Consider the following 57,671-nt stretch of genomic DNA (forward strand, 5'->3'; position numbering starts at 1 on the left):
CCTTCAACAATTTTAGATTTAGACATTTTTAAAAATGCTTCATCATTATAACTTGCTATTGCAGCCGCTAAACCAGCTTGGTTCATTGAATAACCGCCTAAACTGTAGCGATTGATTTCTGCTGTATTTTCTTCAGAAGCTATCATATAGCCAACACGCATACCCGCTAATCCATAGATTTTAGAAAATGTTCTAGCAACAACAACGTTATGGCCTTCTCTTACTAATGACATCATTGAGTTCTTTTCTGGCATATCAGTTACTTCGTTATATGCTTCGTCAACTAGAACTAACGCCTTTTTAGATGCCTTTATACAGAACTCACGTAACTTAACAGGATCTAGCAAACGCCCCGTAGGGTTGTTTGGGTTGGTGATCTGAACCATAGCAACATCAGGAGTAATAGCCGCATACATAGCATCTAGGTCTATCCCTAAATCTGCTGTTTTTGGTGTGCGCTTGATTTTACCCGCACCAATTTTCTGAGGCATTTTAGCTGTGGTGTCCCAGAATAAATCTGGACCCAATATTTTCCCCTTTGTTGAAGCCAACACAGCGGTATAAGATAAAACACCACTAGAGCCTGCACTTAAAGACACTTGCGAAGTACTAACTGAATTTTTTTCAGCAATCATACTTACCAAAACTTTATAAGGGTCTGAAGCGTAGTATGCGCCTTTTGTACTGGCTTCCATTATGGCTTTCATAGCAGCAGGGCTCGGTCCAAAAGGATTTTCGTTAGCGTTTAGCTTTGCTATCCCAGGTTTGGGGCCATACGTAACAGCGGGGCCTTTATGATGAGCGGCGACTGCTGACCCTGTAATGATACCACTAGCAGCAAGAGCAGAAGCTGCTACCGATCCTTGTAAAAATAAACGTCTACTTAATTTATCAGTCATAATTTTTAACCTTAATTTTTATAATTGAGTCTTAATATGCTTTATAAAACATACAAATTGACACCACTATCAGATACACGCCAAAAAGCTTCTTTAAAAGAACTTCATCTAAACTGTGGGCCCACTTGGCACCTATAGGAGCCGTTATAATTGAGCCGATACTAATAGCCACTAGAGCAGGAATGTTCACATATCCAAATGTACCGTAAGGTAAGTTAGGTACATCATGGCCCATTGCCATAAACCCAATAGCGCCTGGTAAACCAATAAGGAAACCAACCCCAGCAGCAGTTGCAACTGCTTGGTGAACCGGGCGATTACATATCACCATAGTCATTACCGTAATGGTGCCGCCGCCAATTCCCAATAGAGCTGAAAAGCCACCTAAAAACGTAGCAAGTGCAGCTTTACCGATCCCTTTAGGCATATCTAGTGAATCTGTTTTCCCTGCAAACAGGTTTGGAAACAAAAAGTAAATTGAATAAAAGAAAACACCGGTAGCAAACACTAGAATCAAAACATTTGAGCTAGTTTGCGAAGCAATATAAAGCCCAACCAACACGCCTAATATTAGCCAAATAGCCCAATCTTTCAAAACTGTAAAGTCAACAGCGCCTTTACGATGATGAGCCTGAACAGATCGAGTACTCGATATAATAATTGATGCCAATGAAGTACCAACCGCTACTTGCATCAACTCTGCAGAAGACTCAGTAAAAAACGGAAACACCGCTAATAAAGCTGGAACGACTACAAACCCACCACCGTTGCCAAATAACCCCGAGGTTATTCCCGCAACTGCACCGGCTACACACAAGGTAGCAACAAACAACAATAACTCCAGTTCCATAACACCACTTTTTTATTTTATTATTAAATTGAGCTTAGCTCGATAAGGAGTACAAATTACAATTTGCACTCAAATAACAACAAAGCACATTTAATGCCATTGTTTTTGACACTAGATATATAGGGAGCTAGAAGAGAGTTAAAATTTTAAAGCACCAAAAACATGCCAAAAGCACCACTAAGGTGCATAGCGTGAAATGTTGCGATTGTGTCAATAAAAAGCACATTAAAACAACATGTTAATATGCTAAAAATTACAACCAGAAAAGCTTAAAAATAATGTAATAAGCCTAGTTGAAATGTTACAAAAGATTACAAAGCTAACTAGATATTACCTGTCTAAATTGGTCAAACATCCATGTTTTCAGCAATAAAATAATCCCTATACCAGTATGTTAAATCGTAAAATAACTAACGCCTGTGATAATAAAAGCTAGAAATATATTCAACATCACCCCTTCTCGCGCCATAGTTTGAATACTAAATTTGTTCATACCGTAAACAATTGCATTAGGCGCAGTAGCCACCGGCAACATAAATGCACAACTTGCACTAATTGCCGCAGGCATCATCATCAAGGCAGGGTCAATCCCAGCAGCCATACCAGTTGCTGCCAAAATTGGCATTAATAAAGTTGCTGTGGCTGTATTAGATGTAATTTCAGTTAAAAAAGTTACAAACAAACAAATGGATAAGATAAGTAAAGGAACAGGCAAGCTTGATAACCCTGTCAATAATTGGCCTAAAAGCTCGCTTAAACCAGATGCAGAGAAGGCTTTCGCAATACAAATTCCGCCAGCAAAGAGTAATAACATCCCCCACGGAATATCTGTGGCCGTTTCCCAATCTAAAAGTTTATCCGACTGTGGTTTTTCAACAGCTTCACCAAAGGTTACTTTCTTCTTATCCTCTGTTTTCACTGACACTGCCGCTTGATTACCACTAGGCACAAGAAACATTATTAGCACCCCTACTAGGGCGATTGTGCTATCACCAATTGAAGGCATATTTAACCAAACTGTCCAATAAGGTCTAAACATCCAAGCCAATGCTATGCCTAAAAATATAATGAGTACCCGCTTTTCTGCTGCAAGCCAAGCACCTGATTTTGGAAGTATAAAAGTTTGTTTATCATCTAACTTTCGGGTTAACCACCAAGCAATAACTGGGATCCCAATTAATACAATCGGCACACCTGTTTTCATCCATTCTAGAAAACTAATCTCTTTACCTTGGGATTCTAAAAACACACTCATAAAAATAATATTAGGTGGTGTTCCAACTGGCGTCCCTACTCCACCAAGACTGGCGGCGTAGGCTATCCCCAGTAACATGGCTATGGTCAAACGAGGATCTTTAACATGTTTCAAAACCGCTAAAGTGATGGGCAATAACATTAGTGTGGTAGCTGAATTTGAAATCCACATGCTCAAGATGGCAGCAGTTAACATAAAGCCTAGCACTAAACGCTTCGCACTTTTACCACCTGTAATATTTACTAAATAATAGGCTAATCGGCTATGAACATTTGATTTTTCAAGGGCTTTTGAAAGCATAAAAGCGCCCATTAACAGCAAAATCACATGGCTTCCCAATGCTGAAGCGGCCTCTTTATAGTCAATGACTCCAGCCATAGGAAAACCAAAAAAAGGAATTAAGGAGGTAGCTGGAATAGGGATCGCTTCTGTCACCCAAAGCATTGCTGTACATAAAGTAATGGCAGCAGTTGCCGAAATGGCAGAGTTGTGTCCCCAGAAAACCAATAGAAAATACAAGGTTAAGGAAGATACGATAGAAAGTAGAATGGTCTTATTATTGTTTTGCATATTACTCACACAAACCTAAATTGGGTGTGAATAATTTCTCATACTTTTTACAATGGGGGAATAAAAAAGGACTTCAAAATTAATAATTTACAAGAAAAAACGCCACTAACTCGGAGTAGTTAGTGGCTAAAATACTAATTAGGGCGAGCAATAACTGCTTCAATTTCAATTAGCATATTCGGACCACCTGCTAATCCTGCTATTTGAAAAGCAGAACGAGCTGGTTTATTAGGTTGCTCTTTAGTACCGAAGTACTTGGTATAAGCTTTCATAAAACCGGCGAAGTCCATTTTGCCATCCATTGTAGGGTCACCAACCAAGAAAACCTGCATTTTAATAATGTCACCAAAACCTACACCTAACTCTTTAAAAGAATCTTCCATACGTTTAAAAACATTTAGCGCTTGGGTTTCGGTATCACCATAGTACTCTCGGCTACCACGTTCAGCATCTGGGTTAACAGGACCAGGAACTGTGCCACTATGGAAAATTAGTGTTGTTTCAGGAGATACTTCAACTGCACGAGAAATAGGAAACGTACTATTGTTTGGTAAAGCATGACGAGTCACATCGGCTAGAGCACTCGTTGCTAACAAACTAGTTGCAGCTAGTAATAAATATTTTTTCATAAATGTTGTTCCTGCTATTTTAATTGATGAATATATGCAGCCAAGTTTGCTGCGTCTTTTTCTGACGTGATCACACTACTAACGGCTCGCATTTGTTGACCATATGTGTCTGCAGTATGGGTACCACGCATACCTAACCTAAAGTAGTTTAACTGATTAAATATATACCAATCATTTAGGCCGCTCAAATTAGGTGCTCCTAGCATTTCGTTGCCTTTAGCGTTAGCACCATGGCATGCAGCACAAGTTTGAAAAAGCGCCTCGCCAGCTTTGATATCACCTTCAACAGTTGCCATTGGTTTTGGAGACTCAGTGGATACTACCCATTTCACTATATCTTTTATCTCTTGCTCTGATAGGTTCTTAGCCATCAGCATCATTTCGCCACCCGTTAAATTATCTGGGTGATCGCCTCTTACTCTATTTTTAAAATTAAGAAGTTGGCGCTCTAAATACCAATCTGATAAACCAGATAATCTAGGGGCTTGAATATTTTCGTTACCCTTGAGCTGTGCACCGTGACAAACGGTACAGTACTCTAAGCCAACAGGTGTCACCACCTCTTCAGCATTGGCCTGAAATACAGCTAAGCTTAAAAACAATGCTGCCAAATATCCCTTAACTAACATAAGTGTCACCTCCAAAATTAAAACTGGCTGCTAACATCTTATTTAGTTGTTGTAATGCCTGTTCGCTTGAAGCTAACGCACCTTCTTGCCAGCCAGTATGGTGGCTAATTTGGTCGCCAATCATAAAGTGACGTCCTTCAGGCTTTTGTAATAGGTGATAGTACTTTTCAAAATTGTCATGGGTCATACGTAAACCACAACCCATTTGGTGATTCATTCTAGACCACGGAATAGTGATACCGTTTTCTATATATTTGCTGTAGCCAGGATGGATTTTTTCACCTGATAAAGCACCTGCTTTCAAGCGCTCTTCCTGTGATAAGGCTTCAAACATTTTGGTAGATTTTTCATCCCAGGTGTACGCCCCCAATAAAATTCCTTTTGGAGCATGAATATCGTGTGAGGGGTACCAAATTTGCCCAATAGCATCCTTCGAATAACTGATACCACCGTAAATACCGTCTTTTTCCCAAAAACGTTCTTTCATCTGATAACCAATTTTAAACAAATGGCCGCGCTTGATAGCATTTAAACCAGACTGATAGGTTGTCGAGAAGTTATTTTCAATTCCCGCCATAAAGTGAGCTGGGATATTATTAAAACAATAGTCAGCTTGAACAGTATGGAATTTACCGCCATGCTCGTAAGTCACCTCTACGGCGCTATCGCGATTAAATATTTTCTTCACTTGGGCATTAAGAACAGGTTGTTTCTTCAGGTTTCTTAGAAACGCTTTGATAACATTGTCCATGCCGCCCGTCGGCTCCATTAAAGGCTCTGCCCAATCGTAGGTTTCTGAACCTAATAGGCCGCCATACCAAAAGCTACTATCAAGCATAGCTTTTAACTCAATAGGTGTATGAGGAGCTGGATAATCCAACATACGGTCCTTAGTAGAGCCACCTCTGTCACTGCCTATGTATTTACCATTTTCTGTTAAGTCTCCGTAAGTTTTCGAAAACTTCTTCAACTTAGCGACATCTTCTTGGCTTAAAAGTTGATCAAAATGATTTGAATCTGCTGACTTCCATAGTAATTCAGACATTAATCCACGGGCATCAGTATGATATTCGACTATTCGTTTAGGTTTGCCACCTAATGACTTATCATCTTGAAAGTACGCCATTTTGCTGCTGTTAGCTTTGATTTGTAATGGCACGTTAAGGGTTTTGCAATAATGCAATAATCGTCTATGATGGCCAGGAATACGGGCTGGACCGCAGTTAAAATATAAGTTGTCTTGGTTGTCGAATTGACAAATTTGAGGGTTACCCATTTCGTCAATTTTATCGCCATTACGTACGGTTAAATTACGACCACCAGGCCTAAAAGACGCTTCCAATATAGTACAGTCGTAGCCTGCTCTTTCTAACTCTAAGGCTGTAGATAAACCAGCTAGTCCAGCACCTAAAATAAGTGCCGTAGGTTTTTGCCCTTTAGCAGCGGGTTTAACCTTAACGGGACCATTATATGGTTCATCAGGCATTAGACCTAAAGCGAGAGAGGTTTTAAGTAGTGCCGAGGAGCCGCCAGCAGCTCCTACCATGGTAAGAAATTGTCTTCTAGTAATATTCAACATAAAGCGACTTTGATAAATACCTTGTAATTAATAAACCAATACAACGAATAAGTTATTGTCGTAGTTTACAACTTATTGAAATATGACAGAAGGCACATAAATATTGTTCAGGTACATAATATATTTATATCTAACGGTCAGAGCCCGCCTGACAATGGCTAACTTTATTTACTGAATTTAAAATAACTACCACGGAAGCCAAGAATATTGACTGTAAATTCTTTATAATCAAATAAGAAACATATTCTCGAAATTTAATGATACAAAACCAGTTCGAGTACGTATGTGTGATAGTGAACTATAGGCATAACTCTAAAAATGATTAAAGCAATAAAAATAGGATGAGAAGCCTATGAACTCCAAACAACTACAATATTTTTTAGTAACAGCTGAACAAGGTAGTATTACCGCCGCTGCACGTCATTTAGACGTAGCCCAACCTGCCATAAGTTTGCAATTAGCGAATTTAGAACATGAACTGAAAGCCAAGTTATTCGCACGGGATTTTAGAGGTGTTGAGTTAACTGACGCCGGTAAAAAGTTTGAAAAACATGCCCAATTAATTATGGGGCAAATGCAAGCGGCTAAGTCTGATTTAGCAGGCGATCAATCTGAATATAAAGGTAAGGTCATTTTAGGACTAAGCCAGTCTAACTGTAATGTGTTATCCATACCTCTTTTAAAAGCCCTTGAACAAAGATTTGCGAATATCGAGCTTTCTTATCGGATTGGTCCTAGCTATGACGTAGAAAAATGGTTAGCAGAAGGCAGTGTTGATTTAGCCCTATGTTTTACACCTATGAATATCAATACAAGTTCAAAGGCTTTACCACTAATTGACGAAGATTTGTTTCTATATATATCTAAGCAACCACAAAATCCGTCTTATAGTGAATTAGCTTTGTACTCAAACTTGCCCTTTACAGACTTACAACACTACGAGATTTTTGTTCCCGAACAACAAGACGCACTTACGCAACTATTACAGTTAGAAGCGCAAAAACATGGGATTAAACTAAAATCCAAAAGAGGCTTTGGGCAATTGATGACGACCCTGCATTATGTTACCCAAGGCGTAGGACTGATAATATGCCCTTCTTCTGCCACCTTCCATCTAGAACAATCAGGTCAAATTAGGCCGATAACAATGATAGAGCCTAATCTTAGGCGCATGGTTTACCTGCAAATGGCAGAGCAAAAACAAAACAATAATATAGTAAAAGCGATTTTTGAATTAGTCAGAGAAGTATCAGCGGACACACACGCTAAGCAACATTGGCGGGGCAAACTTATTGACGAAAAGTACCAAAATGCCGACTCAATGAAGGTCGAAGGTTTACTCAATCGTCCCGTTGAGACATACGATATTTAGCGAGTTAATAGCAGCAACAAGATATGGGTACATACTAACTATATGTACCCAAAGCTAAGAAGGATTATCTAGCTTAACGTAATATTTCTAAAGCTTTGGCCCCTGTCATACCTTCAGTAACTCCCAATGCCTTTGCTGCGCTAGATACCTTAACTACTGGCCTAGATAACATATCTTCATGGGTTTTAACCCCTGATACAATGGCACAGGCCTCACCCGTCTTCTCACAGGTAGCTACATCAACATAAGCACAAGCCAACAAGCCTTTTTCACCTTTTACTGTTAAAAGTGGCAACTTTAAATCAATTTTTTGTTTCTCAAAGCCTTCCCAATCAAAAGCAGCTGCATTTAATGGTGCTGACAATACAACAAGCAATGTTGCGCCCAAAATAGACATCTTTTTTATTTTAGTGGTGATCATATATACCTCTCAAAAACCTAAGTGGGCATGCCAAAGCACTAACAATGCCAAGTAACATTTATCAGTTCTCACACAAGATAAGTTGATCATATTTGTCGGCAGGCGACATTTTGTCTTACTAGTAATTGAAAGAGCACCCAGGTAGTTTGCCCTTAAAAAGGGCAAACTGGCATTAACTGCCCTAAATTTTTAAAACTAGATTATGTGTTGATTAATTTATCAAGAGTGTAAGTAATCTGCTGGTATTGCTGCGACTTCTGTAATTGTTTAAAGTCAAATGTATTGCTGTGTTTAAGTGATCTAAGCCTATTGTTACTGTCATCGTTTATTGTATTTTCAATGGGTAAGCCATCAATAACTTGGACAGCTGCAGTTGGATCGTTGCAAACCAGTACCATGTCACAGCCAGCTGCAATGGCTAATTTTGCCCTATCAATAATTCCTCCCATTTGGACTGCGCCTTCCATAGACAAGTCATCAGAAAATACCACACCGTTAAACTTTAAATCGGTGCGTAATATTTGCTGTATCCACTTTTCAGAAAAACCAGCGGGTAAAGGGTCAACATTTGGATAAATGACATGGGCTGGCATCACAGCATCGAGTAAACCTCGCTTATTTATTTCAGCAAATATTGCCATATCTAATTCAAAAATCTGCTGCTTACTGCGTCTATCGATGGGAATGGCAACGTGTGAGTCTTCTAATACATTACCGTGCCCCGGAAAGTGTTTACCAGTGGCACTCATTCCAGCTTGTTTCATGCCGCTAATAAATGCACTAGCTAGGGTTACAATCTGCTCAGGTGATTGGTGAAAACTTCTATCCCCTATTACTTCAGAGATACCATTGATATCCAAAACTGGTGCAAAACTAATATCTATATCAAAAGCCTGAAGCTCAGAGGCCATCAACCAGCCCAATTGTTTAGTAAAATTAGTGACTGGGAGCTTATTCTTACTACATAAAGAGTCAATGCTGCCCATTGCGGGGATCCTACTAAACCCTTCTCTAAATCTTTGCACCCTGCCCCCTTCATGATCTGTGGCAATGACAATGTCATTTAGGGTGGCCTCTCTAATCTGTTTTATCAAATCTCGCAATTGTGCTTGATTATAATAATTACGGGTAAATAAGATTAGCCCGCCAATTAAGGGGTGGTCGAGTATGTCAATTTCTTCTGGTGTCAGTTCAAACCCTGACACATCAATCATAAGTGGGCCCATAGAATATTAAGCAACGTTTTAAAAGCAAATTAGGCCGCTACTATAGGGACGAGTAAATACCTTAGTCAAACTATCTCCATTGTTTTTAGTGAATTATAAGTAACTTATTTACTATGGATAAAACTAAAAGATATGACTTTCAAACTGCCACTTGGTTATACTCTGTGGAAATTTAGTTAATGACATATTAAATGAAGTTTAAAACAGTTGGATTAATAGGTAAGCAAGCTCATCAGGGCGCTAAAATAAGTCTTAATGCTCTGATAGTGTATTTAACTCAGCGGGGCTGCGAGATATTGGTTGAAACCAATACGGCGACAAACCTAGATGACAAAGATATTGTTGCTTGCAGCATAGAAGACATAGGAAAACAAGCAGATTTAGCGATAGTTGTAGGTGGTGACGGCAACATGCTAGGTGCAGCCCGTGTCCTTGCTGAATACAATGTAGCTGTGGTTGGCATTAATAGAGGTAATCTAGGATTTTTAACCGATATTAGTCCCGATGATATTGAAGCACAATTAGACAGTATTTTTGACGGCGAGTGCAAAGTAGAGCAACGTTTCTTACTAGAAGTTGCAGTATACAGAGACGGAAAAATTCAGAGTAAAGACTCAGCAGTAAATGAAGTGGTTCTGCATCATGGCAAAGTTGCTCATATGATGGAATTTGAAGTGTATCTCGACGAGCATTTTGTTTTTAGTCAGCGCTCTGATGGCTTAATAGTCGCTACCCCTACAGGCTCTACGGCATATTCTTTATCTGGTGGAGGAGCTATTCTTACCCCAAAACTAGATGCATTAAGCTTAGTTCCAATGTTCCCCCATACTTTAAGTAGCCGCCCGATAGTTGTTGATGCTAATAGTATAGTGACCTTAAAAGTATCTCCAGAAAACACAGATAACCTCCAAGTTAGTTGCGACAGCCATATTGTGCTGACGGTTTTGCCTGGGGATGAAATAAAGATATCTAAGAATCCAGCCAAACTAACTTTGATACACCCCAAAGGTTATAATTACTTTAACGTTTTAAGAACTAAGCTGAGTTGGGGCAGTAAGCTGTATTAATTGCAAACCCAGCGCACTAATTACTGGACACAGCCCAAACACCTGTTTATATTTACAGTTACTGTATATATAACCACTTAACGGGCAGTTTTTTATGCTTACACACCTATCCATACGCAATTTTGCAGTTGTAAAGACCTTAGATGTTGATTTCACCCCTGGCATGACAGCCATAACCGGTGAAACAGGCGCAGGTAAATCTATATCTGTAGACGCATTAGGTTTATGTTTAGGAGAGCGTGCAGACAGCGGTATGGTAAGAACAGGGGCTGCCAAAGCAGAGGTTAGTGCTACCTTTGATATTAAACAGCAAAAAGCTGCCCTAGAATGGCTTAACGAACATGAACTAGCTGATGCTGATGAAGTTATCATTAGACGTGTTATTTCTTCAGAGGGGCGTTCTAAGGCTTTTATTAATGGCACCCCAGTACCGTTGCAGCAGCTAAAAGGTTTAGGGCAACAGATACTAAGTATTCACGGACAACACGCCCATCAACATATTTTAAAAAATGAAAATCAAAAACATTTGGTTGATCAATATGCTGAACATCAACAATTGCTCGACAAAGTATCTAGTCGTTATCAAGTTTTAAGGGCTCAAAAGCAGCAATATCAAAGCCTGCTTGAAGGGCAAAAACAGCGAGCCGATCGTAGTCAATTACTATCCTACCAAATTCAGGAGCTAGACGAATTTGACTTGGCTGAAGGCGAGTTTATTGAATTAGAAATCGAGCATAAAAAATTAAGCCATAGCCAAACATTATTGGAACAGAGTCAAATTAGCTTTCATCAATTATACGAAGCAGAAGACTTTAATGCGTTATCAGCAGTACAAAATAGTGTAGATAGACTAACTGAGTTACAAGAGCATGATCCTAGCCTATCCCCTATTGTATCTATGCTAACAGAAGCAAGCATTCAAATTGATGAAGCTGCAAATGAGTTAAGAGCTTATACAGAGCAATTAGAAATTGATCCTATGCGAATGCAAAATGTAGAGGCTAGGTATTCACAAGCTCTTAATTTGTCTCGTAAGCACAATGTACAGCCAGAATCACTTTATGAGTTTCACCAAAACCTAAATGCAGAATACAAAGGACTAGTTCAAGATGACTCATTGTTAGAAGAGCTAGAAGAACAGCTTGCTTTATTAGAGCTGGAGTATCGAAAAGCTGCATTACAACTAAGTAGCTCACGAAAGAAAGCCGCTAAAGCCTTTGCTAAAGAAGTAGAAAAACACGTTCATCAAATGAACATGGCTGATACACAGTTTGAAATCACTATTGAGCATGATGAGCTTGGTAAGCCACATAGCTCAGGTTTAGATACTGTTAGGTTTATGGTTTCAACTAACAAGGGCCAAGCTAAGGATCAACTTGATAAAGTAGTGTCTGGCGGTGAATTATCTCGAATCGGACTTGCCATTCAAGTGATTAGCTCAAGTAGCAGTGATATTGCTACTATGATTTTTGATGAAGTTGATAGCGGAATTAGTGGTTCCACAGCCTCTGTGGTGGGCCAATTACTGCGTAAATTGGGACATTCAACCCAAGTCATTTGTGTTACTCATTTACCCCAAGTTGCCGCTAGAGCCCATAACCAAATGTTTGTGACTAAGTTTAGTGATAAAAACACCACAGAAACTCACATGATTTCTTTAAAAGAAAATGAACGAATTGAAGAGTTGGCACGTCTATTAGCAGGTGACACACTAACGGAGTCAGCCATAGCTAATGCCAAAGAATTGCTAGAAATCAGTAATTCATAGTAATTAAGGATTGATTGAGCCGTGATTGCTGGGTTAGGATGCTTCGCCAAATGTATAGGGTTTCCCTTTACAGTAGCGGTTTATTGCCTTTTTCAAACGCCAAGATATTGAGTAAAAATGAAGTTCAAGAATTTACTAGTTGTTTTAATAACCACATTAACATTGTCAGCTTGTGCTGATTGGATTTTTCGTATCGATATACCTCAAGGTAATTTTTTAGATGAGAAAGAAGTTAAAAAACTTCGCATTGATATGACAAAAGAACAAGTAGAGTACGTATTAGGTAAGCCTGTTTTAGAAGACGCCTTCGACCATGATACTTGGTACTATATTTATAAAATGAAAAGAGGAATGAAAATAAGAGGCGAAGACTTTCGTAAAGAACTCACCATTGAATTTGTTGATAATAAAATTGCAAAGGTAAATGGGGATTTTGAATTGTCTGAAGACTTTAACATTCCGCTTGACCAATAGCTTTCCACTATCCGATTAACGATAGCGTTAATCGGATAAAAACAAAACTTTCATAAATCTGATCCCAAGCACTTACTTTTAGAGTGCTTAGATCCCTTAGTTGTTTTTCAGTCTTAAATGTACCGTAACCTCTTCCCTATTATGGTAAAGGTGCTTGCTTTGAATTTCATAAGCGCCTACGTTGGCCGACTTCATGACATTATCAATTATCGCCAATGCCCCTTGAACAGACTCATAACGTCTTTTCATTGGCAGCTTTAAATTAAACATCGCTTCTTTACATCTTTGTTCTGCCACCCAAGTGGCCATAAGTTTTGCTACTCGCTGCGGCTGCTCTATCATATCGCAGACTAACCAATAGATATTTTTCTTTTTTGGTTGAAACTTAAAGCCATCTTCTGGGCAGTAAATCACTTGACCTGTTTCCATTAGACTTTCATCCATAGCCCCATTGTCAACCGCATGTACAAACATACCACGCTTTACCAGTTGATATGTCCATCCACCAGGACAGGCGCCTAAATCAACCGCATGTAGGCCACCTTGTAAACGCACCTCATGTTCTTCTTTTGGAATAAATGTTTGAAACGCTTCATCTAATTTCAAAGTTGAACGACTGGGAGCGTCAAAGGGAAATTTTAAACGCATAATACCCAAAGGTAATGGCGAGTTATTATTGCTAAATGAAAACCCAATATAAGCCTTGTCATTTTGGGTAAAAAAGATGTGCAATACGGGCTTGTTTGCATTGTCTTTATTGGTCAGCTTGTTATTTTTCCGTAAGGCCTGTCGCAAGGGAACACTGATCTTTCTACAAAACTTTGATAGTTCTCTCCCTTCGGTGGTATCAGCATATTCAACTCGAAGTTCACCACATAATGGAAAATCGCTACAAGCATCCAACAAGGGGCTAATCCTGTCGTTTACATCCATATTTTCAATGACATGCTGACAGGCAAATTGCTGCCTTGCGAAAATCAATTGACTGAAAAGTAACTTTTTGCCAAGAAACTCTGCATGCTCTTGTTGATAACAATGAAACAACACAAACCCGCTATTTCCTTTAGCTTCTACATAACCAAAAACGTCTAATTTGCTTGCTTTTTCTTGTACCTCATTCGCCACATCATTTTCAAAACCACTTCTGCAATACAAGACTAACCCTGCCATTAATACCCTACTCCTTTAACGACAGATACCATTAATAATGCCCATCCAATTATAAAAAATAGCCCACCTAAAGGGGTAATAGGTCCAAACCATTTAATTTGTGTTATTGCTAACACATATAAACTACCACTAAAAAAGAGCATACCGGCTAGCATAAAGCCTGCACTGTATACCAATAAGCTTTGTGGCATTTGACGATATAGAATAACAACAAGAATTAGCGCTAGACTATGATACATCTGATATTGAACACCAATCTGAAAGGTCTCTAATTGGCTAACAGACAACTTATTTTTGAGGCCATGGGCTGCAAATGCTCCCAAAATCACCGACAACATTCCGCTAAAAGCAGCAAAAAACAATACGATTTTCATAACAAAGCTCGCTACAAATCCACAGGGATTTTTATAGTAAAATACAGGTTAAGCAATTAATCGTTATGATAACAAAAACAATGAATACTTAATGGCTTATTGTAATGAGATTTTTTGATAGTTCAGGTAACTTGAGGCAAGCTAAGTTAATGAAACCCTATTTGCTTTTATAAATGAGACAGAATCTTGGATAGCCTTAGTGAGATTCTGCTGCAGGGTAACACCAGATTTCACTCTAGGTTTAAAACTATGATCACCGTCAGTAATAAAGTTTACTTTCACTTTTTCTGATAATGGATAGCCCTGTACTTCTTCTTTTGTGCCAAAATTATCTCGCTCTCCCTGCAAAATTAAAATGGGTTTAGTAAGATGTTGTAAATGATCTATACGCAATTTTTCTGGCTTACCTGGTGGGTGGAATGGGTAGCCCATACAAATACAGCCTTGGGCCAAGCTGTTTTCTAATAGCATACTTGCAATTCGCCCCCCCATAGATTTTCCACCAATAAAGATGGGCAAGCTTGCATCCAGCTCATCTAAGACCTGACTAAAGCGCTCTATTAGCTTTTCAGCTTTCTCTGGTGGCCTTCTTTTGTTCAAAGTGACAGCCAACTCCATATAGGCAAAATTGAATCGCACCACATTAATTTGATGACCGCTGATCCCCTCTGCAATCTGAGTCATAAATTCACTTGTTTGCCCAGCACCTGCGCCATGTGCAAATACCAATGTTGCTATAGCATTATCTGCCCGATTGACTAAAGTCTCTATCAATTTGATCCGCCGTTACTTCATCTAACAACCACTCTCGAAAGGCGGTGATTTTACCTAATTCAGCTTGAGATTGATGACATACTAAATAGTACGCATTCTTAACAATTAGCTTTTCTTCAAAAGGACATACTAACCGCCCTGCTTCTATTTCTTGCCTGGCTAAAACACTATGTCCTAAGGCGATACCTTGCCCTAATGCTGCAGCTTGTTGAACCATCATTGAATGACTAAAAATAGGTCCTTGATTTACGTTTACCCCCAACACATTAAAATGCTTTATCCATCCCTGCCAAGCTTCTCGGGAAAGATCATGGAGTAATACATGTTTAGAGAGATCATCTAGTTTATTTAAAGGTTTGTCACCTTGAAATAATAAAGGTGAGCAAACAGGAGTTAGATATTCTGTATGTAATTTATCAGCAACTAATCCAGGCCATTTTCCTCGACCAAAATAAATTGCCACATCAACATCATCGGTTAAAAATCCCTCATCACCATCTACAGCTTTTATCCTTATGTCTATATCAGGGTTTATCTGGGTAAACTGATTAATCCTCGGTACTAACCATTGAATTGCAAAACTTGTTTGCAAGGCAACAGTAATTGCGCCTTTTTCACCTTTTGCCACAAGCTTATCCGTTGCTTCATGTAACGCCTGAAATATATCTTTCAAATCAAGATAATAACTTTGCCCTTCTTCAGTTAAAAACAAAGCTCGATTTTTTCGAACAAATAATTTCATTGATAAAAAATCTTCAAGGGCTTTTATTTGATGACTTACTGCCGCCTGAGTCACAAATAATTCATCTGCCGCCTTTGTAAAGCTCAAATGCCTTGCCGCGGCTTCAAAGGTTTTAAGTGAATTTAAAGGTGGTAATCGCCTAGGCATATGGGTCTGCATAATTATAAAAGGTTAATGCATATTTAAGCATTAGTTTTTCTAATGCGCAACAATACAAATAGTCATTTTATTAATATAAGTAAGTTGTTTAGAATTTAACCCGTGGAAGAAATTAGTTGTTATAAAACAAATAATAGCTTCCATTAGCAGATTAACTAATCAAAAAAGTAAACTTTTAACTTACATTAATAAACTTAAGGTTAACAAAATGAAAAATCTATTTATAAAAGAAATACTCAAAACTATTGGCGTTATCGCTATATTAGCAACTCCTGCTGCACAGGCTAAACTAAACTCGGCTGTAGAAAATGAAAGTCAGACTACTAGCCTAGAGGCTGAAATTAAGCAAAATATTGCTAACATGATAGGCTTGACCGAAGCGCCTGTTTCAAAAAGTCAAATAGCCAAAGAAATAAACGCTGCTGCATTAGAGCTACAAACAGATGAACTAGTTCGCAGCAACAACGAACAATTACCAAAATTTAAATTTAAGGTAGTCATTGCTGAATAATTAATTTTTGGTTTATCTGCTCGTTAACATTGTTTAAGTAAGTTAGCGCTGTGTCGAACCAATGCAACCCTTTGCATTTCAAGGTGTCGACACAGCAAACTTACTCAAGATATTTTCAACTATATTTTTAATTTGCACTCGTATCTAGTACTGCAAAGCTCTTCACTAAATCATCTAATGCTTTCATTTGTTGTAAATAAGGTTCTAGTTTGTCTAGTGCTAAGGCACAAGGTCCATCACACTTTGCTTCATTCGGATTAGGGTGAGCTTCAATAAATAGACCACCTAAGCCCAATGCCATGCCACTTCTAGCGAGTTGCGCAGCCTGAGCGCGTCTACCATCTGCAGAGTCGCTTCTACCTCCTGGTTTTTGCAACGCGTGTGTAGCATCAAAAATAACAGGGGCATAGGCTTTCATTTCATCCATAGCAAGCATATCAACTACCAAATTGTTATACCCATAACAGGAGCCTCGCTCGCACAAAATAATTTTATTATTACCCGCTTCACCAAACTTGGTAATAATGTGACGCATTTCATGTGCTGCTAAAAATTGTGGCTTTTTTACATTTATGACAGCGTTAGTTTGAGCCATAGCAATGACCAAATCTGTTTGTCTGGCTAAAAATGCTGGTAATTGAATAACGTCAACCACTTCAGCAACTGGCGCAGCTTGGTGAGGTTCATGAACATCTGTAATCAATGGAACATCAAAAGTCTTTTTGATTTCCTCAAATATTTTCAAACCCTCTTCCATTCCTGGACCGCGATAGGAGTTAACCGATGAACGGTTCGCTTTATCAAAAGAAGCTTTAAACACATAAGGAATATTCAGCCTAGTCGTTACTTCTTTATAGTGTTCAGCAATTTTCATTGCCATATCACGGGATTCAAGGACATTCATACCGCCAAACAATACAAATGGTTTGTCATTGGCAACTTCAATTGCGCCCACAGAAATATTATGTAAATTTTGCATTAGAACTCATTTAACTCTTTGTTATTGATTGTGATTAGGATACCAAGTCAGATGCCATCAAGATATCCTAAATTAGCAGCAAACCACTTTGTTGATAATCTTGCTCCCCAAAGTATGTTTAGATTAAGCTAAAAGTAGCGATCTCTAGAAATAACACGTAAAATACGCGGCTCTTTTACAGCGTATAGAAAAGAGTCCTATCTGTTACAGATAAAGACTCGTGAACGGTAGGGTAAATTAAAAAATCTGTTATGACAAAAAAGCTATTTATTAAAACTTGGGGTTGCCAAATGAACGAGTATGACTCGGAAAAAATGGCAGATTTATTAGACTCTACCCATGGTTATGAGGTTGCTAACGAAGCTGAAGACGCAGACGTTATTTTACTTAATACTTGTTCTATTCGTGAAAAAGCCCAAGAAAAAGTATTTCACCAGCTAGGTCGTTGGAAAAACCTTAAAAAAGATAAACCCGATTTGATAATTGGTGTAGGTGGTTGCGTAGCATCTCAAGAAGGTGAAACTATTCGCAAGCGTGCACCTTTTGTAGATCTTGTATTTGGGCCACAAACCCTTCACAGACTTCCTGAAATGATCAATCAAATTAAAGGGGGCGACAAATCAGTCATAGATATAAGCTTCCCTGAAATTGAAAAGTTCGACCGCTTACCTGAACCAAGAGCAGAAGGACCTTCTGCCTTTGTATCAATTATGGAAGGCTGTTCAAAATATTGCACCTTTTGCGTAGTACCTTACACCCGAGGTGAAGAAGTCAGTCGCCCAGTGGATGATGTATTACTAGAAATCGCTCAGTTGGCAGAACAAGGTGTTCGCGAAGTCAACTTACTTGGTCAAAATGTTAACGCCTTTAGAGGACCTAACTATGATGGCAGTGTGTGTACATTTGCTGAGTTGTTAGAGCTTGTAGCCTCTATTAATGGGATTGACCGTATTCGCTACACCACTTCTCATCCAGTTGAATTCACCGATGACATTATAGACGCCTATGCGCAAATACCTGAGTTGGTAGACCACTTACACTTGCCTGTTCAGTCTGGTGCCGACCGAATTTTAAACCTTATGAAACGAGGCCATACCGCTATCGAATATAAGTCTAAAATTCGTAAACTAAGAAAGATACGACCAAATTTAAGCATGTCCTCTGACTTTATTATTGGTTTTCCAGGTGAGACAGATGCTGACTTTGAGGCGACTATGAACTTAATTCAAGCCATGGATTTCGATCTTAGCTTTAGCTTTATCTATAGCGCACGTCCTGGAACACCAGCCGCCGATTTACCTGATGACGTTTCAGAAGAAACCAAAAAACAGCGTTTAAGTTTGTTACAACAACGTATTAATCAGCAGGCGCTGCGCATTGCACGAAATATGCTAGACACAGAGCAACGTATTTTGGTTGAAGGCCCATCGAAGAAAAACCCCATGGAACTTAGTGGTAGAACGGAAAACAACAGAGTGGTTAACTTCGAAGGTACCCCTGAAATGATAGGTCATTTTGTTGATGTAAAAATTACCGATGTGTTTGCAAACTCATTACGAGGTGATGTTGTCAGAACTGAAGCAGATATGGATTTACGGAATGACCTTTCACCGCAAACCTTACTAGCTAAAAACACAGCAAACATTGACGACCTAGGCGTTGCAACATTTGCCCCTTAGTAGTCAAACTTACGAATTATTGCATTAGAGAGTACATACTTGAGCAAACTTACCAGTAGTGAATTTTTATTAGAGCCGTCTGACCATAAACGTCTATCAAGTTTATGTGGTCCATTTGATGACAACATTAAACAAATAGAACGTCGTTTAGGGGTAGAAATCACCTACCGAAATAACGAATTTAAAGTAACAGGACAATCCCAGCAATCTAGTGGTGCAGTGGAGCTACTGAAATTACTGTATTTAGAAACTCAACCTGTTAGAGGTGAAATTCCGGACATTCAGCCTGATAAAGTACATTTAGCTATACAAGAGTCAAAGTGTCTTGAAAGAGCTGAAGCTGGTCACTACGGCAAAGAAGTCCATATAAAAACAAAACGGGGTGTAATCAAACCACGTAACCCAAATCAGTCTCAGTATGTTGCTAATATTATGAATCATGATATTAGCTTTGGTGTAGGGCCCGCAGGAACCGGTAAAACTTACTTAGCGGTAGCTTGTGCCGTTGAAGCGCTTGAAAGGCAAGAAATACGCAGAATTTTACTCACTCGACCTGCAGTAGAAGCAGGCGAAAAGTTAGGTTTTTTACCAGGTGACTTATCACAAAAGGTTGATCCATACCTAAGACCTTTATATGACGCCCTATTCGAAATGTTAGGTTTCGAAAAAGTAGAAAAACTAATTGAGCGCAATGTCATTGAAGTGGCTCCCCTAGCCTACATGCGTGGACGAACCTTAAATGATGCCTTCATTATTTTAGATGAAAGCCAAAACACCACTGTAGAACAAATGAAAATGTTCTTAACCCGTATTGGTTTCAACTCACAAGCGGTAATAACAGGTGACATTACCCAAGTTGACTTACCTAGAGGTATGCGCTCTGGCCTAAGGCACGCTATTGAGGTGCTTAAAGACGTTAATGATATTTCATTTAACTTTTTCAGTGCAGGTGATGTTGTTCGTCATCCTGTGGTAGCCAGAATCGTTACCGCATACGAAGAGTATGAAGGTCAAAAGGAAAAAGAACGCCTAGAGAAAAAAGCACAACAAGAAGCCTTGGCGAAACAGCAGGACAATCAATAAGTGAAAGCCCAGTGACCGCTATTCTAGATTTACAAATGGCTACCACCTCTGAAGCTATTCCTTCAGAGCGCAATATTCAGTTATGGCTAGATACCGTATTAGCACATCAAAATTTATCAAACCAAGAAATCACTGTACGTTTGGTAGACACCCAAGAAAGTCAGGCCCTAAATTTTGAGTTTAGAGGAAAAGACAAGCCCACAAATGTGCTGTCTTTTCCATTCGAAATGCCTGAAATAATGATTCATGATGAGGCTAACCAACAAGGCGATATGCCCCCATTACTAGGTGATTTAGTAATTTGCAGCCAAGTGGTAGAGGCAGAAGCAACACAGCAAAATAAAGCGAATCTTGATCATTGGGCACATATGATCATACATGGCTGCTTGCATTTACTTGGCTATGACCATATAGAAGATGGCGAAGCGAACGAAATGGAAGGGTTAGAAATTGCCATTTTAAAGCAATTAGCCATTGACGACCCCTACCAAGATCATTAATGATGCAGGTCTAAATTCGGTAAACTGATTTTCAGTTACCCGTTTACACATTACATAAACTTTAAATATTAACGAGATCATGAGCGAAGATAATCCCCCGTCTACAAACGGTTCTGCCAATAAAGGCTGGATAGACAAAATAGTCCAGACCTTCACGGGAGAGCCGCAAAATAAGGAAGAGTTGTTTGGCGTCATAGCTGAGGCTGAGCAACGTGAGGTCATTAATCCTGAAACTAAGGAAATGATCGAAGGAGTCATGGAGGTTAGTGAAATGCGCGTAAGGGATATCATGATCCCACGGGCGCAAATGAAAACCATTGAGATAGACCAAAGTGTGGAAGAGTTTCTTCCAATTTTACTTGAGTCTGCCCACTCTCGCTTTCCCGTTATTAACGAAGATAAAGATCATATTGAAGGCATTTTACTTGCGAAAGATTTACTAGAATATGCTTTTATTCCGGGTAAAGAATTCGAATTAAAAAATATTCTACGCCCCGCTGTTATTGTTCCTGAAAGTAAACGAGTTGATGTCTTATTAAAAGAATTCAGACAAAAACGTTATCATATGGCGATTGTTGTTGATGAGTATGGCGGTGTGTCTGGATTAGTCACCATTGAAGATATTCTAGAGCTGATTGTTGGCGAAATCGAAGACGAGCATGACGTTGAAGAAAGTGAATTCGATGGCATTCGTCCGCTAAATAAGTACACCTACTCAGTAAAAGCATTAACTTCATTAGAAGACTTTAATAAGTTTTTTGAAACTCAGTTTAATGAAGAAGATGCAGATACCATTGGTGGTATTGTTCTAAAAGCATTTGGGCACATGCCACAAAGGGATGAAGAAGTAACAATAAAAGACATCCAGTTTAAAGTTACCAACTCAGATAAACGTAGACTCCTACAATTAAAGGTAACCCTGCCTGAAGATGAAGGTTAATCAAAACGTCTTGTCAAAAGCAGAGAGCATCCCTTTCAAACTAAAGATGTTTCTCGCTTTTGTTTTAGGCATAAGTTTAACCTTTAGTTATGCCCCGTTTTCACTGTGGTGGCTTATGCTGCTGAGTTTATCAGGGTTTATTTACCTGCTATCACTAGCAGATAAAAAACAAGGCTTTAAACTTGGGTTTGCATTTGGTTTAGGTTGGTTTGGGGCAGGAATAAGCTGGGTACATGTCAGTATTGCTGATTTCGGTGGCCTTCCTTTAATCGCATCAATTGGCCTAATGGTTTTACTTTGCAGTTACCTAGCTCTTTACCCTGCATTCGCAAGTTTGATCCTTACAAGGTATTTTACAAGTAGACTTTGGCCTGCGGTGTTGCCGTTAATTTGGCTAACCTTTGAAACCCTAAGAGGCTGGCTCTTTACTGGCTTTCCATGGTTATCACTAGGCTATTCACAATTATCAAGCCCCCTCGCTGGTTGGTTTGCGGTGATAGGTGAAGTGGGCGTAAGCACTTTACTCGTTTTACTTTGCACCTCACTTGCCATTTTGATACCCCAAAAAAAATGGCTGCAAGGGTTAATACTAGCAAGCACTGTATTGATATCTGGAAGCGTATTAAATAACTATCAATGGGCTAAGCCAACTGGCGAGGTGGTTAATGTCTCTATGGTACAGGGAAACATTGAACAAGCCCTACGCTGGACTCCCGAGCAAGACCAACCAACCATGGAAAAGTATCAAAGGCTTACATCAGACCATTGGCAAAGCGACATTATTATTTGGCCAGAAGCGGCTATTCCTAAACTCGAACCCATTGCACAAGATTACCTATCGAACATTGATAACCTAGCAGCAAAGCATGGTGCTGGATTAATTACAGGCATAGTAAATTACAATTTTGAAACCAGAGAGGCATACAATAACTTAATCGGCTTGGGGTTAAAGCATGAGCCCTCACAGCAAAACGATAGCATTGGAAAAGGCCAGTACCATTATTTACATAACAACCGCTTTGCAAAACACCATTTATTGCCAATAGGTGAGTTTATCCCCTTTGAAGACTGGATAAGAGGCATTGCACCTATCTTTGATTTACCTATGTCTTCATTTAGCCGTGGAAGTTATCAACAAGATAACCTCTTGGCTAAAGGTTATCATTTGGCCCCTGCAATATGTTTTGAAATAGCTTTCCCTAGTCAAATATCCGCCAACTTGTATCACAATACAGATTTTATAGTAACAGTAAGTAACGATGCTTGGTTTGGTCACTCTCATGGCCCTGATCAACATTTAGAAATAGCACAAGTCAGAGCTAAAGAGTTTGGATTGCCAGTACTAAGAGCCACTAACAATGGTATCACTGCCTTTATTGATCATACAGGTGAGATCCAAAGCCGTTTACCTCAGTTCGAGGCTGGCGTATTAAGTGATCAAATTAAACAAGTCTCGGGTGACACGCCGTATCGAACCTTCGGAAACATTCCAATTTGGTGTTTCGCTTTAGTGATCTTTGCATTTGGATTCCAGCAAAAACGAGTGAAAAGAGCCCCTGCCCAGAATACATAATCCTTATTAATCAAAGCTGGTTTGAATAAGTTTAGCTGTTATATGCAAAGCAAAACTTAGCTCATCATCAGAGCTTGGTGACATTAAAGAAATTCTTACGCCGTTAGTACTTTTACTACTTCTACTTTCAAAGTATTCAGCACTAGTGACCATTACCCCTCGCTTTTTTAAGGCGCTACAAAAAGCAGCACTACCCCAACTTGGTGGCAATATTAACCAAATATGATAACCATTTTCTTGAGACTCATACTGACAGTCTTTTAAAATTCGTTTCGCTAAACGCTGACGTCGACACGCTATTTCTATTTGTTGCTCTTGAGCTTCGTTTACTGCCCCTGACAATATTAACTTTGACGCTAATGCCAAAGTTAAAGGTACGGGCATCCAAATACTATTGCGTATTTCTCCAGATATTTGATGTTTAAAGCTCTCAGGTGCCACCAAGTAGCCAACTCTAAGGCCGGGTAACACAGACTTTGAAAGGCTGTTTAAATAGAAACTTCTATGGGGAATTAAGTTAGATATAGGCTCAAGCTCTGGACTGAGAAAACCATACACATCATCGTCTACTAACCAAAGCTCTTGCTCTGAAACAATTTTAGCGATTGCTGCTCTTCTGCTTTTTGGCATTACCCGGCTAGTGGGATTTTGGTGAGATGCAACTAATATAACCATTTTAATATCATGCTCCTCACAGGCCTTACATAGAGACTCAGGACACATTCCTTGGCTATCCATCTTTATGGGCACTAGCACTCGCCCTAGCTGATTGGCTGCAGAAATAATCCCCGGGTAACAAAGCTCTTCTACAGCAATACAGTCACCATAATTACTCATACAATTAAGTAAAACAGTCAAACCATGTTGCGCGCCACTGCAAATATTAATCACCTTATCGGTGAGCGTTACACCAAGACTGGTTAACCATAGCCGCGCCGCCTGTTGATCCGTTAAGCTCCCGCCCTCTGTGTTGTAATCCATTAATTTAGCTAAGTCTGTATGGGCAACTAGCTCACCTAAGTGCGTCTTTAACATAGACTCAGACACTGCCACTTGTGGTTTAATAATTGAAAGGTTAATACATTGATTTTCCTTTGCACTGATAGCATGGGATAACAAAGGCATAGTAGATACAAAGCTGCCCTTCCCTACTTTGGCTGACAGCAAGCCCTGTTTCTCCGCCACCTTGTACACCCTAGTGACAGTTGCAAGCGCGATATTCAGCCTCTCGGCCAACTGCCTTTGGGGTGGCAGTTTATCACCTGCTTTTAACACACCAGATAAAATAGCGGACTCAAGCCTGTTATATATAATTTGATAAACAAAAGGCGAGCCTTTGCTTTTCAAATCAATGCCTTGTATCCAGTCCCACATGTTTATAAGCCCAACAAAACCAAAAAATTAGTACAATAATAGCAATTGTACTAACCAATCAGCTAGGGCTAGTTATAAATTGGCTAATTAACCTAGTTAAAGGCGCTATTTATCTATATTGGGAGATAATAATTTGATGTAATTCCAACCATCAACTCATTATGTTTTATGGAGCTAAAAATGAAAGTAGCCTTTATTGGTTTAGGTACTATGGGTTATCCCATGGCTGGGCATTTACAGTTAAACGGTTTGGATACCACAGTATTTAATAGGACTATGTCAAAGTCACTAGCCTGGCAACAACAATACAAAGGAAAAGTAGCTCAGACGCCCAAAGAGGCCTGCGAACAGGCAGAAATTGTGATGTTATGCGTCGGCAACGATAACGACCTAAGAGAAGTATGTTTTGGACCTGATGGCGTCTTAACCGGTTTAGCTCCTAATGGGATATTGATAGATCACACAACCACTTCTGTAGAAGTTGCGAAAGAAATTGCCGCCGCGCTGCCATTACAAGATCAACGCTTTTTAGATGCACCGGTTTCTGGTGGTGAAATTGGAGCGCAAAAAGGTGAGCTAACTATTATGGTAGGTGGCGATAAGCAGAGCCTTGAGAAAGTACACAGTGCCTTGTCTTGTTATGCTCAAAGTATCAACCTCTTAGGAGCAGTAGGTGCCGGTCAAACCTGTAAAATGGTGAATCAAATTTGCATAGCAGGAATATTACAAGGCATGTCTGAAGGCTTAGCGTTAGCCAAGCAATCAGGTTTAGATTTAGTACAAGTTAAAGATGTTTTGAAACATGGAGCAGCACAGTCTTGGCAATTAGAACAAAGAACAGAAACCATATCGATGGATAAGTTTGATTTTGGCTTTGCAATAGACTGGATGAGAAAAGATCTTAATATTTGCCTTAATCAAGCGCAGCAATTAGGAATAGATACCCCACTAGTCAAACTTGTAGATGCATCCTACGAGCAACTTCAAAAGCAAGGTTACAATCGTTGTGATACCTCAATATTAGTGAAGTCAATCATGTCTAAGGATCAGTCTTAATTTAATGGAACATATCACTATAGGGTTAATATGCTTGTTGTTTGTCGTTGCTTTAGTGGCTGGGTTACTTGATACATTAGCTGGAGGGGGCGGATTAATCACCCTCCCCGTTCTTATGTTATCGGGTGTAAACCCACTAGTTGCTATAGGAACCAACAAACTTCAAGGGGCCATAGGCACAGCCACGGCGAGTTTCATTCTTATCAAGAAGAGGAATATTCACTGGCCAACAATAAAGCCTTTGATGTTACCTACCTTTATTGGAGCGTCGTTGGGTTCTATTGCAGTGTTATTTATCAATACCAGCGCGCTATCCTTTTTAATTCCATTAGTGTTAGCCTGCATCGCTATAATTTTTCTGGTATCTCCCACCCCTAAAGTTAGCGAACCTCAGGTTTCCTACAAAACTTATAAAAGCGGCGTATTACCTTGTATAGGCTTTTACGACGGTATGTTTGGCCCGGGTACGGGCTCATTTTTTGCCTTAGCCAACATAAAATGTAGAGGGTATGATTTAGTGGTATCAACAGCTATGGCTAAACCCCTCAACTTTTCTACCAATCTAGCCTCCTTATTGGTATTCATTGCTACAGATAACCTTTTATGGTCAATCGGCCTACTTATGATGTTAGGGCAATTTATTGGAGCTTGGTTAGGCTCTCATCTCCTATTTAAAATTAATCCAATTTACCTAAGAGTTCTTATCGTATTAATGTCTTCTTGCATGTTAATAAAATATCTAGCTTCCATGGACTGAGCCCTTCATTCATGATCTTGATATTCGTTAATACATAATGTTACTTGGCAGTTTTTAGGATTTTTGCGTTTAATGAACAACAGAATCCACTATGTTCAAGTTTTAACGGGGTAATCAAGTTGTCAATAAGCTACCTAAACTTAGCAATACCTAATGCAGGAGAACTAGTAGAAGTTGCCCAAGGAGTATTTTGGCTACGTATGCCTCTACCTTTTGACCTTGACCATATCAATCTTTATCTAATTAAAGACGGTGAGGATGGCTTTGCCCTAGTAGACACAGGAATTGGAACCAAACAAACCGAAACGCTCTGGGAGCAAATCATTAGCGCCTTAGACACACCAATAACAAAAGTAATTGTTACCCATATGCACCCAGATCATATAGGTATGGCTGGATACTTAGTCGAAAAATTTCGAGTACCTTTTTATATGAGCCATGATGAGTATTTTGTTGGTCGTGCAATTTCAGCAGGCCCTCGAGGCGCTTCAGACTGGCAAGACCAAGAGTACTTAGTTAGGTGCGGTATGTCTAAAAAAGAACTTACAGAAGCTCAGAAAAATAGACAAAGGAGCAAAGGGATAGGAAGTCTAGTTAAACCAATTCCACTACAGTTCACTAGGCTAAGTGCAGGCGACACTCTAACAATAGATAATGAAAATTGGCTGGTGATTATAGGTAAAGGACATTCTCCAGAGCATGTAAGCTTGTATAATGCTAACAGCAATATTTTAATTTCTGGTGACCATGTGTTGCCCCATATATCCCCTAATATTGGGGTTTATAATACCGAACCAAACGCTAACCCTTTAAAACAGTATCTCGATACGTTACCGCAATTTACAGAATTACCCAGTGATGCTTTGGTTCTTCCTTCCCATAAGCAACCATTTTATGGATTACACACTAGAGTCAACGAGCTTATTAATCACCACCACGAGCATCTAGACAACCTAAGAGTCTTCTGTCAACAGGGCAAAACCATTGAACAATGTTTGCCGGTATTGTTTAAGCGTAAGCTAAACTCACGTAACATATACTTTGCCATTGCAGAGTCATTTGCACACCTTAACTATTTGTACTTTACAGGTGAATGTAGTCGACACATTAATGCTGAGGGGCAGTTTATTTTCACCCTAAAATAAGTGAGATTTTTTTGTTAGCGTTTGAATACAATCAGTTTAATGGTGTCATTGTAGACACCAAGCACATTCCTCAAGACATTAAGAGCTTTTCACAACAGTTAAATGCACTTTTACAGCACACTAAACAGCAAAATAAAGCCGTTGTTTGGCTTACCTTAGATATAACACTGTCTCATCTAATTGCTGTTGCTACAGAGCAAGGTTTTACATTTCATAACTGTTTACCTGATCAAGTAACCCTAATCTATAAATCTAAGCCAGAAGATTTTGCGCCCTTTGTACCCACTCACTCAATTGGCGCAGGCGGTTTAGTTCAAAACGAGCATGGCGATATTCTCGTTATTAGAGAGCATGGAGCTTCTAACTATAAACTTCCTGGTGGGCATGTAGAATTAGGCGAAAAAATTGAAGATGCCGTTATACGAGAAGTATTCGAAGAAACCGGAATAAAGGCACATTTTGATAGTATTCTAGGTATGGCTAGTACACATCCATATAGATTTGGAAAATCCAATATTTATGTAATTTGCAAACTACTCCCAGAAACCACTAGCATAGATATTCAAGATCCCCTTGAAATAGATGATGCTAAATGGGTATCACCAATTGACTATTTAGTGGATAACAACAATAGTCCATTTAATAAGTATTTGGTTAAGTCTCTACTTAACACCTCAGGGCTTACTAAGTCTTCTTTAGATTTGTCGCAGTTTTCAACCCTTAAGCATGAGGTATTTTTAAGCCAGTCATAAATCTAAACATAAAAAACGGGGCCTTAGGCCCCGTTCTCAACTCGCTATTAAAAGCCTAATTTAAATATATTCTACTTCTGAAATTTCAAACTCAATTGAGCCTTTAGGCGTTTGTATTGTGACCACATCATCAAGAGATTTTCCGATTAACCCTCGAGCAATAGGTGATCCAACTGAAATAAGATTATTCTTAATATCTGCTTCATCTTCACCCACTATACGGTAGGTTATCTCTTCATCAGTATCCATATTTATAATGGTCACTGTGGTACCGAAAATAACTTTACCGTTATTAGTCATCTTAGTGACATCAATAATTTGGACATTAGAAAGCTTACCTTCGATATCCTGTATACGCCCTTCACAAAAGCTTTGTTGCTCTCGGGCCGCATGATACTCGGCATTTTCCTTCAAATCACCGTGCTCACGAGCTTCTGCTATTGCCTTAACAATTTCAGGTCTTTTCACAGACTTTAAATATTTCAACTCTTCACGCAGTAAATCTGCGCCTTTCGCTGTCATTGGATATTGGGTCATATCAACAACTCTCTTATTTTTGTTATTTACTAGATAAAACTATATCTAAACAATATGGGCTAAATGCTTAAATTCAACACTTAAACATCTAGCCATATTATATGTGAGGGTTAATGGATGCGTTTGTGAAGCTCTTGAACCGAGGTCACTCTTGCTTTGTCGTCTGCCTTATTGGCATTTACTGTGGCAAATGCCGCATTCATAGTGGTGGTGTAAGAAACTTTATTCAACAAAGCCTCCTTACGGATATAAACAGAATCATCAATGGCTTGACGGCCTTCTGTTGTATTAACTATATAGCAATACTCACCATTTTTAATAGCATCAACTATGTTTGGACGCCCTTCGCTTAGCTTATTAACCACACTACAAGGGATACCAACATTCGTTAACACCCTAGCTGTACCTTTTGTCGCTTCAAGGGTAAACCCTTTAGCAATCATAATTTGAGCCAACTCGATAACGCGGTTACGGTCGTTCAAACGCACAGATAAAAGGGCTTTACCTCCAGTAGGAATAGGCTGACTGGCGCCTAGATTAGCTTTGGCATATGCCTCTTCAAAGCTTTCTCCAACGCCCATGACTTCACCCGTTGAACGCATTTCTGGTCCAAGTAAAGGATCCACCCCTTGGAACTTAGCAAAAGGCAACACCACTTCTTTAACTGAGTAAAAAGGTGGAATAATTTCTTTGGTAATTCCTTGAGACGCTAACGACTGACCCGCCATAGCTCTGGCACCAATCTTAGCTAAAGGAATACCCGTTGCTTTAGAAACGAAAGGAACAGTACGAGCAGCTCTTGGGTTAACTTCAATCAAATATACTTGACCATCTTTAACCGCAAACTGAGTATTCATTAAGCCAATTACGCCTAATTCTATCGCCATGGCTTTTACTTGCTTGCGCATAACGTCTTGAATTTCAGAGCTTAGTGAATAAGAAGGCAATGAACATGCCGAATCACCAGAGTGAACCCCAGCTTGTTCAATATGCTCCATAATGCCACCAATAATGACATCTTTACCGTCACTAATGGCGTCTACGTCAACTTCAATTGCATCATCTAAGAAACGGTCCAGTAGTACTGGAGAGTCGTTAGATACTTTCACTGCGTTATTCAAGTAGCGTTTAAGGTCGTTAAGTTCGTAGACTATTTCCATAGCACGTCCACCGAGTACATAGGACGGACGAACAACCAATGGGAAACCAATTTTCTCAGCTGCGATTAAAGCCTGTTCCATATTACTTACGGTGGCATTTGCAGGCTGCTTAAGGTTTAGCTTGTTGACCATTTTTTGGAAACGCTCACGGTCTTCTGCTTTATCAATTGCATCCGGAGAAGTACCAATAATAGGGACACCGGCAGCTTCAAGATCCCGCGCTAATTTAAGCGGGGTTTGACCACCATATTGCACGATCACGCCTTTTGGTTTTTCTATTCGAACAATCTCAAGTACATCTTCTAAGGTAACCGATTCAAAATACAAACGGTCAGACGTGTCATAATCCGTAGATACTGTCTCTGGATTACAGTTTACCATAATGGTTTCATAGCCATCTTCGCGCATAGCTAATGCAGCGTGTACACAGCAATAATCAAATTCTATGCCTTGACCAATTCGGTTAGGACCACCACCAATGACCATAATTTTGTCTTTGTCTGATGGGTTAGCTTCACACTCTTCATCATAGGTAGAATACATGTAAGCAGTATCTGACGAAAACTCAGCAGCACAGGTATCAACACGCTTATAAACAGGGTGAATATCAAAACCTCTACGAACATCGCGAACATCAACTTCGTCAACACCGGTCAACTCAGCAATTCTTGAGTCAGCAAAACCTTTACGTTTTAAACTTGTCATTAACTGGCTATCGATACCAGACAAGCCTATCTCTATTAATTTTTGCTCAAGTATAACCAGCTCTTCAATCTGTACTAAGTACCATCTATCTACATTGGTAAGGTTAAAGATTTCATCAACTGACATCCCCATACGCATTGCATCTGCGATGTACCAAATACGTTCAGCACCAGGCTCTCTTAATTCACGTATTATGATATTTCTAGCGTCAGGTGAATTTATATCTATGATTGAGTCTAAACCATTCACCCCTACTTCAAGACCTCTTAAGGCTTTTTGTAGCGATTCTTGTTGATTTCGACCAATAGACATTACCTCACCCACAGACTTCATTTGTGTGGTCAAGCGGTCATTAGCACCGGCAAACTTTTCAAAGTTAAATCGAGGAATTTTGGTCACAACATAATCGATAGTCGGTTCAAATGACGCAGGTGTTAAACCACCCGTAATATCATTTGCTAACTCATCTAAGGTGTAACCCACCGCAAGTTTTGCAGCTACTTTAGCGATTGGGAAGCCCGTCGCCTTTGAAGCAAGAGCAGAAGAGCGAGAAACCCTAGGGTTCATCTCTATAATCACTAAACGACCAGTTTTAGGGTCAACCCCAAACTGAACGTTTGAACCACCAGTTTCAACGCCGATTTCACGTAAGACAGCTATGGCTGCGTTACGCATAATTTGGAACTCTTTATCTGTTAGCGTTTGTGCTGGTGCAACGGTAATAGAGTCACCTGTGTGTACTCCCATTGGATCGAAGTTTTCTATAGTACAAACAATGATACAGTTGTCTGCTTTATCTCTAACAACTTCCATCTCATATTCTTTCCACCCTATTAATGACTCATCAATTAATAGTTCTGAAGTTGGAGACAAATCTAAACCTCGAACACAGATTTCCTCAAACTCTTGCTTGTTATAAGCAATCCCACCACCAGAACCACCCATGGTAAAAGATGGTCTAATAATACAAGGGAAGCCAATTCGAGTACTTACGTCAAATGCTTGTTCTAGGGTGTGTGCAATTTCAGCTCTAGGACACTCAAGGCCAATAGACTTCATTGCTTTATCAAAGCGTTCTCTGTCTTCAGCTTTATCAATGGCGTCTGCTGTTGCACCAATCATTTCAACACCAAACTCTTCCAATACACCGTGCTTGTTCAAATCTAAGGCACAGTTAAGAGCAGTCTGTCCACCCATAGTAGGCAGCACTGCATCAGGGCGTTCTTTTTCAATGATTTTTCTTACAACTTCCCAGTGAATAGGCTCAATGTAAGTCGCATCAGCCATTTCAGGATCAGTCATTATAGTGGCAGGATTAGAGTTAACTAATATAACTCTATATCCTTCTTCACGGAGGGCTTTACAGGCTTGAGCACCTGAATAGTCAAATTCACAAGCTTGACCGATAACAATTGGCCCAGCGCCTATTATTAAGATGCTTTTTAAGTCAGTACGTTTTGGCATATCACTAATTACTCTATAAAATTTGGTGCTGTTAAAATGGCGTGCTATTTAGCTTGCTGCATCAACTCAATAAAATGGTCGAACAATGGCGCGGCATCATGAGGCCCAGGGCTTGCTTCAGGGTGCCCCTGAAAACTAAACGCAGGCTTATCCGTGCGATGTATACCTTGTAAAGATTTATCGAATAAAGACACATGGGTCACTTCTAAATGACTTGGCAAGTCATTCTCATCAACAGCAAAGCCATGGTTTTGACTGGTGATCATCACTCTATTGCCTTTAAGGTCTTTTACTGGGTGGTTAGCACCGTGATGACCAAACTTCATTTTGATGGTTTTAGCCCCACTCGCCAGCGCCAATAATTGATGGCCTAAACAAATTCCAAAAATTGGAATATTGGTTTCTAACAATTTAGAAATAGCGTCAATTGCGTAATCGCAAGGTTCTGGATCACCGGGGCCATTTGATAAAAATACGCCGTCAGGTTTTAAGGCTAGAACTTCTTCAGCCGTTGTTTTTGCAGGAACAACTGTCAATTTACAACCACGGTCAGCTAACATTCTTAAGATATTACGTTTTACACCGTAATCGTATGCCACCACATGAAAATCTGCAGTATTCTGCCCCGTCACATAGCCGTTACCTAATTGCCAACTTCCATCAGTCCAGTCGTAGCTTTCTTCACAGGTAACTTCTTTTGCTAAGTCCATGCCTTTTAAACCAGCAAAAGCTTTGGCTTTAGCGAGCGCTTCTGTTTCGTCTAATGCCAGTTCATCTAAAGTGTGACTTGCGATAATGCAACCATTTTGAGCACCCTTATCACGTAAAATGCGTGTAAGCCTGCGGGTATCGATATCAGCAATGCCTAAAATATTGTTATCTTCTAGATATTCAGAAAGACTTTTTTCACTGCGGAAGTTACTAACGATCAAAGGTAAATCTCGAATAATCAGGCCCTTGGCCCATATTTTATTCGACTCACAATCTTCTTGATTGATACCAGTATTACCAATGTGAGGATAAGTTAAGGTGACAATTTGTTCAGCGTAAGAAGGGTCAGTTAGAATTTCCTGATATCCTGTCATAGAGGTATTAAATACAACCTCCCCCACCGATACACCAGAAGCTCCAATTGCAGTACCTTTAAAGACCGAGCCATCTTCAAGTACTAATAGGGCGGAATTAGCCAAATCAACCTCCAGGTTTATTTTTAACGGATTAACCTAGGGCGCTGCACTTCGACATATTTAGCAGCACCCCAATAAATTTATGCAAACATATGATTCATATGAATATTTAGTCAATTTGCTAACTTAAAAAGGGTGAAAATCAAACGATTCCACTAAATTTTGGCAAATTCGCAATATTATACATGCTGAATCAATTTAGATCTACGACCAATTATTAAAATGTATATAAATAAGGCTTTAATCATAATTTTTATACATAAGCGGTAAAAATCACAATTAAGCACCTTATGGATTGCAACTCAGTTTAGCTTACTTAAATCCTAATACATCTTGCATATCGTACAAACCAGCAGGTTTATCAACTAGCCAAGTGGCAGCTTTAACTGCGCCTTTAGCAAAGGTCAATCTGCTGGAGGCTTTGTGGGTTATCTCTAATCGCTCACCTATATCCGCAAATAAAGCAGTGTGCTCTCCAACTACATCCCCTGCCCTTACGGTAGCAAAACCAATTGTATTGTGGTCTCGCTCTCCAGTATCGCCTTCTCGTCCATACACGGCGCAACTTGATAAGTCACGACCAATTTCATCTGCAATCGCTTCCCCAATTGCTACGGCGGTACCTGAAGGCGCATCTTTTTTAAATCTGTGGTGAGCTTCTAATATTTCAATATCAGCGGTTTCAGCCATTACCGAAGCTGCTTGGCGAACCAAATTTAGCATCAAGTTAACACCCACACTAAAGTTAGCTGCAAACACTACTGGAATAGCCTTAGAAGCCTCTACTAATAATTGTTTTTGCTGTTCAGATAAACCTGTGGTGCCAATCACGACTGGCTTTTTATTAGCGACACAAAACGCTAGGTTGTCAGCAAGCGCTAAAGGCAAAGTAAAATCAATGAATATATCTGTTTGTGATAAAAACCCCGATAGGTCTGAGGTCACTTCAAGCCCAACTTTTCCAATGCCAGCCAACTCTCCCACATCAACACCAACAAAAGAAGACGATGCTCTAACACCTGCAGCTGAAAGTTGCACCCCAGGAGTTTGATTAACCGCATCTATTAACACCCTGCCCATGCGGCCATTCGCCCCAAATATTGCAATATTACTCATAGTTTTCCGATAACTTTAACGTTAAAAATTTATAGGTGAATTGTGCCTTAATTCAAATATTTATGCAGTAAGTGCCGCATTAACTTTTTTTTATAACTAAGAAGATTACTAGGTTAAGCAGTGATTGAATTTCATCGAATCTGTAGTTATCACTACAACACTCAAGCAAAAGTTTTACTGAGTATTCAAACTTTTAAGTACAGGAGGTGTAATAAGTTTATTTAACTGGTAGATCAGGCAATTGAAATATCAAGCAATATTTAGCCCTATGAATATGATTCTCCAAAATATTTATATTCTTTGAAAATATCCTGAAATAAAAATCTGGTTTAGCGGTCCTGCTTATCTCAATAACTATTTTAATAAACGTAAGGATGTTTATGTCTAACACTTCAATTAACGATTTTCAAAACCGCTTACAGTGGTCTCTTTTCTCACTGCGCTTAGGTGTGTTCATTGTTATGCTAATGTGGACGCTAGATAAATTTTATAATCCAGGTCACAGTGCTCGTATATTTGAACACTTCTATGGAATAAGCGGCTCCACAGATACAGTTGCTTATATTTTAGGGGCTCTGCAACTTATCTTGGTATTAGCCTTTGTAGCGGGGATTCAAAAGCGCATTACCTATGGCATCATTTTTATCATGCACGGGTTATCGACTTTATCATCATATAACCAATATATAGACGGCTTTAACAATTTATTGTTTTTTACTGCTTGGCCTATGTGGGCAGCCTGTTTAGCTCTTTATTTACTTAGAGAAGAAGACGTTAAGTTTACTCTATAAAATAAACGTTCAAGCCCACCTTTAAAAGTGGGCTTTGATTCAATTACCGCTATATACTCCTAAAAATACCTAAACTCAGAAGTTAACCCGGAATTTATTATTTTAAATTAGCAGCTTTGTGGACTGAATCCATCTAATAAAGACGTAAGAACTTGGGGTACGCCAATCTCAGACTGAGCTTGAAGGTCTACTTTAAACGCATCATTGTTATCGATTATCTGCACGGGGAAAATATAAGGAAGGGATTGCACCCAACTTTCTATACCTTCAACAAATATAGTTCCAGAGTACCTAAATTTTAAAATTCTAGGATCATCAATAACGATGGGGATACTTGAATACCTATTAATATCTTCAATTACAAAGCCTAAGCTTTCATCTAGATACTTTAAGGTTCCGTTACGCCAAGAAGTTTGCGCTTGAACATCTACAGTTTCCACAGCAGATATTTCATTTTTATCGTACTCAATACTTTGACCTGCCTCTAAAAATGCATCTGTTTTTAACTTTTTGTAAAAAACACTAGATGTCATTCTAGCCACATAGCGATCATTTTCTGGCTCTACTATTACCTTTCCTTCAGTTACGGTAACCACTGAACGAACACTCTGCCTAGAAATATTAAATTCAGTACCCAAGGCAGTAACGGAGCGACTGCCACTATCAACTGTAAAGGGACGACTTGGATCTTTTGCCACATCAAAATATGCCTCACCATATTCGAGTTCTATATGCCGAGCATTTTTATTGTAGCGTACGGTAATTTTTGTATCTGCTCCTAAGGTAACACTAGAATTATCTTCAAGTATTATTGGTAAATTTTCACCTTTACTAGACTGATAAACAAATTCACTTTGAGTATTTAAATTAAAGTAGAAAATAGTAGTTACCAAAATAAAAGCCACAGCAGCTGTAACACTAAAACGTAAGTAAGCCGGCGCAAAATCCAACGCTCTAATATTCATTGCCCGAGCCTTATTCTTTATTTTAGAAAACAAGCTGTTTTGCTTACTATTCCATTTGGCTACGCTCACACTACCATCATAGTCATCGTCCATTAATTCCCTTTCATCAGGCCAATGCATTTCATCTATAGAGGCAGTAATACACATTAGGCTTTCTACTTTTTTAAATGCTTGGGCATGCTCTGGCGCTTTAACAAGCCATTCTTGCCACTGCTGAATTTCTTCAGTTGTAATATCAGGCTCTTGCAATCGATAGTAATAATCGGTTGCGATTTCAAAAAGCGCTTGATTAGTTTTCACTTTCATCACTGTATCCAAATTGTTCGTTCAAGCGGAGTTGACAATGCTCTGTCGCCCGAACTAGATATTTTCTTACCATGCGATCTGAAACTCGCATTAAACTGGCGATTTCTTTACTTGATAAACCATGGAACTGTTTAAGCAAAAATACTTTACGACACTTAGGTGGTAGCTCTTCTATGGCTTTAGAAACCAAAACTAGCTGCTCCTGCCTAAGTGCAATATGCTCTTCTGATGGCGCCATGGTTTGAAAAAACTCAAATTTTTCAGGTTGTTTACTTCTTTGCTTTAACCTCAGTCTGTCAACGGCTAAATTAGAAGCTATTTTAAATAGGTAGGCTTTTAAGTAGCTGATGGCATTAGGCTCATCCAATTTTAAAAGCTTAATGTAAGCCTCTTGTGCCACCTCATGGGCATCAGACTCTGACGGTAAACGAGACCTCAAAAAATTAAGTAAAGATTCATTGTGCTCTTTAAATAGATCTTCCACGACAGTTTTCTGAGCCACACTTATGTCTGTGTTAACGTTTTCTATTGCACGTTTTTCAGCTGGTATCATGGTTCTAATCTTCTAGACAATTATTATTTTTATTCCTATCCACACCCTAAGACGCTGTGACTTAAAAAATCGGAACCTAAGATCACAAAATATCTTAATTTATTTCATAAAAAAAAGCGCCCTGTTAACAGGACGCTTAAATACACTTTAGCATTTGAATTTCTGACTAGAATGCTACTCTTCAATATGCGTTTTGACTAGACTACTCGCCAAAAGCACCAGCTGGGCCTGGGAATACCACAGGACTTTCGTAGCCTTCTTTACTCACACTGGCTACACCAAAGTAATAATTGTCAATCACCACATTTTGTAAGGTGTACTCAGTGACATTTCCAACGTATTGACTGAACTGCCATTGGGGTTGGTCTGTATAGCGCCAATACACTTTGTAACCTTTAATGATGTCTTTTTCATCTGAGCTTGCAGCAGCCCAAGTCAGCTTAGTATCTGGCTCTACAGCACCAAATATTTCTACTTTTGCCGGAGGACTTGGCGCCCAAGCCATGGATGCCAAGGACACTGCATTTAGAGAAGTTAGTTTAGCTGCGTAGTCAAAGTCGACACCAGATATGACGTCGCCATACTCTACGCCATCTTCAATCCGTATATCGTTATGTTGACGATTGTAATGCTCATTAGTCTCCATAATACGTAAGGCTGGGAAACCCTCCATATTAAAGGGTCTGTGATGGCCACCTCGCTTGAATCTATCCAGCCTATACACCAACATAGTGTCTAAATTAGGAATATAGTCATCAGCTATTCTGTCTATATACCTAGCAAGGTTTCGAGACGCTGAGTCAACCTCGCCACCGGTAAACCTGCGTAATCTAGCCTCTTCTTCTGTTTCATTTGCTCGGGTACCTTCTGAGAAAATACGTGCAGTGGTATTGTTTATCACACCATTTATTCCGGCAATATTGCCTATCATGTCATTATTTAGGACTCCTTTGATGCGCCATCCATCTTCCTTGGCTTGCTTAGCCATTATTTTACCGCCCCAAAGGCCTTGCTCTTCTCCTGCTAAGGCAGCATAAATAATTGAACCGTTAAAATTGTATTGACTTAGTACTCTGGCTGTCTCAAGTAAACCAGCTAAACCAGAAGCATTATCATTGGCACCTGGCGAATCAGAGCTGAAGTTCATAGGATCACTAACACGACTATCGATATCGCCAGACATCACCACATACCTTGACGGGTCAATGGCTCCTTTTTGAATGGCTATTACGCTCACTATTTCAGTTGGGTTAGGGATCCTTCTTTGTCCCTCTATCACATCACTTTGAAAATAAACCTCTAAACACCCTCCACATTGCTCAGATATTTTTTCAAATTCTGATTTAATCCAGCGTCTTGCTGCCCCTATCCCTCTGGTATCTGATTCGGTAATAGATAGCGAATGTCTTGTGCCAAAATTAACAAGGGTATTAATGTCTTTTTCTATGTTAGAGGCAGATACCTTAGCTTGGATTTCTTGTAATTTGAGCTGGTCTCCCCCAAAAACTACAGAGGAACTCGTTGTAGCAGTTAAGAACAATGCGCTTGCTAACAATGAAGGGGAATGTGATAGCGATAATTTCCTAAAAAGCGAAGCCGCAATCGAATGAATTGTCATAAATATTCCTGTTGTCGTAATGATTATTTTTCTAATCTATCTTATTTTTATGATGGTAACTTGTATCTAAAAGCTGGCCTTTAGTATGGGCGACTCCGTTCATAATTACCTGCTCAACTTTTAGAGTGTTAGTTATGTCCTCTAGTGGATTAGCGGACAACAACACAATATCAGCTAACTTGCCTTTTTCAATGGTTCCAGCGTTTAATGCCAAGGCTTCTGCTGCGGTTTTTGTGGCACTTTGCAATGCTTCAAATGGTGTCAGCCCTGCTTTTTCAACATAAAACATCATCTCTGCATGTAGATTCATCCCCATAACAAGATCTGTTCCTGCAACAATTCTGGTACCTTGATCATGCAAAGTCTTAATTGTTTTGGCGTAGTGCTCCATAGTATCCAAATAAGGTTTAGGTAATGGAGCTGTCTTTTCAAAAGCCTCTTGAGTCCATCTTGGATAAATACCTAAACGAACATCATCTCGAAGCTCAGGTTTATTAGCCAATAGTAAATTCAACGATCCGAACATAGTGGGCGATACAATCTTATCCATCAGCGCAATAACATCTTGGTAAGCTCGTCCTCCCATTTGTTTAGTGCTATAACCTCTGCGACTGGTGGCGCCTAAATGCTCTACTCTGTCTAGTCCAATCAGAGATGCTGGATACAACTCATGACTAGATACCTGTACTCCCATCTCATTGTGGGCAAACTCTACCATCCGTTTTTGTTGTAAATCAGGTAGGCGCACATAGCTTTTTAATAAGTCATACTTTAATGCTTTGGCGCGCTGTAGTTCTTTTTCAAAATGAGCTTCATTTTGAACCGCAGCGCCATGGCGATAATAGGCCCGCTTCCACTCGAATAAATGACCTGTGGTATAAATTCGTGGTGAAAGTCGCGTACCGGCTTCACTTGCTTCACGGTCTTCAACGCCATGGTAAGGTTGATTACCAGGATCCCTTATAGTTGTGATACCAAACGCAAGCCAGCCTCGAAACAAGCTTTGGCCATAGTTCTTTTTACCATGTACATGACTGTCAATTAAACCTGGGATAGCATAAAGCTCGGAGGCATCTATTACGGGATATTTATCCCCGAAGGAAGATGGGCTGGGTACAATATCTAAGATTAAGTTATCTTTTATAATAATATCCATGTGTGCTTGAAGCGCATCTTTTTTGCCGTCAATCACACCTGCAGTGCGTAGTACCTTTATACCCGTTGGCTTAGATAAGGTATAACTCAAATCAAAATCAATATTAGTTACCACACCGGTTTTAATATCGAGTTTCTTTAACGCTTCGTTTGATTGAAATAACAAGGTGCGGCTATCGCCTGCCCAAGTGGGATTATGAGCCATATCAGTAGCAATACGTTTGACCGGCCCTGTGGGTTTACCATCCTTAGCCACAGGCCATATGTGAATTTCTCCACCATATAAGCCTGCCATTAGCTTTCCATCTGGTGACCACACTGGGCCTCCACCGCCTCTAGTATCAAATGAGATATTTTCTATCGGCGCGACCCAATAGGGATCAGAGCCGTCTAATGGGATCATATAAATTTGATTAGTGCCTTCTCTAAAGCTTGCTGAGTAGGGCTTTTCTCGCGCCACCATAAGCGCTTGGCCATCGCCAGACCAATCAGGTTTACCTAGCTGCTTTAAAGTTTCGGTCACTTGGGTAACTTCGCCAGTCTGTGCGTCAACAATAGCGATACTTGACACTCCCCACGTCCCGTCCATTTTCAAAATGGCAATGCGTTTTCCGTCTGCAGACCAATCTGCTCCCATGGGTTGCTTGTCCATATGGGTCAGTTGCCGAAAGTGTTTTGTTTTAGTGTCGTATATCCATAGTTGTAACTGGTTTCCTCCTTTGTCAGATGAATATACTAGGTATCGACCATCAGGTGACCAAGCAGGATCTGCTTCTACATAATGGTCTTGGGTAATATTTACTGGGGTTTTGCCGATTTCCATGGTGTACAAATCACCTAAGGCAACGAAAGCTAGCTTGTTACCATCGGGAGAAATAGTAGGTCGCATCATTCCCAGTAAAGGGCGCTTTGCATCAGATACAAAATCTCTTTTTGCGCGCTCATAGGTATCTGTATATCGAAACAACTCGGCTGCAAACTCGACACTAGTAACCTGATTGAGTTGTTTTAAATCTCTACGTCGAATTTTTCCGTCTGAAACATAATACAGAGCGCTATCAGCGCCAATACTGGCTTTAAATGGAAACACGTATTCTGATTTACTAAGGGTGGTTTCTGGTAAATCAAAGGACGTATATTTTAATTGGTCATTGCTAACATAAAACAATATGTCATTGTTCCATGCTAAAGGGGTTAAACCAGTTGCACCATTGATCTCGGTCACTTCATTTTTTGTTTCTATTTCAATGGTATTAATGGCATAGTTTTTTTGGTACTGACTCGAGTAAGACACCCGTTTACTATCTTCTAGCCATATGGGCATGCGATTTTCAGCTGGGTCTTGTGTCAACATGGAAATATTCCCTGTGGCCACCTCTAACAACCAAATATCATAACTACTATTATTATTTTTACGATCAGAGCTAAATGCTATGTATTTTCCATCAGGAGACCAACTTGGCTCTCTATCGTCATAGGGGCCGCTGGTCAATTGGGTACGATTATCTCCATTTTTACTAATAGACCATAAATCGTAGCCCCCATCAATGTATGCAAAGTAAGCGATAGTTTCACTGTCAGGAGACCATACTGGTTGCCTAGCGTCCTCAAACGAGCCAGTTATTTGCTTAGCCTCACCGCCCTTACTTGGCATTACCCAAAGGCTGCCTTGTAAATCCAGAACAATCCATTTTCCGTTAGGTGAGACAGATACCGCTAACGCGGTACCTTCATTTACAATTACCGACTCTTTATTGGATAAAGGCTCAGCGTAACAAACACTCACTAGGCTTACACCGACAGATAAAGCCCCTAAGTATAACCCTAGTAAAATTGAGCCCACCCTAGCCTTTTTACTACCGAAAAGTTGATTTAGCATACTAGTTACCCTTACCTGAATACCTTGGGTCGGTTAGCTGTTCAACTGTATAATAATGACCATTTGAGATAACCGAACCTACCTCTAGTGTGTTATTAATATCTTCAAGTGGGTTTGCTTTTAGTAAAACAATATCTGCCAATTTACCAGCTGCTATAACACCAGCATTTAAGTCTAACTCTTCAGCAGGGATTTTCGTGGCAGTTTGTAGAGCCTGAAAAGGCGTTAAGCCTGCTTCATTTACATAAAAACTTAATTCACCATGTAGATTTAACGCAAGTACGAGGTCAGTTCCTGCTGTGATTTTAGTGCCCTGATCAAACAATGATTTTAATGACACAGCCTGCTGTTTTAGACTCTTAAGAAAACGCGCTGGTATAGAGTTACCACTCTTTAAACGTGCGTTTATCCAATCAGGATAAAGGGCTAAACGAGGATCATTAATAATCTCTGGTTTCTTCTTAGCTAACATAGACAACGAACCGAAAATAGTAGGCGTTACCACCTTGTTCATCATAGCTAAGCCATCCTCATAGGCTCGGCCACCTATGTGTTTAGGACTGTACCCACGACGGCTTGTAGCACCTAAGTGCTCTACCCTATCTACTCCAAATTTAGCGGCAGGAAAAATCTCATGGGTAGTTACAGGTACACCCATCTCTGTATGAGCGAATTCAACCACGCGCTTTTGCTGTTCATCTGGTAAACGTACATAACTTTTAAGTAAGTCATATTTAAGTGCTTTGGCACGTTTTAACTCTTTTTCTAAATGAGCGGGACCAGCAATGGCAATTCCCATCTTGTAATATACTCGCTGCCACTCCATTAAATGCCCAGTAGTGAAAATTCGAGGGCCAACTCTCACCCCAGCATCTGCAGCCTCTCTATCTTCAACACCATGGTATGGTTGATTCCCTGGGTCACGTAAAGTGGTAATGCCGTAGGCCAACCACCCTCTATGAGCACCTTGGCCAAAATCTTTTTGAGGGTGCACATGGCTTTCAATTAAACCCGGCATGGCATACATACCAGTAGCATCTATGGTTTTGTATTGGCGGTGTAGCCCCTTTTTATGGGGTGCTACCTCAAGGATCTGATTCCCTTTTATTAAAATATCGACATCTTCAATAAGCTCTGGATTAGCCCCATCAAATAAGTGAGATACATGCAGCACTTTCGTTTCATCAGGAATATCTAACGTGTATGTTAAATCAATGGGTATCTCTGTTATTTCTCCACTGAAAACATTTACGGTTTTTAAGATATCATTTGACTGATATAGCACAGTAGATGAATCACCTGACCAAGTTGGGTTATGAGCTATATCTGTATCCATACTTCGAGGTGGCCCTAACTTTATGCCATCTTTAGAGACAGGCCAAACCTTAAGCTCACCACCATAAATAGCCGCCATTTTGGTTCCGTCTGGAGACCACGCAGGCCCACCGCCACCACGAGTATCAATAGACATGTTCTCGATAGGAATACTCCAATATTCCTCGCCGCCATTCAAAGGAAATATATATATTTGGTTTGTGCCTTCTCTAAAGCTTTTAGAGTAAGCAAGAGACATAGGTACAGCCAACTTAGTACTGTCAGGAGACCAAGAAGGTTTACCGGGCTGTTTTAAACGCCCTGTTGCATAAGTGGTTTTACCGGAAGCCACATCAACCACATCAATACTGGCTTCTCCCCACATGGCATCAACATTTATAAAGGCAATGGACTTACCATCTGGCGACCAAGTAGCACCCAATGGCTGAGTAGCTAAATGGGTAAGCTGGCGCTCTTTTGATGTTTGCATATCCCTTATCCAAAGCTGCATCATATTACCGCCCTTATCAGACGAGTAAACTAGATACCTGCCATCAGGAGACCAAGATGGATCAGCATCCATATAATGATCTTTAGTAAGATTAATCGCTGTTTCCCCTATGGTTTTTAGGTACAAATCTCCTGTCGCGATAAACGCAATTTGCTTGCCGTCTGGTGAAAGTGATGGTCGCATAACACCTAGAACAGGCTTTGGCTCAGAAGAAGTAAAATCTCGAACAGCATGGGGATATTGAGGATTTAAACGGGCAAGCTTGGCATTTAATGGAATGGTCTCTAGGGTTTTAAGGTTGTCCAAAGAGCGGCGGCGGATTTTACCGTCTGAGACATAATAAAAATCATTATTTGGGGTGATATTACTCTTAAACTCAAAGACAACTTCATTTTCAGTAATACTAGTATCATCTAGCTTAAGGACAGTGCCATTTCCGGCGGTTTCCTGTACATACATTAAGTTTTTCTGTGATGTCCAAACAACAGGAGTCAGTGCGCTAGAAGATGATTTTTCTAGCTTAGTTACCCCAGCCAAATCGGTTGTCCAGATCCCATACGCATCTTTATGCTTACTTGCGTAACTAATAGCTTTGCCATCTGCCGACCAGATTGGCATTCTGTTTTCATAAGGGTCATCTGTAATTTGAATAATGTTCTCGGTGGCGATATCTATCACCCAAATATCATAACTTGGATAACTGTTGTTACGGTCTGACGAAAAAGCAATTTTGCTACCATCTGGCGACCAAACAGGCTCCCTGTCATCATATGCACCACGGGTTAATTGCGTTGAATTGGTCCCGTCTTTATCCACTATCCAAAGATCGTAACCTCCGTCAATAAATGCAAAGTAAGCTAGTTTTTCACCGTTTGGAGACCAAACAGGTTGTCGGACATCATGGGTGATATCTGTAATGCGAGTGGCGCTGCCACCACTTGCTGGCAAAGTCCATAAACTACCCTGTAAATCAATTGCTAAAGTTGAACCATCAGGAGATGCAGACACAGACAAGGCAGTTCCTTCATGAACTGTCACAAATTCATAATCAGGAGACGTATCTTGTGAAAAAACAGCAGACGTAAAACAAGTGGCGCAGGCAACTAAGGCACAAATGCCTAGAATATTTTTTTTCAATTTCATATATAAACTCTTTAAAAAGATACTCCCAGAATATTTTGGGAGTATTAACAGCGGTTTAGAATTTCATTTCAAGACTAGCGTACAGATACCGCGAATATGGCAGGTAAAGATTCGCCAAGTATTGTCCTGAAGCATTCAATGGCGGCTCTTTGTCAAACAAGTTACGCACCCCAATTTCTGCTGAAAGACCGTTATAGGATGAAGACTCATCAAAGTTATATTGGAATGACGTATTTATAGTTGTAACAGGCTCAACTTTAAAATCTGCACCACTTGCATAATTACCATCAATAACGCTTCCCGTATATTGAGCTGAGATCCTGTAAGTATAATTGTCCATGTTCCAAATCAGGCGGCTACTGGCTTTCCACTCAGGCTTTTTACCATCTACACCCACCTCATCTGATGTCCCAATCGAAATGTACTGATCCAATAAGCCAGCTTGTTGTGCTTGTTGCGCCGCTTGCATTTCTGCTGATAACTCTTGTTTGAAGCTAATGAGTTTAGACACCGCCATATTAAAAGAGAAATCACCGTATTGAGTGTTACCAATAGACCAATCAAAATTAAAATCTAAGCCTTTTGCCTCAATTGAATTCAAGTTAGCGTAGTCCGTTTGCACATATTGAATTTCACCAATTGGCTCTAAACCTGTGCCAGCAAAAAAGGCTACTTGGTCAGCATTTGGCTCATATCTAAATACCCTTGAATCGGCAGTACCTTGTGTAACTCTTAGATAAGCATCATGAATAATAATATTAGCCGTACCTTCAATTCCAACCTGATCATCAATTTGAATCGTCCAAGCATCCATTGTAAAACGAATATTACCTAAACCATCCGCTAGCTCTGGCGTGTATACAAATCCTACAGATTGGTTAGTAGAGGTTTCTGGTGTTAGGTTTTCGTTGCCTTGAGTATGTCGAGTCACAGCAAAATACTGGGTACACTCTGAATAGTTTGCGATGTTGCCATTTTGAACATCCCCCTCACAAAAAGAGTAATCCAGAAACGTCTGATATCGCGCCATTTCGGTAGCGTTTAATACCTCAAGGTTAGGAGCCTTAAAACCTTCAGACCAAGAGCCTCTTAACATTAGACTGTCCATTACGCCCCATGCAAGAGCAACCTTAGGCGTTGAAATATCACCAACGTCATTATAACTTTCAAAGCGTCCCGCCAATTGCATATCTAATGTTTGCACCAATGGAATATGCATTTCTTCAGAAACCAATGGCAATGCAAATTCTGCGTAAGCTGTTTTTACGTTGCGGCTTCCGTAGGAGTCCGGAGTTGGACTAGAGCCAGCAAGATCACTGTCGTAGGTAGTACCTGTGTACCAATCAACGTAAGGAGATGAGCCGTCAACTAACGGATCTCGATCATCTTTAAGTGACTCATAGCGAACTTCGACACCCGCTGCAAAACCTACACTACCTGCTGGTAATTCAAAAATATCAGACTTATTAATCTTAAAGTCCCAAGAAGCCAATTCAGAGGTACTTTCTCTGACAGACCAAGTAGTAAAGGAGTCTATTGTGCTTTGAGAATTAGTTGGCTCGTCACCATAGGTGATGTGACTGTATGAACCACCATTAAAAGGATTATAAGCATCCGCTGTTGTTAGTGACATAGCTTCAACAATTTTGTTTACACTGTAACTTTCTGAGCGGTCTTTAGCGTAACCTTGCGAGTATAAAAACGCAGACTCCCATTCAAAGTCATTGGCGGTCCAACCTTTAAGCCCCGCCAAAATACGTGTTTGCATATTATCAACGTCAACATCGCGATTACCTGCGTCTGCAAACCTATAGTATCGTAATTCTAAAGGTACACCCTCGTCTGGAACATTATCTAGATTATCAAGCCGGTTAGGGTTTAACGAACCATCAGCTAAATAAGTCGCACCAAATGGGTTGTAATATGCATCAGCTGGTATGTAAACGGGGGTATTGACAGAAAATGCCCCAGGGCCAGTTACGTACTTAGACTTAGCTTTATACAAAGCTAACTCACCTATAAATTCTAAATCAGGGGTGATTTGATATAAAAAATTACTAAATATATTGAAGCGATCAACCTTTGGCGTCAGATAAGTATTATCTTTTGCAGCATCATATTTATACTCAGTCGTGGTCGATCCCTGTGCATAACAAATGCTATCGACTGCCTCAGATGCACAATTTGCAGAGTCAGCTAATTCAGAGTGAAAGTACCCTGCTGCCGATGTAATTTGCTGCCCATTTTGAGTAACAGCAAAAGGTGCCACAAAGCTACCCCAAGGAGAGTAAGAGCTACGACCGTCTAAAGAAGCAGCGCCGTATAAATCCGTACCTGTTAAAAAATTACTGCGATCACTTGTGGCTGTGTACCATTGGTCAGATGTACGTTGTGGCTCCCTGTGAGAGTAATTGTACATAACTGAAATATTACCCTTACCGTCATTGATATCTGAGCCCCAATAACCTGTAAGTTCTGTATCAGAACGTCCCGTGCCTTCTGCTGCACCGAACTTAAACTTGATACCAGCTCCGTTAATGTTATTGCGCGTAACTACATTAACCACCCCAGCAATCGCATCTGAACCATAAATTGCTGCCGCACCATCAAGTAATACCTCGACCCGGTCTAAACCATACATGGGAATTGCATTAGTGTTAAAAGTGGTGGTTGACATACTGTCATCAACAGTAGAGGTGGTAGGATGGATGACGGAACGGCGACCATTAATCAATAACAGAGTATTAGACGCCCCAAGGTTTTTTAAGTTTAAAGAACCGGTGTCACCACGTGCCGCATTACTACTTCCTGGGATCCATGATTCATTCCACGTTATATCCCCCATTTGCGGCATACTTCGAACGAGCTCATTACCATCAACCACACCTGTTGCACTAAGGGCTTCTTGGTCAAAAACAGCAACGGGTAATGCCGCATCGATCCGAGAGTTAGCTATTTTTGAACCTACTACAGATATTTTTTCAACTCGTTGTTCTTGTTTCGCTATATTAGATGAAGCATTGCCTTCATCATCTGAAGCCGAACCAGATATCTCAGCTGGACTATTCTCTGACATCCTTTTTTGGCTTACCTGGTTGGACGCCAGTAACTCCTTTCCCGCAGATTTTTCACTCTGTTTAATAACCACAACCGTATTGTCGTCAACCACTGAGTAGGTTAACCCAGAGTTCATTAGTAACTCATTTAGGGCATCAATCGAAACTCTTTGTCCAGAAACCGCTCGGCTACTCATCCCCTCTACTGATTCTGCATCTACAGAAATTTGTACACCTGACTGTTCTGAATAAATTAATAAGGCAGAGGCTAGTGATTGCTTAGGAATATCAAAGTCTGACAAGCTTTTTACATCTTGGGCAAAACTGCAAACCGATGTCAAAGACATTATCGTGGCAGCTAGCGGCAATAGTTTAAACTTGCGATATTTAAAAGTTTGCATCTGTTTGTTAATCCCCATCTTTAGATTTTTATTATATTTAAATGAATATTAATTCACACTCACCCTGTAAGACGCAGACCAACAAATAATCGGAACTTAATATTGCAGTTTATTTACAGCATTTTGTTTCTACAATTAAAATAAAAATACATTCCTACCATAACATGTTGATTTATAATAATTATAACAACAATTTAATTATAAAAATCTATTTAAAAAAGCCATTCCAGCCTAGTTTTCACATATACTTCCAAGTTAATACAAATAGTCTTTATGTTAAAAACAATAACAAAACACATACATAAATATGCATAAAAATGAATATACATAAGATTTATTAGTGGCTTTTATAGATGGCTTGGCACAGTGAAGATGGTTGTGAGGGTTAAGGTAGCCACCTAGAGCCGAAGCGTGGCCAATACCTAAATAAGAACAAAATTTTTATAAGTTACTCCATATCAAGAGCAATAAATAATGAACTAAGACCTGTAAATATATTCAAAGCTTGGGTTAAAAATCCTTATTTTTTTCAATATTGGGAATGTCTCCCCTGTCAAAATAGGATTTTTTATAACTTTAGTCTTAATTACGAAGAAATAAGAAAAAATAACTTAACCAAAGTGGATGAATACGTTTATCATCCACCGCAAATTTTTACACAAAATAGGATTTTATTATGAAAATTTCTGCATTAATCGTTCTAGTTGGCACACTTTCATTCTCAACCGTGAGTTTAAGTAATGACTTGTTAAGCTCTGCAAAAAGCTTACTAAGCGACGATAAAACCGAAACAAGCACTAGCTCGTTGAGCGTCACAGATATGATTGGCTCAGTTTCTGACTCTTTGGGAATTACGGAGTCACAAGCAACAGGTAGCCTAGGTTCGATTTTTGACTATGCAAAAGAAAATATTTCTGCGGAGCAGTTTTCTTCTATTAGCGACTCTCTTCCAAGCTTAGATACTTTAATGTCAGCAGTGCCTACAATAACAGGTGACAGTAGTGAAAGTAGCAGCAGTGGTCTTGGCGGTATGTTAAGCAAAGCGACTGAATACAGTGACTCTTTAAGTGGCCTTGCAACGTTACAACAACAATTTGAATCTCTTGGCCTTGATGCTGACATGATTTCTAAAGTTATCCAAAGTGCCTATACATATTTAGACACTGAGCAAGGACAACAAGTAAAGGCTCTTTTACAAGAAGGCTTGAGCTCACTTTCATTATAAAAAATACCAGTTTAATTAATTAGTTGGCGCTTATTACCAGCTTTATAAAAGGAAAAAAACTATGGAAAATTTAGACGAAAAACTACAGGTTTTTTACGACAAGGCAATTGCATTAGGTACTGAGTACGGAACGCAATTTATACTTGCACTTGTAGTTTTAGTAGTAGGTCTTTGGATCATTAGCAAGCTGAGTGATGCAGTTAGAAAGTACTCTATAAAGGGACTTCCTGACGAAACACTCGCTAAATTTTTAACCAATATTTTTGAAATTGTATTAAAAGTATTATTGGTTATCAGTGTTGCTTCTATGGTTGGTATAGAGACCACTTCATTCGTAGCAATTTTAGGTGCAGCTGGTTTAGCGGTAGGTTTGGCTTTACAAGGCAGTTTATCTAACTTTGCTGGTGGCGTGATGATCTTAATTTTCCGTCCTTTTAAAGTGGGTGACTATGTAGGCGCTCAAGGGCTTGAAGGTGCAGTAACTGATATAGGTATTTTTGTTACTACCTTTGAGACTTTCGATAAGCGAATTATCATTGTTCCAAATGGCCCGTTAGCGAATGGCAACATCACTAACTACACAAAAAGCAGTATTCGTGCTGTAGAAGTTTCAATTGGTATCTCTTACTCTGATGATATTGCAAAAGGTAAAGCCGCAATGGAAGCCGTATTGAAGGCTGATCCTCGAGTTTTACAAGACCAAGCGAACATTGTTGAAGTGGTTGATTTGGGCTCTAGCTCAGTTGACTTTTTAGTGAGAGCATTCGCACAAACTGATGATTATTGGGCATTAAATTTTGCTTTACGTCCAGCTTTGAAAGCTGCAGTTGAAGCAGAAGGCTTGACCATTCCATTCCCACAAAGGGATGTGCATGTGTTTCAAGAAAACCAATAAACAGTAGAAACTTAGAAAAGGTGTGCTCTATAGCACACCTTTTTTTTGCTTAGCGTTTTTTAAAAAGCAGGTTGCTTTTGAAATAACCAGGTCACAGCTTCAGAAAAATTATTCTTCCAAAGCTGCTCGGCTTTTTCATTATTTGAGATACGTTTAAATTTCATATTGTCTCTAGGATGACCTTGAGATTTAAGTTGCCGATACATTTTATCATTATCAGCAATCATGCCGTCTCCCTCATTGTCACTATATAAAATAAACAAGCGGCTATCTAATTTAGCTTTACTGAATCGGGTAAAAGCAAAAACATCTTGTGAATACCAGTAGGCTGGAGAAAATATCCCCGCTTTACTGAATACTTCTGGGTAGGCATGTAACGCGTAGTGAGACATTAATCCCCCCATATCGCTGCCCATTATGGCTGTGTATAGGCGCTCTGGCTTAGTACGGAAATTATTATCAACATAGACTTTTACAACTTCGACAATAAAATCCATGTACTCTTTACCCTGAGCCACCCCAAAGCGTTTGTTTTCCCATGGAGATAACTCATTCATTCGTTCTTCATCACCATGGTCAATGGCCACTACAATCACTTCAAATTGCTCACTGGCAGCTAGAGCATTTAAAGATTCATCGACTCCCCACTCCCCTTTGTCTGCGGTTAAATCATCAAATAAGTTTTGGCCATCATGCATATACACAACAGGGTAAGACTTTTCTGAAGTATCATAACTTGGAGGTAAATACAGCCTGACGGTTCGTTGCTTATCAAGTCCAGTTATCGCGAACTTAAAAGGCAAAACCTGTACATTTGATGTGGCTGTTGAGTGTTTTTCTGGCTCAGAACAAGCCGTAAGTAAAAAGCTAAATATAAAAATAGAAGATAAAAGACGTACTAACATAGTGATAAACTGCCTACTCCGTTGAATTTCTTTTTGTGCGTAAAGATGGCAGTTATTATCTACTATGTATAGGTATTTGTCGTCCAATACCCTTAGCTAAAGCGTTTCTACAGCTACAATACTTTGACAAGTCATGGAGTAATATTATTTATTAGCTTTTGAATTTTAGAATAATCAGTGGTTTCAACAAATCCTAGACTAAAGGATTGCACTGTATCTAAATACTTGTCCTTGTTGCTACGACCAAACCCTAATACTGTCATGTAAGGCCTACTAACGTAGTTATCTGGATATTCATCATCTTGATGATGATATAGGTATAACATTCTTGGAGATTTTATATCGCCAAAAGCAATCCATTCTGGACTTGGCAAGTCAAAGAGGAACGGCTCGTTTATAGGATGAGCTTGGCTGTCAACCGAGGCATACCAAAAATCGCTTTCGTCCATTTCTCCACCGGGAACACCTTCATACTGCACCCAATATTTATAACCTTCACTCACCTGTTTCATAGTGAAATCTAAACGGTCTGGATAAAAATCCCATTGTCCCTGCCACTTGCCGTTATCAGATGTAAATACTATACGCACATGTTGCAAAGTATTGATTGTAACCTCTGATGTGGATGGCGCGGTTGTGCTATTCATAGCATGAAAATAGCTCGCATCCTGCTTATGAATAGCGTTAGGAAAGCCCCTGTACTCACCTTTATGACCAGAGCCCTTTTGGTCGGTAAACCCAATCCAATCTATGCCGTCTTTGTCAATCATACTTGAAAGGCCACCCCCAGTTTTCTCTAGGTAATATTTGGCATTTCCTGTAGTAACAATGTAGCTAGATAAGCCACCGGCAGATTCATCAAGACCATGGGATAACACCACACTAGTTTGTTGCTCTAAAGAGCTACAAGCTGATATTAACCAAGTTGCAAAAACAGCCAGAAGTAACCTATTGCTATATAACTGCATAATAATCCCCACTAAACCTTGTCTAGTAGCTTAGCCACTTTAGGCTTAGCACTTTTCTTTAATAGCACGCCCACTAACAAAATAGTCATTGAGCAAGCCACGAAGATACCTCTGCCCCAGATGGGATTAGGAATGAAAGCCATCACGCTTATCCCTAGTCCCATAAACACCACCATTGAGCCAAGTTTGTCTCTTTGTTGTCTATCGTAATCATCTTGCTCACTATCAGCTATAACAGGGGTTTCTAGATCTTTAAAAAATGCATCTGTTTGTTGTTTGTATTGGTCTTTTTCTTCTTTGTAAAACAAGCTTGTTAAGCAGAAGAAGCCTGCGGTGATCACTAAATGAGAGCCTATGGTTAATATCAAATTCATATCCGATGCTTCCCTTCGTGTAAATTCATCTAGCCCAACTAGGCTTGCAAATACATCTGCGGTAAATACATCTCTTACTAACCAAGATACCAAAAGGCCAAGTACGACTGTCACCCAAGGAGCCCAACTTGGAGTTTTCTTTATAAATAATCCAAAGATTAACGGCACTAAAATAGGAACTTGGATCATTACCGAAAAAGACATCATTAAATCAAATAGGCTTAATTCTTTTAATGATTTGAAAAAAAAAGCCATTACTATAACCAGTAAACCACTGATAAAGCTCAATAGTTTTCCCATATTTAAGAGATGTTTATCATCAACAGTTTTATTTCTTTTTGCTAAAAAAGGTTGGTAAATACTACGAATAAAAATCCCTGAGTTTTTATTTAACGCAGAGTCCATGGATGACATAGATGCAGCGAATAATGCAGCTAATAACAAGCCAACAGTACCGATTGGCATGGCATTTCTGGCAAACACCAAATACACAGCATCTGCAGCCTTACTTCCTAGCTCAGTGTAAGAAGCAGCGGCGTCTGGATATAAGATTGCAGAGGCCCATGGTGGAACAAACCAAATGATGCTGCCCACACCCATTAATACCATAGCAAGTAAAGATGCCTTTTTAGCATTGTCTGAGTCTTTGGCGTTTAAAAAACGAAATGAGTCATTTAAATTCATTATGGTGATGAGTTGTTTGGCAAGGAAGAATATAAAGGTTCCCACTAACAATAAACCATAATTCATATCTGGTCCCATTACAAAACCCGAAGGAAAGTTTGTTACCAGCTCAACAGGCCCGCCCACCATAATCAAGGCGACAATGGCACAGGCGATAGATACCACAGCTACCACTAAGGTTTGCACAAAGTCCGATGCCACCACTCCCCATGCACCAGAAAGCACAGAAATAAATAGCACAGCCAAACCTGTGGCAATGATTGTGATATTAATATCAGCTTCAAATACTGCACTTGTGAAAACACCAAGTGCATTTAACCAAATACCGGCATTTAAAAAGCTAAATACAATTAACGCACAGGAAAAAAACAATTCATTTTGATGGCCAAAACGCCGTTTAATACCCTCTGTGGGCGTATCCACCCGCATTTGCCGAAAGCGATAGGAAAAATATGCCCATCCACAAAAATAAGCAAAAGTATTTGCAAAAAATACCAAGCTTACGGCAAAACCATCGGTAAAAGCTTTGCCGGCCGCACCTGTAAATGTCCAAGCAGAAAACTGAGACATGAAAGCTGTTGAGCCAACCATCCACCACAGCATTCTCCCTCCGCCACGGAAATAGTCACTAGTGGACTTGGCAGCCATTTTTTTGAAGGTAAAACCTATACCCACTACCAAAAGGAAGTAACCCGCTATTACTGCGTAATCATAGACCATGTTAGCAACCCTTTATTAGATTTTAGTGACGTCTACCCAAGTATCGCAGGTGCGAATGAGATCAATAAGCTGTTGATATTGAGCACCTTCTTTAAAGGTTTGATAGGGGGCAACGGCTTCGCCTTGTATATCTTTAACTAATTCACGGATAAGATATTGCCAATTTCTCTCTGTATCCCCTTTGATATCGGGTACATCTTCTTTAATCTCAGTTGGTAGAGGGGTTTCTTGCCACTTTTTATCTTCACCGTATAAATATAAAGGCCCTGCTCCGTAGTGCCCTTTGATGTAAATAGCCCCTTTTGAGCCGTAAAAAGCTAAATGATCTTCATTAAACCTTGGATGTAAGCCACCATGTTTGAACATCACAGATACTGGCTTGTTAGCAAACTCACTCTCTAACTTTGCCAATACGTTATAAGACCACTCAACATTAGACTCTCCCCACTTTAATGAAGCATCATTTAAGTCTTTTGGTATAAAATCACGACGAGTCTTAAAATTGTGAACCCCTTCAACAATAGGTGCTTTGCCTAGGTCATCGCGCACTTCTCCCATGATCGCTAGGATTTTTTCACCTATTACCGATGTCACAATAGACATCATATGAGTGAAATTATTATTTAAGCGACCACCGCCATCTTCTTTACGGTGAGACCAACCAAAGGGAATATCTCTTTCGAGGTTAAAATGAGAGATACACTCAACTTCTAAAGGTTCACCTATGGCTCCTTCAGCGACTAGCTTTTTAGCATGCATGATTTCAGGCATATAACGGAAGCTAGACGCAAACGCTGTTTTAATGCCTTTCGCTTTCGCTAACTCATACAACTCTTTAGCGCTTTCACCACAAGCGGTTAATGGCTTGTCACTAAATATATGACAACCAAATGCAATTGCTTGCTTGATTGGCTCTACATGGGCTCCACCAGGTGTGGCTATAGACACCACATCCGGTTTGCAATCGTTAAGCGCCTGTTGCCAATTAGTCCCTGCATAAGGGATATTCATATCAGTGGCTACCTGTTTTACTACGCTTTCTGTACGGCCTACTATCCCCACTACTTCAGCACCAACATTTCTAAACGCATCTGCGTGGCCCTGACCGGCAAAACCTGTACCGCATACTAAAACTTTAATTTGTTTCTTCATCTTTTATCCTTTACTTTTTAAAGAATGATTAAATTGTTGTTACTTTACTGATTACCAGTTCCATACCGTACCGTCTTCAAGGCGGCTAACTGGCAAGTAAGAGCGTTTATAGGGATATTGACTGGCAGCTTCCTCATCAAATTCAATGCCTAAGCCTGGCGCTTCACTCATAAAGGCCATTCCATCATTTACCGTAAAATCATGTTTAAAGACTTGCTTTGATTGCTCATTACCAAATCCAACAAACTCTTGAATCCCAAAGTTAGGGGTCCAAATATTCAAATGCATATGGGCCGCAAAACAAACTGGAGACAAATCTGGTGCGCCATGGGGGGCAGTTTTCACGTTGTAAATACTCGCAAAGTCGGCGATACGCCTTAAGGCAGTAATTCCACCGGCATGGGTTGCAGCAGTGCGAATATAATCAATAAGTTGGTTTTGAATTAAGTCTTTGCAATCCCAAATGGTGTTGTAGGTCTCACCAATTGCTAAAGGGATCGCTGTGTGTTGTCTAATGACTTTGTAGTTATCTTGGTTTTCAGCAACTGAGGCATCCTCCAAAAACAGCAAATTGTACTTCTCAAGCATTTTACCTAGTTTTGCTGACTCTATAGGTGTTAGACGACTGTGCACATCATGGACCAGATCCACTGTGTACCCAAATCGCTTTCTGGCTTGTTCAAATAACTCAACGATAATATTGAAGTACTTTTGGGTAGACCACTCTTCTTCCGGCGGTAATGGCCTGTTGCCTTGTAACTCAAAATAGTCCTTTTTATCACCTAAAACACCATAGGTAACTTTTAAACCGGGAATTGCTGATTGTAACCGTATGGTTTTAAAACCTTGGTCAATTAATAGCTGCGCTTTATCCAAGGTATCATCTATGTTTTCACCATTGGCATGGGCATATAAAGAAACACCTCTACGGCTTTTTCCACCTAATAATTGATACACAGGTAAGTTGGCAGCTTTCCCCTTGATATCCCAAAGAGCCATATCTATTGCAGCGATAGCAGCCATAGTAATTGGCCCTTTACGCCAGTAAGCCCCTTTATATAAATACTGCCATATATCTTCGATATCATGGGGGTTACGCCCTATCAGGCAAGGTGCTACATGCTCTTCTAAATAGGCAACAACAGACATTTCTCGACCATTTACGGTAGCATCTCCTAGCCCATAAATCCCTTCCTCGGTTATGACTTTAACCGTGACAAAGTTTCTTCCTGGACAAGAAACAAATACTTTGACGTCTTTAATTTTCAATTGCTGGCCCCTGCTATTCATTTATATAAATGGGTTTACTAAACCGGTTTAGTTGAATAATTTAGCATAATATTGCAATATGTCAATAAGATGTTAATTACCAAACAATGTTCGAAATTCCATGTCAAAAATAAAACTAATCGATGTCGCAAATTTAGCGGGCGTATCTAAAAGTACCGCTTCACAATATTTAAATGGTCGATTCGAATATATGTCACAAAAAACCAAAGACCGAATTAGTGAAGCAATTAAAGAGCTAGATTATGTACCCAACCCTATCGCCAGAAGTTTAAAATCAGATAAAACTAAAACCATAGGGGTGGTTGTACGAGATATCACTGGCTTTGATACTAGCCGAGTTATCAGGGGTATTGATGACTTTTGTAAGTCTGGAGAATATAACGTGTTGATTTATAACACCGATTTTGACCCAGAGGTTGAGGCAAGATCTATTCAAGCACTACATCAACTTCGAGTTGACGGCCTCATCATTGCATCTTCAGGTAACAACACATCATTAATTAGAGATTATCAAAATAAAGGCTTACCTATAGTCCAGTTTCAACTTGAACACGACCATACTGACAAGAGTATTGTCATTTCTGATTATAAAACTGCTGCTTATGAAGCCACTGACTACCTAATCAAATTAGGGCACAACCGGATTTGTTTTGTCACTCAAAATTTTGAAAGTGTTAAGTCTAGAAGTGAACGCTTTCAAGGCTATGTTGCCGCACTAGACAAACATAACATTCCTCTCGATGAGAGCTTAATTGAATATTGGCGGCGTGGCACAGGTTTAGTCAATTCGATTACCAATATCATTAATGTTTCTAAGCCACCTACAGCGTTATTTTCACAGCATTTAGCGATAACAACTGATTTGTTAAGTGAATTGGCGAATGCCAATATTAATATCCCCGATGATATATCCCTAGTGGGCTTTGATGAGTTACCTATGGCTAAATTTTTTAAAGTTCCAGTTACAGTGGTAAAGCAAGACCCTTATAAAATAGGTACAGAAACTGCTAAATTACTATTGGAACATATAAAGGATACTAGCCTTTCCCCAAAGAAAATTTTGGTGCCATGTAAACTTGTAGAGCGACATTCTTGTAGAAATTTAAAAAGGGGTTAGCAAAAAAGTACTGAAAATTTCCTAGACTAACGATCCTTATAAAGGACCATTGCGTTAGTGTTTAGGATGCTTTAACGTAATGGTGATATATGGAATAACATTGTATATTTCGACCGAACAAATGGAGTGTACATCTTGGCAAAGCGCTACCTAATTAGTTTTATATTCATACT

The 57,671-nt window shown here is 39.7% G+C and carries 48 protein-coding genes (2 of these 48 running past the window's edge); 19 read left to right on the forward strand and 29 right to left on the reverse strand.

Going from position 1 to position 57,671, the window contains the following annotated elements; genetic code table 11:
- The 6 genes from ACMUMK_RS08295 to ACMUMK_RS08320 form a co-directional block, all read right to left on the reverse strand.
- Window positions 1-899, reverse strand: partial view of a pyridoxal phosphate-dependent aminotransferase gene (locus ACMUMK_RS08295; protein WP_414700662.1) — the 5' portion only. Its footprint begins 259 nt before the window's first position; 899 of the gene's 1,158 nt are visible here — the first part of the coding sequence; it begins with the start codon at window positions 897-899; the stop codon falls past the left edge of the window.
- Between the two features lie 31 nt (window positions 900-930).
- A complete protein-coding gene (locus ACMUMK_RS08300; protein WP_414700663.1) occupies window positions 931-1,749 on the reverse strand; it encodes a sulfite exporter TauE/SafE family protein in 819 nt (272 codons plus the stop codon).
- A gap of 394 nt (window positions 1,750-2,143) precedes the next feature.
- The gene (locus ACMUMK_RS08305) at window positions 2,144-3,574 is read right to left on the reverse strand and encodes an SLC13 family permease (RefSeq protein WP_414700664.1); all 1,431 of its coding nucleotides are present in this window, start codon (window positions 3,572-3,574) and stop codon (window positions 2,144-2,146) included.
- 134 nt (window positions 3,575-3,708) lie between these two features.
- Window positions 3,709-4,203 (reverse strand): RidA family protein, encoded by a 495-nt coding sequence (locus tag ACMUMK_RS08310; RefSeq protein WP_414700665.1) that lies wholly within the window; start codon window positions 4,201-4,203, stop codon window positions 3,709-3,711.
- Between the two features lie 14 nt (window positions 4,204-4,217).
- A complete protein-coding gene (locus ACMUMK_RS08315; protein ID WP_414700666.1) occupies window positions 4,218-4,832 on the reverse strand; it encodes a c-type cytochrome in 615 nt (204 codons plus the stop codon).
- Window positions 4,822-6,411: a flavin monoamine oxidase family protein gene (locus ACMUMK_RS08320; protein WP_414700667.1), complete on the reverse strand. Its 1,590-nt coding sequence runs from the start codon at window positions 6,409-6,411 to the stop codon at window positions 4,822-4,824. The genes ACMUMK_RS08315 and ACMUMK_RS08320 overlap by 11 nt, the downstream gene beginning before the upstream one ends.
- A gap of 352 nt (window positions 6,412-6,763) precedes the next feature.
- Here ACMUMK_RS08320 and ACMUMK_RS08325 point away from each other — a divergent pair, with 352 nt between their 5' ends.
- Window positions 6,764-7,783, forward strand: coding sequence for a LysR family transcriptional regulator (locus ACMUMK_RS08325; RefSeq protein WP_414700668.1), 1,020 nt, complete (start codon window positions 6,764-6,766; stop codon window positions 7,781-7,783).
- Between the two features lie 73 nt (window positions 7,784-7,856).
- Here the strand turns inward: ACMUMK_RS08325 and ACMUMK_RS08330 are convergent, their stop codons facing one another.
- Together ACMUMK_RS08330 and nagZ are read right to left on the reverse strand one after the other, a co-directional pair.
- Window positions 7,857-8,204, reverse strand: a complete 348-nt coding sequence (locus ACMUMK_RS08330) for a YunC family protein (RefSeq protein ID WP_414700669.1) — start codon at window positions 8,202-8,204, stop codon at window positions 7,857-7,859.
- Between the two features lie 200 nt (window positions 8,205-8,404).
- Window positions 8,405-9,418: a beta-N-acetylhexosaminidase gene (nagZ, locus tag ACMUMK_RS08335; RefSeq protein ID WP_414700670.1), complete on the reverse strand. Its 1,014-nt coding sequence runs from the start codon at window positions 9,416-9,418 to the stop codon at window positions 8,405-8,407.
- Between the two features lie 203 nt (window positions 9,419-9,621).
- Here nagZ and nadK point away from each other — a divergent pair, with 203 nt between their 5' ends.
- The 3 genes from nadK to ACMUMK_RS08350 all read left to right on the forward strand — a co-directional run bounded on the left by nadK (window position 9,622) and on the right by ACMUMK_RS08350 (window position 12,739).
- Window positions 9,622-10,497 carry an NAD(+) kinase gene (gene nadK, locus ACMUMK_RS08340; protein WP_414700671.1) on the forward strand — a complete coding sequence of 292 codons (876 nt, stop codon included), beginning with the start codon at window positions 9,622-9,624 and terminating at the stop codon, window positions 10,495-10,497.
- Window positions 10,498-10,591: 94 nt separating this feature from the next.
- Entirely contained in the window at window positions 10,592-12,265 is a 1,674-nt protein-coding gene (gene recN, locus ACMUMK_RS08345) for a DNA repair protein RecN (RefSeq protein ID WP_414700672.1), read from the forward strand.
- A 117-nt stretch (window positions 12,266-12,382) separates the two neighbouring features.
- Window positions 12,383-12,739 carry an outer membrane protein assembly factor BamE gene (locus ACMUMK_RS08350; RefSeq protein WP_414700673.1) on the forward strand — a complete coding sequence of 119 codons (357 nt, stop codon included), beginning with the start codon at window positions 12,383-12,385 and terminating at the stop codon, window positions 12,737-12,739.
- 96 nt (window positions 12,740-12,835) lie between these two features.
- Here the strand turns inward: ACMUMK_RS08350 and rlmM are convergent, their stop codons facing one another.
- The 4 genes from rlmM to ACMUMK_RS08370 form a co-directional block, all read right to left on the reverse strand.
- Window positions 12,836-13,909 (reverse strand): 23S rRNA (cytidine(2498)-2'-O)-methyltransferase RlmM, encoded by a 1,074-nt coding sequence (rlmM, locus tag ACMUMK_RS08355; protein ID WP_414700674.1) that lies wholly within the window; start codon window positions 13,907-13,909, stop codon window positions 12,836-12,838.
- Window positions 13,909-14,283 (reverse strand): DUF423 domain-containing protein, encoded by a 375-nt coding sequence (locus ACMUMK_RS08360; protein ID WP_414700675.1) that lies wholly within the window; start codon window positions 14,281-14,283, stop codon window positions 13,909-13,911. The genes rlmM and ACMUMK_RS08360 overlap by 1 nt, the downstream gene beginning before the upstream one ends.
- A gap of 141 nt (window positions 14,284-14,424) precedes the next feature.
- On the reverse strand, window positions 14,425-15,057 hold the full coding sequence (locus ACMUMK_RS08365; protein WP_414700676.1) for an alpha/beta family hydrolase: 633 nt from the start codon (window positions 15,055-15,057) through the stop codon (window positions 14,425-14,427).
- On the reverse strand, window positions 15,026-15,946 hold the full coding sequence (locus tag ACMUMK_RS08370) for a transcriptional regulator GcvA (protein WP_414700677.1): 921 nt from the start codon (window positions 15,944-15,946) through the stop codon (window positions 15,026-15,028). The genes ACMUMK_RS08365 and ACMUMK_RS08370 overlap by 32 nt, the downstream gene beginning before the upstream one ends.
- Before the next feature lie 220 nt (window positions 15,947-16,166).
- Here ACMUMK_RS08370 and ACMUMK_RS08375 point away from each other — a divergent pair, with 220 nt between their 5' ends.
- Window positions 16,167-16,469 (forward strand): hypothetical protein, encoded by a 303-nt coding sequence (locus tag ACMUMK_RS08375; RefSeq protein ID WP_414700678.1) that lies wholly within the window; start codon window positions 16,167-16,169, stop codon window positions 16,467-16,469.
- A 127-nt stretch (window positions 16,470-16,596) separates the two neighbouring features.
- Here the strand turns inward: ACMUMK_RS08375 and kdsA are convergent, their stop codons facing one another.
- Window positions 16,597-17,448 (reverse strand): 3-deoxy-8-phosphooctulonate synthase, encoded by an 852-nt coding sequence (kdsA, locus tag ACMUMK_RS08380; protein ID WP_414700679.1) that lies wholly within the window; start codon window positions 17,446-17,448, stop codon window positions 16,597-16,599.
- A gap of 251 nt (window positions 17,449-17,699) precedes the next feature.
- Between kdsA and miaB the strand changes: the two genes are divergently transcribed.
- From miaB to lnt, 5 genes are all read left to right on the forward strand, one after another.
- Entirely contained in the window at window positions 17,700-19,127 is a 1,428-nt protein-coding gene (gene miaB, locus ACMUMK_RS08385) for a tRNA (N6-isopentenyl adenosine(37)-C2)-methylthiotransferase MiaB (protein WP_414700680.1), read from the forward strand.
- A 39-nt stretch (window positions 19,128-19,166) separates the two neighbouring features.
- Window positions 19,167-20,210: a PhoH family protein gene (locus tag ACMUMK_RS08390; RefSeq protein ID WP_414700681.1), complete on the forward strand. Its 1,044-nt coding sequence runs from the start codon at window positions 19,167-19,169 to the stop codon at window positions 20,208-20,210.
- 35 nt (window positions 20,211-20,245) lie between these two features.
- A complete protein-coding gene (gene ybeY / locus ACMUMK_RS08395; protein ID WP_414701390.1) occupies window positions 20,246-20,710 on the forward strand; it encodes an rRNA maturation RNase YbeY in 465 nt (154 codons plus the stop codon).
- Between the two features lie 79 nt (window positions 20,711-20,789).
- Window positions 20,790-21,650, forward strand: a complete 861-nt coding sequence (gene corC, locus ACMUMK_RS08400) for a CNNM family magnesium/cobalt transport protein CorC (protein WP_414700682.1) — start codon at window positions 20,790-20,792, stop codon at window positions 21,648-21,650.
- A gap of 46 nt (window positions 21,651-21,696) precedes the next feature.
- Complete coding sequence (lnt, locus tag ACMUMK_RS08405) at window positions 21,697-23,223, forward strand: apolipoprotein N-acyltransferase (protein WP_414701391.1); 1,527 nt, start codon at window positions 21,697-21,699, stop codon at window positions 23,221-23,223.
- Window positions 23,224-23,229: 6 nt separating this feature from the next.
- Here the strand turns inward: lnt and ACMUMK_RS08410 are convergent, their stop codons facing one another.
- On the reverse strand, window positions 23,230-24,597 hold the full coding sequence (locus ACMUMK_RS08410) for a PLP-dependent aminotransferase family protein (protein WP_414700683.1): 1,368 nt from the start codon (window positions 24,595-24,597) through the stop codon (window positions 23,230-23,232).
- Between the two features lie 180 nt (window positions 24,598-24,777).
- Here ACMUMK_RS08410 and ACMUMK_RS08415 point away from each other — a divergent pair, with 180 nt between their 5' ends.
- From ACMUMK_RS08415 to ACMUMK_RS08430, 4 genes are all read left to right on the forward strand, one after another.
- The gene (locus ACMUMK_RS08415; protein ID WP_414700684.1) at window positions 24,778-25,653 is read left to right on the forward strand and encodes an NAD(P)-dependent oxidoreductase; all 876 of its coding nucleotides are present in this window, start codon (window positions 24,778-24,780) and stop codon (window positions 25,651-25,653) included.
- A gap of 4 nt (window positions 25,654-25,657) precedes the next feature.
- Entirely contained in the window at window positions 25,658-26,410 is a 753-nt protein-coding gene (locus ACMUMK_RS08420) for a TSUP family transporter (protein ID WP_414700685.1), read from the forward strand.
- A 119-nt stretch (window positions 26,411-26,529) separates the two neighbouring features.
- Entirely contained in the window at window positions 26,530-27,555 is a 1,026-nt protein-coding gene (locus ACMUMK_RS08425; RefSeq protein WP_414700686.1) for an MBL fold metallo-hydrolase, read from the forward strand.
- An 11-nt stretch (window positions 27,556-27,566) separates the two neighbouring features.
- Window positions 27,567-28,307, forward strand: coding sequence for an NUDIX domain-containing protein (locus tag ACMUMK_RS08430; protein ID WP_414700687.1), 741 nt, complete (start codon window positions 27,567-27,569; stop codon window positions 28,305-28,307).
- 60 nt (window positions 28,308-28,367) lie between these two features.
- Here the strand turns inward: ACMUMK_RS08430 and greA are convergent, their stop codons facing one another.
- From greA to dapB, 4 genes are all read right to left on the reverse strand, one after another.
- A complete protein-coding gene (gene greA / locus ACMUMK_RS08435; RefSeq protein WP_414700688.1) occupies window positions 28,368-28,844 on the reverse strand; it encodes a transcription elongation factor GreA in 477 nt (158 codons plus the stop codon).
- A 110-nt stretch (window positions 28,845-28,954) separates the two neighbouring features.
- A complete protein-coding gene (carB, locus tag ACMUMK_RS08440) occupies window positions 28,955-32,173 on the reverse strand; it encodes a carbamoyl-phosphate synthase large subunit (RefSeq protein WP_414700689.1) in 3,219 nt (1,072 codons plus the stop codon).
- Between the two features lie 44 nt (window positions 32,174-32,217).
- Complete coding sequence (gene carA / locus ACMUMK_RS08445) at window positions 32,218-33,363, reverse strand: glutamine-hydrolyzing carbamoyl-phosphate synthase small subunit (protein ID WP_414700690.1); 1,146 nt, start codon at window positions 33,361-33,363, stop codon at window positions 32,218-32,220.
- Window positions 33,364-33,672: 309 nt separating this feature from the next.
- Window positions 33,673-34,476, reverse strand: coding sequence for a 4-hydroxy-tetrahydrodipicolinate reductase (gene dapB / locus ACMUMK_RS08450; RefSeq protein WP_414700691.1), 804 nt, complete (start codon window positions 34,474-34,476; stop codon window positions 33,673-33,675).
- 380 nt (window positions 34,477-34,856) lie between these two features.
- On the opposite strand from dapB, the gene ACMUMK_RS08455 reads away from it, so the two are divergent.
- Window positions 34,857-35,267, forward strand: coding sequence for a hypothetical protein (locus ACMUMK_RS08455; protein WP_414700692.1), 411 nt, complete (start codon window positions 34,857-34,859; stop codon window positions 35,265-35,267).
- 107 nt (window positions 35,268-35,374) lie between these two features.
- Here the strand turns inward: ACMUMK_RS08455 and ACMUMK_RS08460 are convergent, their stop codons facing one another.
- The 6 genes from ACMUMK_RS08460 to ACMUMK_RS08485 form a co-directional block, all read right to left on the reverse strand.
- Window positions 35,375-36,538: a FecR family protein gene (locus ACMUMK_RS08460; protein WP_414700693.1), complete on the reverse strand. Its 1,164-nt coding sequence runs from the start codon at window positions 36,536-36,538 to the stop codon at window positions 35,375-35,377.
- The gene (locus ACMUMK_RS08465) at window positions 36,522-37,091 is read right to left on the reverse strand and encodes an RNA polymerase sigma factor (RefSeq protein ID WP_414700694.1); all 570 of its coding nucleotides are present in this window, start codon (window positions 37,089-37,091) and stop codon (window positions 36,522-36,524) included. Before ACMUMK_RS08465 ends, ACMUMK_RS08460 begins: the two co-directional genes overlap by 17 nt.
- A 202-nt stretch (window positions 37,092-37,293) precedes the next feature.
- A complete protein-coding gene (locus ACMUMK_RS08470; protein ID WP_414700695.1) occupies window positions 37,294-38,709 on the reverse strand; it encodes a M28 family metallopeptidase in 1,416 nt (471 codons plus the stop codon).
- Between the two features lie 31 nt (window positions 38,710-38,740).
- Window positions 38,741-41,743: an amidohydrolase family protein gene (locus ACMUMK_RS08475; protein ID WP_414700696.1), complete on the reverse strand. Its 3,003-nt coding sequence runs from the start codon at window positions 41,741-41,743 to the stop codon at window positions 38,741-38,743.
- Window position 41,744: 1 nt separating this feature from the next.
- Window positions 41,745-44,711: an amidohydrolase family protein gene (locus ACMUMK_RS08480; protein WP_414700697.1), complete on the reverse strand. Its 2,967-nt coding sequence runs from the start codon at window positions 44,709-44,711 to the stop codon at window positions 41,745-41,747.
- Window positions 44,712-44,766: 55 nt separating this feature from the next.
- The gene (locus ACMUMK_RS08485; protein ID WP_414700698.1) at window positions 44,767-48,168 is read right to left on the reverse strand and encodes a TonB-dependent receptor domain-containing protein; all 3,402 of its coding nucleotides are present in this window, start codon (window positions 48,166-48,168) and stop codon (window positions 44,767-44,769) included.
- A gap of 676 nt (window positions 48,169-48,844) precedes the next feature.
- Between ACMUMK_RS08485 and ACMUMK_RS08490 the strand changes: the two genes are divergently transcribed.
- Window positions 48,845-49,393: a DUF2780 domain-containing protein gene (locus ACMUMK_RS08490; RefSeq protein ID WP_414700699.1), complete on the forward strand. Its 549-nt coding sequence runs from the start codon at window positions 48,845-48,847 to the stop codon at window positions 49,391-49,393.
- Window positions 49,394-49,454: 61 nt separating this feature from the next.
- Entirely contained in the window at window positions 49,455-50,288 is an 834-nt protein-coding gene (locus ACMUMK_RS08495) for a mechanosensitive ion channel family protein (protein WP_414700700.1), read from the forward strand.
- Between the two features lie 59 nt (window positions 50,289-50,347).
- Here ACMUMK_RS08495 and ACMUMK_RS08500 read toward each other — a convergent pair whose 3' ends face one another.
- The 5 genes from ACMUMK_RS08500 to manD all read right to left on the reverse strand — a co-directional run bounded on the left by ACMUMK_RS08500 (window position 50,348) and on the right by manD (window position 56,360).
- The gene (locus ACMUMK_RS08500) at window positions 50,348-51,193 is read right to left on the reverse strand and encodes an alpha/beta hydrolase (RefSeq protein ID WP_414700701.1); all 846 of its coding nucleotides are present in this window, start codon (window positions 51,191-51,193) and stop codon (window positions 50,348-50,350) included.
- Window positions 51,194-51,324: 131 nt separating this feature from the next.
- Window positions 51,325-52,161, reverse strand: coding sequence for a hypothetical protein (locus tag ACMUMK_RS08505; RefSeq protein ID WP_414700702.1), 837 nt, complete (start codon window positions 52,159-52,161; stop codon window positions 51,325-51,327).
- An 11-nt stretch (window positions 52,162-52,172) separates the two neighbouring features.
- Entirely contained in the window at window positions 52,173-53,939 is a 1,767-nt protein-coding gene (locus ACMUMK_RS08510) for a sodium:solute symporter family transporter (protein WP_414700703.1), read from the reverse strand.
- Window positions 53,940-53,954: 15 nt separating this feature from the next.
- On the reverse strand, window positions 53,955-55,091 hold the full coding sequence (locus ACMUMK_RS08515) for a Gfo/Idh/MocA family protein (RefSeq protein WP_414700704.1): 1,137 nt from the start codon (window positions 55,089-55,091) through the stop codon (window positions 53,955-53,957).
- A gap of 51 nt (window positions 55,092-55,142) precedes the next feature.
- The gene (manD, locus tag ACMUMK_RS08520; RefSeq protein WP_414700705.1) at window positions 55,143-56,360 is read right to left on the reverse strand and encodes a D-mannonate dehydratase ManD; all 1,218 of its coding nucleotides are present in this window, start codon (window positions 56,358-56,360) and stop codon (window positions 55,143-55,145) included.
- A gap of 121 nt (window positions 56,361-56,481) precedes the next feature.
- On the opposite strand from manD, the gene ACMUMK_RS08525 reads away from it, so the two are divergent.
- A complete protein-coding gene (locus ACMUMK_RS08525) occupies window positions 56,482-57,498 on the forward strand; it encodes a LacI family DNA-binding transcriptional regulator (RefSeq protein ID WP_414700706.1) in 1,017 nt (338 codons plus the stop codon).
- A gap of 135 nt (window positions 57,499-57,633) precedes the next feature.
- Window positions 57,634-57,671 carry the beginning of a diguanylate cyclase gene (locus tag ACMUMK_RS08530; RefSeq protein WP_414700707.1) on the forward strand. The gene runs 1,660 nt beyond the window's last position, so the window shows 38 of its 1,698 coding nt (coding positions 1-38); it begins with the start codon at window positions 57,634-57,636; its stop codon lies off the right edge, out of view.

It is taken from the genome of Paraglaciecola sp. 2405UD69-4 (assembly GCF_047525415.1).
Taxonomy (GTDB): Bacteria; Pseudomonadota; Gammaproteobacteria; order Enterobacterales; family Alteromonadaceae; genus Paraglaciecola.

Excerpts from the sequence above, each read along its gene's own strand:
- ACMUMK_RS08300 (WP_414700663.1), bottom strand. The coding sequence starts at position 1,749 with ATGGAACTGGAGTTATTGTTGTTTGTTGCTACCTTGTGTGTAGCCGGT.
- ACMUMK_RS08305 (WP_414700664.1), bottom strand. The coding sequence starts at position 3,574 with ATGCAAAACAATAATAAGACCATTCTACTTTCTATCGTATCTTCCTTA.
- ACMUMK_RS08310 (WP_414700665.1), bottom strand. The coding sequence starts at position 4,203 with ATGAAAAAATATTTATTACTAGCTGCAACTAGTTTGTTAGCAACGAGT.
- ACMUMK_RS08315 (WP_414700666.1), bottom strand. The coding sequence starts at position 4,832 with ATGTTAGTTAAGGGATATTTGGCAGCATTGTTTTTAAGCTTAGCTGTA.
- ACMUMK_RS08320 (WP_414700667.1), bottom strand. The coding sequence starts at position 6,411 with ATGTTGAATATTACTAGAAGACAATTTCTTACCATGGTAGGAGCTGCT.
- ACMUMK_RS08325 (WP_414700668.1), top strand. The coding sequence starts at position 6,764 with ATGAACTCCAAACAACTACAATATTTTTTAGTAACAGCTGAACAAGGT.
- ACMUMK_RS08330 (WP_414700669.1), bottom strand. The coding sequence starts at position 8,204 with ATGATCACCACTAAAATAAAAAAGATGTCTATTTTGGGCGCAACATTG.
- nagZ (WP_414700670.1), bottom strand. The coding sequence starts at position 9,418 with ATGATTGATGTGTCAGGGTTTGAACTGACACCAGAAGAAATTGACATA.
- nadK (WP_414700671.1), top strand. The coding sequence starts at position 9,622 with ATGAAGTTTAAAACAGTTGGATTAATAGGTAAGCAAGCTCATCAGGGC.
- recN (WP_414700672.1), top strand. The coding sequence starts at position 10,592 with ATGCTTACACACCTATCCATACGCAATTTTGCAGTTGTAAAGACCTTA.
- ACMUMK_RS08350 (WP_414700673.1), top strand. The coding sequence starts at position 12,383 with ATGAAGTTCAAGAATTTACTAGTTGTTTTAATAACCACATTAACATTG.
- rlmM (WP_414700674.1), bottom strand. The coding sequence starts at position 13,909 with ATGGCAGGGTTAGTCTTGTATTGCAGAAGTGGTTTTGAAAATGATGTG.
- ACMUMK_RS08360 (WP_414700675.1), bottom strand. The coding sequence starts at position 14,283 with ATGAAAATCGTATTGTTTTTTGCTGCTTTTAGCGGAATGTTGTCGGTG.
- ACMUMK_RS08370 (WP_414700677.1), bottom strand. The coding sequence starts at position 15,946 with ATGCCTAGGCGATTACCACCTTTAAATTCACTTAAAACCTTTGAAGCC.
- ACMUMK_RS08375 (WP_414700678.1), top strand. The coding sequence starts at position 16,167 with ATGAAAAATCTATTTATAAAAGAAATACTCAAAACTATTGGCGTTATC.
- kdsA (WP_414700679.1), bottom strand. The coding sequence starts at position 17,448 with ATGCAAAATTTACATAATATTTCTGTGGGCGCAATTGAAGTTGCCAAT.
- miaB (WP_414700680.1), top strand. The coding sequence starts at position 17,700 with ATGACAAAAAAGCTATTTATTAAAACTTGGGGTTGCCAAATGAACGAG.
- ybeY (WP_414701390.1), top strand. The coding sequence starts at position 20,246 with ATGGCTACCACCTCTGAAGCTATTCCTTCAGAGCGCAATATTCAGTTA.
- corC (WP_414700682.1), top strand. The coding sequence starts at position 20,790 with ATGAGCGAAGATAATCCCCCGTCTACAAACGGTTCTGCCAATAAAGGC.
- lnt (WP_414701391.1), top strand. The coding sequence starts at position 21,697 with ATGTTTCTCGCTTTTGTTTTAGGCATAAGTTTAACCTTTAGTTATGCC.
- ACMUMK_RS08410 (WP_414700683.1), bottom strand. The coding sequence starts at position 24,597 with ATGTGGGACTGGATACAAGGCATTGATTTGAAAAGCAAAGGCTCGCCT.
- ACMUMK_RS08415 (WP_414700684.1), top strand. The coding sequence starts at position 24,778 with ATGAAAGTAGCCTTTATTGGTTTAGGTACTATGGGTTATCCCATGGCT.
- ACMUMK_RS08420 (WP_414700685.1), top strand. The coding sequence starts at position 25,658 with ATGGAACATATCACTATAGGGTTAATATGCTTGTTGTTTGTCGTTGCT.
- greA (WP_414700688.1), bottom strand. The coding sequence starts at position 28,844 with ATGACCCAATATCCAATGACAGCGAAAGGCGCAGATTTACTGCGTGAA.
- carB (WP_414700689.1), bottom strand. The coding sequence starts at position 32,173 with ATGCCAAAACGTACTGACTTAAAAAGCATCTTAATAATAGGCGCTGGG.
- dapB (WP_414700691.1), bottom strand. The coding sequence starts at position 34,476 with ATGAGTAATATTGCAATATTTGGGGCGAATGGCCGCATGGGCAGGGTG.
- ACMUMK_RS08455 (WP_414700692.1), top strand. The coding sequence starts at position 34,857 with ATGTCTAACACTTCAATTAACGATTTTCAAAACCGCTTACAGTGGTCT.
- ACMUMK_RS08460 (WP_414700693.1), bottom strand. The coding sequence starts at position 36,538 with ATGAAAGTGAAAACTAATCAAGCGCTTTTTGAAATCGCAACCGATTAT.
- ACMUMK_RS08465 (WP_414700694.1), bottom strand. The coding sequence starts at position 37,091 with ATGATACCAGCTGAAAAACGTGCAATAGAAAACGTTAACACAGACATA.
- ACMUMK_RS08470 (WP_414700695.1), bottom strand. The coding sequence starts at position 38,709 with ATGACAATTCATTCGATTGCGGCTTCGCTTTTTAGGAAATTATCGCTA.
- ACMUMK_RS08475 (WP_414700696.1), bottom strand. The coding sequence starts at position 41,743 with ATGCTAAATCAACTTTTCGGTAGTAAAAAGGCTAGGGTGGGCTCAATT.
- ACMUMK_RS08480 (WP_414700697.1), bottom strand. The coding sequence starts at position 44,711 with ATGAAATTGAAAAAAAATATTCTAGGCATTTGTGCCTTAGTTGCCTGC.
- ACMUMK_RS08485 (WP_414700698.1), bottom strand. The coding sequence starts at position 48,168 with ATGCAAACTTTTAAATATCGCAAGTTTAAACTATTGCCGCTAGCTGCC.
- ACMUMK_RS08490 (WP_414700699.1), top strand. The coding sequence starts at position 48,845 with ATGAAAATTTCTGCATTAATCGTTCTAGTTGGCACACTTTCATTCTCA.
- ACMUMK_RS08495 (WP_414700700.1), top strand. The coding sequence starts at position 49,455 with ATGGAAAATTTAGACGAAAAACTACAGGTTTTTTACGACAAGGCAATT.
- ACMUMK_RS08500 (WP_414700701.1), bottom strand. The coding sequence starts at position 51,193 with ATGTTAGTACGTCTTTTATCTTCTATTTTTATATTTAGCTTTTTACTT.
- ACMUMK_RS08505 (WP_414700702.1), bottom strand. The coding sequence starts at position 52,161 with ATGCAGTTATATAGCAATAGGTTACTTCTGGCTGTTTTTGCAACTTGG.
- ACMUMK_RS08510 (WP_414700703.1), bottom strand. The coding sequence starts at position 53,939 with ATGGTCTATGATTACGCAGTAATAGCGGGTTACTTCCTTTTGGTAGTG.
- ACMUMK_RS08515 (WP_414700704.1), bottom strand. The coding sequence starts at position 55,091 with ATGAAGAAACAAATTAAAGTTTTAGTATGCGGTACAGGTTTTGCCGGT.
- ACMUMK_RS08525 (WP_414700706.1), top strand. The coding sequence starts at position 56,482 with ATGTCAAAAATAAAACTAATCGATGTCGCAAATTTAGCGGGCGTATCT.